Genomic DNA, 48,235 nt, shown 5'->3' with positions numbered 1-48,235 from the left:
TGTGGCTCAAGCCATGCGAGAGTAGGTCATCGCCAGGGGCTTTACCCCAAATCCCCGTCCCAAAAGGACGGGGATTTTTTATTGCGCGAGAAAAATCCCTCGCACGCGAGCGCCGCGCGGCCAACGGCTCTACAGGGCTCTCTCTGCAGCGAGCCAAACGCCGCTCAACACGGCAGAAGATCTTCTTCGCTGGCCGTGCCGCACTGTGTGCATGTGCATGTGGACGAGGCGCTGCGAGACGGCGTGGCTAGCGACTGCAGAGCACATGCACTCCAAATCTGATACCTCGCACCCGCGTCACGCCGGGCACCGCGCACGATGCTGCGAGCCGAAGGCGCGGCCTTGCAGCGGCCTCAGGCTCCCCGCGATCCAGCTGTTAAGCAGCTCCAGGCCATTACGTCAGGCGGCCTCTGGCATGCGGCCGCGCTAACCAATTACAGCGTGCGGATGGACCGCGTACAGCGATCGACTGGTGACCATGGGAAGAATCAGCGGTGCACCAAGGCAGTAAAACGCGCAATTTCCGGAGCGCTTGCGAATGGAACTGCGCTCGGGTGCGTTGCACTCACACCCTGCCTTCTGTCGCGCTTCTTGTTAATCGCTGCTGGCCATCCGCAGGGTCCGCTTTGCCGATGAAGTCCCGCCGTCTGCATGTCATCAGTGAAGTGCATCTACGTTCAGCTGCTTACGTGCGCCAGTCCACAACTAAGGGCGTCTAAAGCGGGTTTTGAACTCGCGCATCGCACCGTTCCATATGGCGATGCGTGCCTTTCATGCCATGGCGCTTAGACTTTTTACGATTCCGGCGAACGCGTGCGCGGCATCATTCTGCCCGCCTCGCGCATCGCCCTTCGGCCCCTTTCACCCACCACGAGGCCTTCCCCATGAGCCAAGCCAATGGATACGCCGCCAAGGCATCCGATCAGCCGCTGACCCCCTTCACCTTCGAACGCCGCGCACTCGGCGCGCACGATGTCAGCATCGAGATCCTCTACTGTGGCGTCTGCCACTCCGATCTGCACACCGCGCGTAACGAGTGGCACAACACCCAGTACCCGTCGGTGCCGGGCCATGAAATCGTCGGTCGCGTCACCGCGGTGGGCGACCAGGTCGGCGCCTTCAAGGTTGGCGATCTGGCCGGCGTCGGTTGCATGGTCGACAGCTGCCGGCATTGCGCCTCCTGCGCCGATGGCGAGGAGCAGTACTGCGAGAACGGTTTTGTCGGTACCTACAACGGTCCGATGTTCGGCGGCGAGAACACCTATGGCGGCTACTCCGATCACATCGTGGTCGACGAGAAGTACACGCTGCACATCCGCCACGATGCCAAGCAACTGGCTGCAGTGGCGCCGCTGCTGTGCGCCGGCATCACCACCTATTCGCCGCTGAACCATTGGAAGGTCGGCCCGGGCAAGAAGGTCGGCATCGTCGGCCTGGGCGGCCTTGGGCACATGGGCGTGAAGATCGCCCACGCCATGGGCGCGCACGTGGTGCTGTTCACCACGTCGGCCGGCAAGCGCGAGGATGCGTTGCGCCTGGGCGCCAACGAGGTGGTGGTGTCGAAGAATCCCGACGAGATGGCGGCGCACGCCAACAGCTTCGATTTCATCCTCAACACCGTCGCGGCGCCGCACGATCTGGATGCGTTCCTGACCCTGCTCAAGCGCGACGGCACCATGACCCTGGTCGGCGCGCCGGCCGAGCCGCATCCGTCGCCGGCGGTGTTCAATCTGATCCTGAAGCGGCGCCAGTTGGCCGGTTCGCTGATCGGCGGCATCCGCGAGACGCAGGAGATGCTGGACTTCTGCGCCAAGCACAACATCGTGTCCGACATCGAGACGATCGAGATGGCGCAGATCAACGAGGCCTACGAGCGCATGCTCAAGGGCGACGTGAAGTACCGCTTCGTCATCGACATGGCCAGCCTGGGGCAGGCCAAGCAAGCGGCCTGAGGCGGTTGTCCGCGGTAGCGGTCGGCTACCGCGGGCACATCACGCGTCATGGCGCGGCCATGGAAGCCCGGGCAAGAGCATGCCCGGGCTTTTTTATTGGGAGCGTGCCGCTGAGATCGTAGTGTGCCGCAAGGGCAATGGAACCGTCGCCGCCAGGCGACAGATATCGGCATCCTAGGGACGCAGTCACAGGGCGCCGCATGATTGAGGCAGCCGATACGCAGAGCGGTGCATGGACGCAGAGAGGGCCACGCGCTTTAGGGGGCGATGCTCCGTGTCGGCCGCGAATGCGGGTTGTCGCGATCGAAGAAAACCGCAAAGAACGCCAATCAGAATCGCTACGCTACCGACAGACACACCGACAGACCGACAGCCTACGATTTCGCGTTGCACATCGATGGGGCCGCGGACATCCAAGCGACCGGTGCGCTATCCGCCGTTGTAGGAGCGGCTTCAGCCGCGACAGGAGTGACCGGCTAAGCCCGTCGCGGCTGAAGCCGCTCCTACGGTTGTGTCTCGTATTGCTGCTCAAGGCGCCACGCAGTCGTTCCTGCAACGGCGCACACCGTAGCGCGCTGTCGGAGTGATTTTGATCGCAGCCGGACAGCGACAATCGAAATGCAATGTCGTCGTGTCCCATACGCGGCACGCCTGATGGCCTGCACATACAACAACGGCGCCGAAGCGCCGCTGCCATGGAAGCGAAAGATGCGCAGCCGACTACTTGCCGTTGGCAGGCGCCGTTGCCGGCAGCGACGTCGGCCTGCCCATCATCTTGTCGCGCGCGGCCTTGAACGGGTTGTCCGGGTACCAGTTCGGCCAGCTGTCGCCGGCCGCCAGTTCCTTGCCGACGCCATACACCGCCTGCAGGTCGTCCATCACGCCGTCGAGTTTCCAGGTTGCCGGGTCGTACTCGTCGGCCGGCGAGTGGTAGCGCTTGGCGTATTCCGCCGCGGCACGGCGTCCGGCCTCGATGCCACCGTCGATCAGGTCCTCGCCGCCGTCGATGTACAGCGCCGGCACGCCGGCCTTGGCGAAGTTGAAGTGATCGGAACGGAAGTAGAACCCGCTCTGCGGCGCGTCTTCGGCGTGCAGCACGCGGCCTTGTGCGGCAGCGATGGGCTTGAGCAGGTCTTCCAGCTGGGAACTGCCGAACCCGTTGACCACCAGGTCCTTGGCACGTCCGGCCACCGGCATCGCATCCAGGTTGATGACGCCGGCGATCTTGTTCAATGGGAAGGTCGGATGCGCCACGTAATACTTGGAACCGAGCAGCCCCGACTCCTCCAGCGTCACCGCCAGGAACACCACCGAGCGTTCGGGTTTGGGTTGCTGGTGCGCGAACGCCTCGGCAATTTCCAGGATGCCGGCCACACCGGTGGCGTTGTCGACCGCGCCGTTGTAGATGTTGTCGCCCGGTTCGCCATCGTGCTTGCCCAGGTGATCCCAGTGCGCCATGTACAGCACCGCTTCGTCGGCGCGGCTGCCGCCGGGCAGCACGCCGACCACGTTGCGCGACGTCTTCTCGGCAATCGTGCTCTTCAGGTCCACCGAGAGTTTGGCCTTCAGCGGAACCGGCTTGAAGCCGCGCTTGCTGGCGTCTTTGTACGCCTGCGCCAGATCCAGGCCGGCGTCGGCGAACAGCTTCCTGGCGGCGTCGGCGGTGATCCAGCCTTGCACCGGGATGCGCGGCTCCGGATCGTCCTTCGCCGGCAGGTCGTACTGCGCGCCGGACCAGGAATTCTTGACCACGTCCCAGCCGTAGCTGGCGCCGGGCGTGTCGTGCACGATCAACGCGGCAGCGGCGCCCTTGCGTGCGGCTTCCTCGAACTTGTAGGTCCAGCGCCCGTAGTAGGTCATGCGCTTGCCTTCGAACAGGCTGCCTTCGCCGGTGTGGAAGCCGGGGTCGTTGACGAACATCACCACGGTCTTGCCCTTCCAGTCCTGGCCGGCGTAGTCGTTCCACTTCTGCTCCGGCGCGTCCACGCCGTAGCCGACGAAGACCATGTCGCTGCCATCGAGCTTGACCTCGGGCTGGCCGGTGCGCGTGCCCACCACCATGTCGGTGCCGAAGGCGAGCTGCCGCGCTGCGCCGTCATGGGCGATGGTGAGTGTGGTGCTGGGTGCCGCCGTGGTCTCGGTCATCGCCACGTCCTGGAACCAACTGTCGCCGTTGCCCGGTTGCAGACCGATGCGTTGCATCTGGTCGCGGATGTAGGCGACCGTCTTGTCTTCGCCAGCTGTGCCGGGACCGCGGCCTTCGAAGGCGTCGGAGGACAGCGTCTTGACCAGTTCGGCGAAGTCCGCCGGCGCGATCCCGGTGGAAAACGCATGCGCGGGCGCCGGAGCGGGGGCGGGCGCAGCGGCCGGCGGCGCGGCGTCGGCGGCCGGGGCAGGCGCTTCGCGTTTGCACGCGGTCAGCGCCGCCGCTGCGGCCAGGCACAGCACGAGCTTGCGGGTCATGAGGGCTCCTGATGGCGAGGGAACCCTGGATTCTATAGGCAAGTCGCACGCGCCCGGACGGGCGCGGCGACGCGGCACGGCTCAGTTGTTCGGCGCGGTGTCGCCGTCGAAGGGCAGCGCGGTGGCGCCAGTGATCGGGCCGGTCTTGGCGCTGCGGTGCACGTACAGGGTGACTTCGCGCTCGAAGCGCAGCGGGCCGTCGATCACCGCTCGCGGGCCGACGATGACCCGCGGCTTGCGCGTGGGCTTGAACGACATGCTGAAGCTGGGCTTGTTGATCGAGATGCCGCCGCCGACATGCGAATCGTGGCCGACGGTGATGTCGCCGTTCACCGTTTCGATGCCGTGGTCCAGCTGCGTGGCGACCAGGCCGATGCTGCCGTTGACGCTCTCGATGCCGCCGCTGACGCGGCCGCCGCGGTCGACGAAGATGCCGCCGTTGACGGTTTCGATGGAACCGGCGACCTGCGCGCGCTCGGCGAGGGTGATGCCGCCGTTGACCGTGGACAGACCCTTGGTCTGCGCGCCGTCGGCGACCTTGACGCTGCCGTTGACCGTTTCCACGCTGCCCACCTGGGCGCCCGACTGCACGGTAATGCTGCCGTTCACGGTTTCCAGGTCGCCGTACTGCTTGCCGGCGTCGGCGGTGATGCTGCCGTTGACCTTGCTGATGCCTTCGTCCGCGAACGCCGGGCCGGCCGCCAGGGCCAGTGTCAGCACAACCGCCAGATGCATGCGTTTCATCCCTCACCTCCCGGGCGCCGGCGCTGCGGCAGCAATCAATCGTGGGGCGATCACAACACGCTTCGCTACAATCCACACCTGCCTGAAGTCACTGGACCCTCTCTTGCCCGCAGCCGCTCCTGTCCCGTTGCGTTCCGCCGCGCCCCGCGCGGTCGAGCGGCGTGCGCCCGGGCACTGGCGCGGGCTGTTGCGCAGCCTGCTGGCGATGGCCTGGTTGCTGACCGCCGGATTGGCCGTGGCGCAGAACCCGCGCGAGGCCGAGAAGCGCCTGGAAAAGGTGCGCGGCGAGCTGAAGAGCGTGGCCGAGGAACGGCGGCAACTGGAAGGCAAGCGCGGCGATGCCGCACGCCAGTTGCGCGATGCCGACGAAAAGGTCGCCGCCACCGGCCGCAGCCTGGCGCAGACGCAACAGGCGCTGCAGCGGCACCAGCAGACGCTGGCCGAACTTGAGCGCAAGCGCGATGGCCTGCGCAGCGGCTTGACCCGCCAGCGCGCCGAACTGGCGCAACTGCTGCGTGCGGCCTATGCCATCGGCGGCAATGCGCCGCTGAAGCTGCTGCTGGCGCAGGACCGCGTGGCCGACGCCAACCGCCTGCTGGCCTATCACCGCTATCTGCAGCGCGAGCGCGCGCAGCGCATCGCCACCCTGACCCACGAGCTGCAGGCGCTGGAGCAGGTGCAGCGCGAGGTCGTCGAACAGAAGCAGCAACTGAGCGAGGCCCAGCGCCGCCAGCAGGAACAGGCCCAGGCGCTGCAGCGCGACCGCAAGCAGCGCGCCAGCGTGGTCTCGGAACTGGACCAGCGCTACCAGGACCGCAGCGAACGCGAGAAGGCGCTGGGCCAGGATGCCAAGGCGCTGGAAACCCTGCTCGCCAACCTGCGCGCCGCCGCGGCCCGTGCCGAAGCCGAGCGTCGTGCCGCGGCCAAGCGCGAAGCGGCCGAACAGGCGGCGCAGGCCAAGGCCGCGGCGAAGTCCGGGCGTGGCGGCGGCAAGGTGCCGCCCAAGGTGGTCGCCTCGGCGCCGCCGCTGAAGGTCGGCGGCCTGGGCTGGCCGCTGTCGGGCGATCTGATCGCGCGCTACGGCGGCAGGTTGCCCGATGGGCGCACCAGCAGCGGCGTGTTGATCGCCGCGCCCGCCGGCAGCACCGTTACCGCCGTCGCCGATGGCACGGTGGTGTTCTCCGACTGGATGACCGGCTACGGCATGATCCTGATCGTGGACCACGGCAACGGCTACATGAGCCTGTACGCGCACAACGACACCTTGTTGCGCGACGCCGGCGCCAAGGTCAAGCGCGGCGATGCGGTGGCCAAGGTCGGCAATTCCGGCGGCCAGGGCCGCCCGGCGCTGTACTTCGAATTGCGCCGCAATGGCCAGCCGGTGGATCCGTCGTCGTGGCTGCAGCGCCGCTGAGCGGCGCCGGCTGCGCGCGTTCAACGCGAATTTAGCTCGGCTTCGCGCATAATCCGGGCAATCGCGCCGTGCACGGTGCGGGCCTTCCCCAATCGGAGTGCTTCATGCGCGTAGTCCTGTCCGCAGCCCTGTTGCTCGCTCTGGCGCCGCTGCCGTCGATGGCGCAACGCGCCGAGGCGCAGACGCCCACGGCCCCGGCGGCCAGCGCCGACGATCCCGATTCCACCGAATCGGCCAGTGCCAAGGTGCCGCTGGACGAGATCCGCCGCTACGTCGCGGTCTACAACGCGGTGAAGGAAGCCTACGTCGATCCGGTCGACGACAAGAAGCTGATGCAGTCCGCGATCCGTGGCCTGCTGCTGGACCTGGATCCGCACAGCACCTATTTCAGCAAGGAAGACGCCGAGGCGTTCGACGAGCAGACCAGCGGCGCCTACGACGGCATCGGCGTGGAGCTGCTGCAGCTGCCGGACAACACGCTCAAGGTGGTGTCGCCGATCGACGACACGCCCGCCGCGCGCGCCGGCCTGCGTTCGGGCGACATCATCATCGCCATCGACGGCAAGCCGATCAGCGCGGTCAAGGCGATGGAGCCGCTGCGCGGCGAGTCGGGCAGCAAGGTCGTGCTGACCATCGCCCGCGACAAGGTCGCCAAGCCGTTCGACGTGACCCTGACCCGGCAGACCATCCGCGTGGCCAGCGTGCGCAGCCGCATGCTCGAACCCGGCTACGGCTACATCCGCATCAGCACCTTCCAGGCCGACACCGGCGCCGATTTCCACAAGCAGCTGCAGCAGTTGCAGGCGCAGGCCGGCGGCAAGCTGCGCGGGCTGGTGCTGGACCTGCGCAGCAACCCCGGCGGCCTGCTGACCGCGGCGGTGCAGGTGGCCGACGACGTGCTCGACAAGGGCACCATCGTCAGTACCCGCGGGCGTATCTCGGTCAGCGATTCCAAATTCGATGCCACCCCCGGCGACCTGCTCAACGGTGCGCCGATGGTGGTGCTGGTGGATGCCGGTTCGGCCAGCGCCTCGGAAGTGCTGGCGGGTGCGCTGCGCGACAACAAGCGCGCGCGCATCATCGGCAGCCGCACCTTCGGCAAGGGCTCGGTGCAGACCGTGCTGCCGCTGGACAACGGCGACTCGGTCAAGCTGACCACGGCGCGGTACTACACCCCCAGCGGCAAGTCGATCCAGGCCAGCGGCATCGTGCCCGACGTGGTGCTGCGCCCGGAGGCCAGCGCGGAGGATGCCGACAAGCCGGCGGCGATCGCCGACTACAGCGAAGCGACCCTGCCGGGCCACCTGCATGGCGACGACGAGGGCGAGGAAGGCTACCGCGCTGGCGATGTGCTGCCGGGCGATGGTCCGATCGCGCAGGCGCTGGCCGAACTGAAGCAGCCCGGCGCCGTGGCGCGGGCGGCTGCGGCGGCACCGGCCGGCAAGGGCAAAGCCAAGCCGGCGCACAAGCCGGCGGGCGCGGCGCCGAAGGCAGCCCCGGCGAAGCCGCCGGCGGCGGAACCGGCCAAGCCCGAGCCCGCCAAGTCCGAACCTGCAAAGACCGAGTCCGACAAGACCGAGCCTGCGCCGGCCTCCAGCCGCTGAGCCGGCCGCGGCCCGCCCCACCGCCATCGCGCGCGGCTTGGCCGCTGCGCGGTGGTGGCCAGCGGCTAGTCGGCGGCGCTGAGGACGTCGGGATTGGCCAGGCGTTGCGGCGTGCCGGCGGCGAAGGCCAGCACGTTGTCGAAGGCCGCGCCGAAATACAGGTCGTAGCTGCTCTGTTCGACGTAACCCAGGTGCGGCGTCGCCAGCACCCGCGGATGCCGCAGCAGCGGATGCTGCGGATCCAGCACCGGCTCCTGCTCGAACACGTCCAGTGCCGCCTGCCCGGGACGGCCGGCCTCCAGCGCCGCCAGCAGCGCGCCGGGAGCGAGCAGTTCGGCGCGGCTGGTGTTGACCAGCAGCGCATCGGGTTTCATCCGTAGCAGGTCGTCCAGTCCGATCTCGTGGCGGGTGGCCGCGGCCAGGCGGCGATGCAGCGTCAGCACGTCGCTCTCGGCGAACAGCGCCTCGCGGCTGGCGGCGACCGCGAAGCCGTCGGCGCGCGCCTGCGCACAACTGTCCTCGCCGCCCCACACCTGCACGCGCATGCCGAAGGCACGGCCGTAGGCGGCGACGCGTCGACCGATCTTGCCGTAGCTCCAGATGCCCAGGGTCAGGCCGTCCAGGCTGCGGCCCAACTGCGCATCGCCGGTGGCCTGCCAGTGCCCGGCCAGCAGCGCATCGCGGTAGACGGGCAAGCGCCGGCTGGCCGCCATCAGCAGCGCCCAGGTCAGTTCCGCCGGCGCTACCGGCGAGCCGACGCCTTCGGCCACGGCCACGCCGTGGGCGGTGCAGGCGGCCAGGTCGATGTGTTCGCCGATCCGTCCGGTCTGGCTGATCAGGCGCAGCTTCGGCAACTGCGCCAACAGCGCGGCATCGATGCGGGTGCGCTCGCGGATCAGCACCAGCGCCTCGGCCTCGGCGGCGTGGCGGACCAGGGTCTGCCGGTCGGGCGCCAGCGCGGTCAGCACCTGCACGCTGTGCGCCTGCAGCCGCGCGAAGCAGGGCAGGTGGCGCACCGCATCCTGATAGTCGTCGGCGATCAGGATGCGCATCGACTCAGCGGGGCTTGCCGGGCATCGGGAACGGCGTGACCACCTTCTCGCCGGTGGCCGCGTCGCGGATCGTCGATTGGCCCTTCTTCTCCACTTCCTCGATGCGCACGATGCTCTGCATCGGCAGGTGCAGGGTCTTGGTGTCGCCGAACTCCTCGCGCAGGCGCTCCTCGGTGGGGTCGATCACCAGCCCGTCGTGCACGTCGAACACCAGCGTGCCGATCTCGGTGAAGCCCCACAGGTGACTGCTGCCGACGTGCTGGCAGTACAGCTCGTAGACCTTGCCGTGGTTGAGGAAGGTCACTTTGTACAGGTGCTTGAACATGCGCGCAGTATAAGGCGGCCGTCGCCGCACGCGGCTCAGAAGCCCTTGCGCTTGCGCAGCCGTCGCGCGATCGCCGCGCGCACGTACAGCCCGTAGACCATGCCGAAGGCGAAGCCGGCCAGGTGCGCCGACCACGCCACCATGCCGAACGCCGGGCCGATGTAGGCGAATACCACCTGCAGCGCCGCCCAGGTGCCGATCAGCAGTGAGGCCGGGGCGCGCACGAATTCCAGGAACAGCCCCAGCGGCAGCACCACGCCGAGCTTGGCCCGCGGGAACAGCGCTAGATACGTGCCGATCAGCGCCGAGACCGCGCCGCTGGCGCCGATGATGACCCGGTCCGGGGTACCAACCGCGAACACCGCGGCCAGGTTGGAGATCGCCCCGCCGCCCAGGAACAGCAGCAGGAACCGCCACGGCCCCAGCACGCGCTCGGCGGGCAGACCGAAAATCAGCAGGAACACCAGGTTGCCGAGCAGGTGCGACCAATCGGCGTGCAGGAACAGCGCGGTGAACAGGCGCAGCACGCTGCCGTCCTGCACCGTCGCCAGCCAGTCGCGCGGGCTGCCGACCCCGGCCGAGAGCGCCCCCCAGTCCAGCCACAGGGTCGCGCGCGCCTCGTCGGGGCGGCTGATCGACCACAGGAACGCCAGCCACATCGCCGCGAACAGCAGCGGGGTGGCCCAGCGCAGCGTGGTGCGTTCGCGGGAAGGGATGGAGACGAACATGCGAGAGAAAGAGGGGACCGGAAACCGCCAGGGACGCCACGATAACGGCTTCATCCGGCTGAACGCACGCCCACTCCACACGAAGCTGAACGCATCATGTCGTTATTGTTTAGTTAACGGCGCGGGGTATACTCGCATACGGCGTCGTATGTCGGGAGGGGACTCCGGCGCGCATTCCTGGGCCTGCTCGGCTCGGGCCTGCGCAGGCGCGAACACAGACAATTCGTCTTCCGGAGAAAAACTAGCCATGCAAAACGCAACCCAGTTCGTCCGTTTCACCGCTCTGGCCGTCGGCATCGTCGGCGCGCTGGCCATGGGCCAGGCGCACGGCGCCGCGTTCCAGCTCAAGGAGAACAGCGCCAAGGGTCTGGGCCGCGCCTTTGCCGGCTCCGGCAGCGCCCCGGGCGATGCCTCGATCATCGCCGTGAACCCGGCCGGCATGCGCCAGCTCGACGGCAAGGTGTTCCAGGCCGACGTCAGCGCCATCCAGTTCTCGGCCAAGTACCAGGGCGACGGCGGCACCTATGCCAACGGCGCGCCGATCTCCGGCGGCCGTGGCGGCGACGCCGGCATGATCGCGCCGGTTCCGGCCGTGTACTTCCACATGCCGTTCGGCGAAAACAACAACATGCACTTCGGCACCTCGCTGACCGTGCCCTTCGGCTTCAAGACCGAATACGACCGCGACTGGGTCGGCCGCTACAACGGCGTGAAGACCGAGCTGCAGGCGATCGACCTGAACTTCGCCTTCTCCTACGACGTCAACCCGTACGTGTCGTTCGGCGCGTCCGTGTTCGCCGAGCGCCTGGACATCGACCTGAGCAATGCCATCGACTTCGGCACCCTGCTGGCCGCGCGCCGCGTGCCGGGCTTCGCGCCGGGCAGCGCCGACGGTTTCTCGCGCATCAAGGGCGACAACACCGAGGTCGGCTTCACCCTGGGCGGCCTGTTCAGCGTCGACGAGCACACCCACATCGGCTTCAGCTACCGCTCGCAGGTCGAGCACAAGATCACCGATGGCGATGCCAACTTCACCGTGCCGGGCAATGCCGCCACCGTGCTGGCCTTCGCCGCGCCGGGTACCTTCGTCGACACCAAGGGCCGTGCCACGGTCAAGCTGCCGGCCAGCGCCACCGCCAGCTTCACCCACGACATCAACGAGCAGTGGACGGTGATGGCCGACGTCACCCGCACCGCCTGGAGCAAGTTCGACAAGGTCACCGTCGACTTCGCCTCCAACCAGCCCGATAGCGTGCTGGACTTCTCGTACCGCGACACCACCTTCGTCTCGCTGGGTGCCGACTACCGCATGAGCGATACGCTGACCCTGCGTGGCGGTGTGGCCTACGACCAGACCCCGACCACCGACCAGCACCGCGACGTGCGCGTGCCGGACGCGAGCCGCAAGTGGGTCTCGCTGGGTCTGACCTGGAAGCCGTCCCAGCAGGCCGAGTACAGCTTCGGCTACACCCACCTGTTCACCAGCGACCCGAGCATCGCCACCACCAGCGCCACCGGCAACACCCTGGTCGGCGACTACGACGTGAGCGGCAACGTGCTGGCGGCCTCGGTCAACTACAAGTTCTGATCGCAGACGCTTCGCAGTGCACGAAAAAGCCCCGCTTCGGCGGGGCTTTTTTTATGCCTGTCGGCGGCGTGCGATGCGCGCGGCGGCAGGCTGCACCCGGCGCAGGTTCCGGGCGGAACGCTGCGCCGAGGGCTGGGGCGACTCAGTCGCCCAGGGTCAGCAACGAGGCGTTGCCGCCGGCCGCGGTGGTGTTGACCGTCACCACCTTCTCGGTGGCGAAGCGCAGCAGGTAGTGCGGGCCGCCGGCCTTGGGGCCGGTGCCGGACAGGCCCTGGCCGCCGAACGGCTGCACGCCGACCACCGCGCCGATCTGGTTGCGGTTGACGTAGACGTTGCCCACCGCCACGCGCGAGGCGATGCGCTCGATGGTCTCGTCGATGCGCGAATGCACGCCCAGGGTCAGGCCGTAGCCGGTGGCGTTGATCTGGTCGATCACCGCATCGAGCTGGTCGGCCTTCCAGCGGATCACGTGCAGCACCGGCCCGAAGATCTCGCGCTGCAACTGCGCCAGCGACTGCAGTTCGTAGGCGCGCGGGGCGAAGAAGCTGCCGTGCGCGGTGGCCTCGTCGGTGGCGGCCACGGCGATCGGGCGCGCCTCGCGGTCCATGCACGCGGCGTGATCGGTGAGGATCTGCAGCGCATCGGCGTCGATCACCGGGCCGACGTCGGTGGACAGCAGGCCGGGGTCGCCGACCTTCAGTTCGGCCATGGCGCCGGCCAGCATGGTCATCACCTTGTCGGCGATGTCGTCCTGCACGAACAGCACGCGCGCGGCCGAGCAGCGCTGGCCGGCGGAGATGAAGGCGCTGGAGATTGCGTCCTTGACCACCGCTTCCGGCAGCGACGAGGAGTCGGCGATGAAGGCGTTCTGGCCGCCGGTCTCGGCGATCAGCACGCCGATGGCGGCATCGCGCGCGGCCAGCGCGCGGTTGATCGCGCGGGCGGTGTCGGTGGAGCCGGTGAAGGCGACGCCGGCCACGCGCGGATCACGGGTCAGCGCGGCACCGACGGTGGCGCCGTCGCCCGGCAGGAACTGCACCACCGCCTCGGGCACGCCGGCTTCGTGCAGCAGCTTCACTGCGGCATGGCCGACCAGGTTGGTCTGCTCGGCCGGCTTGGCGATGACGCTGTTGCCGGCGGCCAGCGCCGCGGCGACCTGGCCGAGGAAGATGGCGAGCGGGAAATTCCACGGGCTGATGCACACGAACACGCCGCGGCCGTGCAGCTGCAGTTCGTTGGACTCGCCGGTGGGCCCGGGCAGGCGCTCGGGCGCGCCGAACTGCGCGCGCGCCTGGCCGGCGTAGTAGCGCAGGAAGTCCACCGCTTCGCGCACTTCGGCGACGCCGTCGGGCAGGGTCTTGCCGGCTTCCTTGACGCACAGCGCCATGAACTCGGGCATGCGCGCTTCCAGCAGGTCGGCGGCGTGTTCGAGGATGGTGGCGCGGCTGGCGGCCGGCGTGCGGTTCCAGGCCGGGTAGGCGGCCGCGGCATTGCTCAGCGCCTTCTCCACGGTGGCGGCATCGGCCGGCTTCCAGTGGCCGACGACCTGGCGATGGTCGGCCGGGTTGGCGACCGGGAGGGCATCGCCGGCGATCACCGCGCCGGGCACCAACGGCGCGGCCTGCCAGGGCTTGAGCGCGGTGTTGAGCTGGTCGGCCAGCGCGCGCAGATCGTTGTCGTTGGCGAGGTTGGCGCCCATGGAGTTCTTCCTGTTGTGGTTCTGGCTGCGCAGCAGATCGACCGGCAGCGGAATCTTCGGATGCGGGATGGAGGCGAACGCGGACACGGCCTCGACCGGATCGCGGATCAGGTCTTCGATGGCCACGTCTTCGTCGGTGATGCGGTTGACGAAGCTGGAGTTGGCGCCGTTCTCCAGCAGGCGCCGCACCAGGTAGGGCAGCAGGTCCTCGTGCGAACCCACCGGCGCGTACACGCGGCAGGGCACGCCGAGGCGGTCGGCGGGGATCACCTCGGCGTAGAGGTCGTCGCCCATGCCGTGTAGCTTCTGGTGCTCATAGTCGCGGCCGCCGGCGATGGCGCGCACCGCGGCGATGGTCTGCGCGTTGTGGGTGGCGAACATCGGATACAGCGCATCGCTGTGCGCGAACAGGCGCTTGGCGCAGGCCAGGTAGGAGACGTCGGTGTTCTGCTTGCGGGTGAACACCGGATAGCCCGGGTGACCCTCGACCTGCGCGCGCTTGATCTCCGCGTCCCAGTAGGCGCCCTTGACCAGGCGCACCGGGATGCGACGGCCGACGCGGCGCGCCAGGTCGGCGAGGAAGTCGATCGTGTACGGGGTGCGCTTCTGGTACGCCTGCACCGCCAGGCCGTAGCCCTCCCAACCGTCCAGCGAGGGATCGGAGAAGGTGGCCTCGATGATGTCCAGCGACAGCTCCAGGCGGTCGGCTTCTTCGGCATCGACGGTGTAGCCGATGCCGTAGGACTTGGCCAGTTGCGCCAGTTCCAGCACGCCCGGCACCAGCTCGGCCATCACCCGCGCGCGCTTTGCGTGCTCGTAGCGCGGGTACAGCGCCGAGAGCTTGATCGAGATGCTGGGCGCGGCGAACACCGCGTCCTTGCCGCCGCCCTGCTGGCGCTGCGCGGCGAAATGCCTGCCGATGGCGTGGATCGCCTGGCGATAGGCATCGAGGTAGCGCTGCGCGTCCTTCATGGTCAGCGCGCCTTCGCCGAGCATGTCGAACGAATAGCGGTAGTGGGCGTTGTCGCCCTTCTTCGAGCGGGTCAGCGCCTCGCCGATGGTCCGGCCCATCACGAACTGGTGGCCCATGATCTTCATCGCCTGGCGCACCGCCAGACGGATCACCGGTTCGCCGACGCGGCCGATCAGGCGCTTGAACGCGCCGGACACGTCGGCGCGGGTGAGGTCGTTGATCTGCACCAACTTGCCGGTGAGCATCAGGCCCCAGGTCGACGCGTTGACCAGGATCGAGTCGCTCTCGCCCATGTGCTTCTTCCAGTCCGCATCGCCGAGCTTGTCGCGGATCAGCTTGTCGGCGGTGTCCTGGTCGGGGATGCGCAGCAGCGCTTCGGCCACGCACATCAGCAGCACGCCTTCCTCGCTGCCGAGGTCGTACTGGCGCATGAAGGCCTCGATCGCGCCCTGGTCCTGGGCGCGGGCGCGCACGCGGGTGACCAGGTCGGCGGCCAGCGCCTGCACCTTGGCCTGGTCGGCCGCGGGCAGGCGCGCCTGCTCGAGCAGTTCGCGCACGTGTTCGGCTTCGTCCTTGAGCCAGGCGGCGGTGATCGCCGCGCGCAGGGCCTGCGGTGCGGGCGGGAGTTCGGGGGACAGCAAGGGCGAAGGAGACGCGGACGGCATCGCCGGAACAGAGCCGGCGCCAGGCAGAGCGTTCATGCGGGAAAGGCCAGGGACAGAGCCCGCTATTTTATGTCAGCGCCTGCACGCGCAGGGCGTCGCCGGTATCGTCGCGACGCGGTCGATGCCGGCGACGCTGAACGCGAATCTGGTTGCGCTGCAGCATTTTTTGTGGTGAATGCGCGCTTGCCGCCGCGCAGGCCGGGGGCTACCATCCAGGCGTGCTCGCGGCTCGGGCGTGAGCGGTTCGGAAGCGCGGTTCGACATGATCGAAATGTTTCCGTTTTCTCCGGAGGGGTCGGGTACGCAGCTGCGGCTGCGACCGCCGCGGGCGTTGAACGCCCGGCAATTCGTTCTGTTGTTCCTCGCACTGGCCGGGGCGATGTGGGCCGTGGCTGGGCTGGGGTGGCTCGCCGGCAATGTGTTCGCGCCTGCGTTCGCTCTGTTGCACAGCATCGTGGTGGCGCTCGCGCTGCATTGGTCGTGGCGCGGCGGCGAGCGCGAAGAGGATATCCGGGTGGGTCCGGCCTGCGTGGAAGTGACCCGTCCGAATGCAGGAACGCCAGCGTTCCGCGCCCATCCGCATTGGGTGCGGTTGCGGATCGAAGGCGACGACAGGGTGGTGCTGGCATCCAGCGGCAAGCAGGTCCGGGTCGGCGAGTTCCTCGGCCCCGACGAACGCCGGCAACTGGCGCAGACCCTGGAAGGCTTGCTCGCGGCCGTGACCGGCCGCAACCGATGACGCTCCAAGGGGTCTAGGCAATGAAGCAACGCGGCGGGTGGGTGCAACAGGCGGTCAGGGGCGGGATGGCGTTGGCGGCGGCGATGGCCGCACCGCTGGCGTGGGCGCAATCGGCCGATCCCAAGCCGTGGCAGCTCAACATGGGCAGGGGCGTCACCCAGAGCGCGCGCAATGCCTACGACGCGCACATGGTCGCGTTGTGGGTCTGCGTGGTCATCGGCGTGCTGGTGTTCGGCGCGATGGCCTATGCGATCTTCAAGTTCCGCAAGTCCAAGGGCGCGGTGCCGGCGCAGTTCAGCCACAACACCAAGGCCGAGATCGTGTGGACGGTGATCCCGGTGCTGATCCTGATCGTGATGGCGTGGCCGGCCACGGCCAAGCTGATCGCGATGTACGACACCCGCGATGCCGAGATGACGGTGAAGGTCACCGGCTACCAGTGGATGTGGCGCTACGAATACCTGGGCGAGAACGTCTCGTTCACCAGCCGCCTGGCGCGCAGTTCCGACCGGCTGCGGCAGAGCGGTGCGGTGCCCACGGTCGAGCACGACCCCCACTATCTGCTGGACGTGGACAACCGGCTGGTGCTGCCGGTAAACACCAAGGTGCGCTTCGTCATCACCGCCGACGACGTCATCCACGCCTGGTGGGTGCCGGCGCTGGGCTGGAAGCAGGACGCCATCCCCGGAATCATCAACGAGGCCTGGACCAGCATCGACACCCCCGGGGTGTATCGCGGCCAGTGCGCCGAACTGTGCGGCAAGGACCACGGCTTCATGCCGATCGTGGTCGAGGCGGTGAGCAAGCAGGACTTCCAGAAGTGGCTGGCATCGCGCAAGCCGGCGCCTGCCGCCGCGCCCGCGCCGGCCACCCCGACGGCGGCCCCGGCTGCCGCGCCGGCCACCGCCGCACCCGCTGCCGCGCCCGCCGATGCCCAGGCGCCGGCGGCACCGCCGCAGGCGCGGCTGTCGCGTCCTCGTTCCGACTCGCACCTGACCGTGCAAGCCGCCTGATCTCCAGCATTCCTTTTCTGAGGTAGCCGCCATGGCCCATTCGGCAGTCGATCACCACGACGAGCACGGGCATCAGCAGAGCTTCGTCGAGCGTTGGTTGTTCTCCACCAACCACAAGGACATCGGCACGCTGTACCTGCTCTTCAGCTTCACCATGTTCGTCATCGGTGCGGCGATGAGCGTGGTGATCCGCGCCGAACTGGCGCAGCCGGGCCTGCAGTTCGTCAAGCCCGAGTTCTTCAACCAGATGACCACCGTGCACGCGCTGGTGATGATCTTCGGCGGGGTGATGCCGGCCTTCGTCGGCCTGGCCAACTGGATGATCCCGCTGCAGATCGGCGCGCCGGACATGGCGCTGCCGCGCATGAACAACTGGTCGTTCTGGCTGCTGCCGGTGGCCTTTACGCTGCTGCTGCTGACCCTGTTCCTGCCCGGCGGCGCACCGGCGGGCGGCTGGACCATGTATCCGCCGTTGATGCTGCAGGGCGGCTACAACGTCGCCTTCTCGGTGTTCGCCATCCACGTCGCCGGCATCAGCTCGATCATGGGCGCGATCAACATCATCGCCACCGTGCTCAATATGCGCGCGCCGGGCATCGACCTGCTGAAGATGCCGATCTTCTGCTGGGCCTGGCTGATCACCGCGTTCCTGCTGATCGCAGTGATGCCGGTGCTGGCCGGCGCGGTGACCATGCTGCTCACCGACAAGTTCTTCGGCACCTCGTTCTTCAACGCCGCCGGCGGCGGCGACCCGGTGATGTATCAGCACATCTTCTGGTTCTTCGGGCACCCCGAGGTCTACATCATGATCCTGCCGGCGTTCGGCGTGATCAGCGAAATCATCCCGACCTTCAGCCGCAAGCCGCTGTTCGGCTACCAGGCGATGGTCTATGCGATCGCCGCGATCGCGTTCCTGAGCTTCATCGTCTGGGCGCACCACATGTTCACCGTGGGCATGCCGCTGGGCGGCGAGATCTACTTCATGTTCGCCACGATGCTGATCTCCATCCCCACCGGGGTGAAGGTGTTCAACTGGGTCAGCACCATGTGGCAGGGCTCGATGACCTTCGAGTCGCCAATGCTGTGGTCCATCGCCTTCGTCATCCTGTTCACCATCGGCGGTTTCTCCGGGCTGATGCTGGCGATCGTGCCGGCCGACTTCCAGTACCACGACACCTATTTCGTTGTCGCGCACTTCCACTACGTGCTGGTCACCGGCGCGGTGTTCGCGCTGATCGCGGCGGTGTACTACTGGTGGCCGAAGTGGACCGGGCGCATGTACAACGAGGCCTGGGCCAAGTTCCACTTCTGGTGGACGATGGTGTTCGTCAACCTGCTGTTCTTCCCGCAGCACTTCCTCGGCCTGGCCGGCATGCCGCGGCGCATCCCCGACTACAACGTGGTGTTCGCCGACTGGAACCTGGTCAGCTCGATCGGTGCGTTCGGCATGTTCGTCACCCCGTTCCTGATGGCCGGCATCCTGCTGGCGTCGCTGCGCAGCGGCGCACGCGCCGAAGCGCGCTCCTGGGAAGGTGCGCGCGGCCTGGAGTGGACGGTGCCGTCGCCGGCGCCGGCGCACACCTTCACCCTGCCGCCGGTGCTCAAGCCCGGCGACCTGGCCCACGACGACATCAGCCACTGATGACCGCGCAACCGCCGCTCGACGACCTGGTCCTGCGCCGCAAGCGTGCGGCGCGCACCGCGCTGGTGGTCGGCGTGGTGGCGCTGGCGATCTACGTCGGCTTCATCCTCTCGGGGGTGCTGGGCCGATGAACGCGCCAGCGCCGCAGGTGCACAGCAGTGCCGGGCTGTTCAAGCTGGTCGGCGTTGCGCTGGCGGTGTTCGTGCTGACCTTCTCGCTGGTGCCGCTGTACCGCATCGCTTGCGAGAAAGTGTTCGGCGTGCGCCTGGAGCGCGGCCCCGGCGAGGGCCCGCAGGCCGGCAAGCCGCTGGCGGGCAAGCGTACGGTCACGGTGCAGTTCGATGGCGGCGTGAACTCCAAGCTGCCGTGGTCGTTCCATCCGGAGCAACTGACCATGCAGGTGGTGCCGGGCGAACTCAACGAGGCGCTGTACTACGCGCACAACGACGGCGCGCATGCCATCGTCGGCAGCGCGGTGCCGTCGGTGGCACCGGCACGCGCCTCGGGCTACTTCACCAAGACCGAGTGCTTCTGCTTCACCGCGCAGACCCTGCAGGCCGGCGAGAAGCGCGACATGCCGGTGCGCTTCATCGTCGACCCCAATCTGCCCAGCGACATCTCCACCATCACCCTGTCCTACACCTTCTACAAGAACGATGCGCTGAGCGCGGAACTGGGATCGCCGAAACTGGCCGGTTCCGCGCGCGCGGCTCCCTGACCCGACCGGAATGCCTGCCATGGCCCAGCCCAGCACCGACGCCACCGCCAACGCCTACTACGTGCCCAGCCAGAGCCGCTGGCCGTTCATCGGCTCGATCGCGATGTTCGTGACCATGATCGGCGTGGCCAGTTGGCTCAACGACGCGTCCTGGGGCAAGTGGACCTTCTTCACCGGCATCGCGATGCTGGTGGCGACGCTGTTCATGTGGTTCGGTGACGTGATCCGCGAATCGATCGCCGGACACTACAACCGCCAGGTCGACGTGTCGTTCCGCATGGGGATGGTGTGGTTCATCTTCTCCGAGGTGATGTTCTTCGGCGCCTTCTTCGGTGCGTTGTTCTATACCCGCACCTTCATCCTGCCGTGGCTGGGCGGCGAGGGCGACGGGGTGATGACCAACGCGCTGCTGTGGGACGGCTACTCGGCGGCCTGGCCGACCAATGGTCCGGGCGGCGTCGGCGGTCAGTTCCAGACCATCCCGGCGTGGGGCCTGCCGCTGATCAACACGCTGATCCTGCTCAGCTCCGGCGTGACCCTGACCATCGCGCACCACGCGCTCAAGGCCGGCCAGCGCACCCGGCTGATGGTGTTCCAGGCGCTGACTGTGGCGCTTGGCTGCACCTTCCTGTACTTCCAGGCCGAGGAGTACATGCATGCCTACAAGGAGCTCAACCTGACCCTGGGCTCGGGCATCTACGGTTCGACCTTCTTCATGCTCACCGGCTTCCACGGCGCGCACGTGCTGCTGGGTACGATCATGCTGCTGGTGATGCTGCTGCGGATCAGCCGCGGCCACTTCAGCCGCGACAACCATTTCGCCTTCGAAGCGGCGGCGTGGTACTGGCACTTCGTCGACGTGGTGTGGCTGGCGCTGTTTTTGTTCGTCTATGTGCTTTGAGGGCGGGGATTGGGGAGTCGGGATTGGGGATTGGTTGGTTTCCGCGCGTGCCGGCGTCGCTAGCGGGACTGCGTGTTGTAGGAGCGGCTTTAGCCGCGACGTGTTACCGGTAAGGCGTCGCGGCTAAAGCCGCTCCTACAAGGAATCAGCGTTTTACGGGTCGCGTGCGTGCACTGTTCCCATGCGGACGGCATGCTGCCATCCCGAATCCCGAATCCCGAATCCCGAATCCCGAATCCCGGCACTACGTTTAGCGTCCCAATCCATGCGGCTTGATCACTCCGGTATAGATGCCCAGGATCACCAGCAGGATCAGGCACACCGAGAGGCCGATGCGCCAGGTCAACGCGTTCACCGTGCGCTTGCTCTGGCCGCGGTCCACCAACAGGTAGTACAGGCCGGCGCCCAGGTTCCACAGGATGAGCAGCAGGAACGCGACGATCAGCAAAGTCTTCAGCGAGTCGTTCATGGGCGTCTCGGCACATGGTGTGTCCGCATTATGACCCTCGCCGCTGCCTCGCGCGTGGGCACGCGCCGACGCATGCCGTTGTGGCTGGGCTGGAGCGTCGCGCTGGCGGTGGCGGTGTGCTTTTGCATGCTCGGCCGCTGGCAGTTGCAGCGCATGCACGAGAAACAGGCGCTGCTGGCGCAGGCGGCGCACGTGCGCGACCACCCGCAGGCGCTGGCCGATGCGCTGCGCGCGACGCTGCCGGGACAGTTGCGCTGGGTGCATGGTGCCGGCCGTTTCCTGCCCGGGCAGATCCTGCTCGACAACCAACTGCGGCAGGGCCGCAGCGGAGTGAAGGTGTACCAGCCGTTCCTGGCCGACGGCGCCGCGGCGCCGCTGCTGGTGGAACTGGGCTGGTTGCCGCTGCCGGCCGACCGCGCGCTGCCCGAGCCGGCGCCACTGCAGGGCCGCTACACGCTGGTCGGCCTGCTCGGGCCGGCGCCGTCGCATGGACTGGCGCTGGGCCCGGCCCTGGTCGCGGCGCCGTCCCCGCAGCGCTGGCTGGCGATGCGCATCGAGCCGGCGGCGATCGGGACCGCGCTCGGCCGCCGCGACATTTTGTCGCAGGTGCTGCGCCTGGATCCGGCCCTGCCGCTGGGCTATCCGCGCGACCTGGACCTGCTGCCGAACACGCTGCCGCCCGAGCGCCACTTGGGTTACGCGGTGCAATGGTTCGGCCTGGCGCTGGCGGTGCTGGTCACCGCGGCGCTGCTCAGCTGGCGTGCGCGCAGGGGACGGGGCGGGCGCTGAGCGCGCGCGCATGAGAAAATCCCCGGCATGAATGCTCCCACCCCGGCCCCGCGCCAGGCGGCCGCCCGCGGCCGCTGGCCGCTGATCGTGTTGTTCGCCCTGTTCTTCGGCTCGATGCTGGTCGCCGGCGTGTTGCGCTTTTCCGGCTGGAAGCCGGCGGCCGCCCGCAATCATGGCGAACTGCTGCAGCCGCCGGCCGACCTGCGCGCGCTGCAGCCACGGCTGGCCGATGGCCGCGTCTATGCCTGGGAACCGCAGCGGCGGCTGTGGCGCATCGCGCTGGCGCCGCCGGCGGACTGCGGCAGCGCCTGCGATGCGCTGGCGCGCGACCTGGACAAGGTCTGGCAGCTGTTCGGCCACGATGCCGACCACGTGCAGATCCTGTGGATCGGCACGCCGCCGGCCGCCGCCCGGGCCCTGCCGCCGGTGCAGGCGCTGCGCGCGGACCCGGCGCTGCTGGCGGCGCTGCCGCGGGTGCGCGATGCGGCCGGGGTGCCGGTCTATGTCATCGATCCGAACGGTTTCGTGGTGCTGCGCTATGCCCCCGGGTTCGACCCGGCCGGGCTGCGTGCGGATCTGGCGAAACTGCTGAAACTCCTGTGAGCCGCTCCCTATGACCTTGTTCGCGCGCCCGGCGCTGTTCCGGCATTTCCACCGCATGGCCTGGCTGGCGGCGCTGTTCACCGCCAGCACCATCATGTTCGGTTCGTTCGTGCGCCTGTCCGATGCGGGCATGAGCTGCCCCGATTGGCCGACCTGCTACGGGCGCATCACCTGGCCGCAGACCAGCGCCGAAGCCGACACCCACGCCGCCAGCAAGATCCGGCCGCTGGAGACGCACAAGGCCTGGCGCGAGCAGATCCACCGTTTCCTGGCCGGCGCGCTGGGCGTGGAGGTGCTGGTGCTGTCGCTGCTGGCGGCACGGCGGCGCCGGCTCGGCATCGCCCAGATCGTCACGGCCGCGGCGCTGGTGGCGCTGTCGATCCCGCTGTACATGTCCGGCTGGCCGGGGCTGGCGATGCTGGCGGCGGTCGGCGGCGAGGCGATTCTGCTGCTGGCGGCGCTGCGCTGGTCCAACGACGATCTGGCCCGCGCGGCGGTGCTGACCCTGTCGGTGGTGATCTTCCAGGCCTTGCTGGGCATGTGGACGGTGACCCTGCTGCTCAAGCCGATCGTGGTGATGGGACACCTGCTGGGCGGCCTGCTGATGTTCTCGCTGCTGGTGTGGATGGCCTGGCGCGCCACCCACCTGCCGATCACCCTGGCCGATGCGCCGCGGCTGAAGTGGCTGCTGCGCCTGGGCGTGGCGGTGCTGGTGCTGCAGATCGCGCTGGGCGGCTGGGTCAGCGCCAACTACGCGGCGCTGGCCTGCGGCGGCGGCAGCTGGTCGGCCGACAACTTCCCGCGTTGCGTCAGCCAGTGGTGGCCGCCGCACGATTTCCGCGAGGGCTTCACCCTGTGGCGCGGCATCGGCGTGGACTACGAAGGCGGCGTGCTCGACGGCGCGGCGCGCATCGCCATCCAGATGGCGCACCGGATGATGGCGATGGTGGTGGCGGCCTATCTGCTGTGGCTGAGCTGGCGCCTGAGCCGCACGCCGGGCATGCGCGGCTGGGCCGCGGCGCTGGCGTTGCTGCTGGTCGCGCAGGTGTGCCTGGGTATCCTCAACGTCAAGCTGGCGCTGCCCCTGCCGGTAGCGGTGCTGCACAACGCCGGCGCGGTGGCGTTGCTGTTCGTGCTGGTGTCGCTGCTGGCGCGATTGCGGGCGCCGCAATGAGCGCGCACCGCGTCCACTGGCGCGACTACTGGGACCTGACCAAGCCCAAGGTGGTGGCGCTGATCGTGTTCACCGCCCTGGTCGGCATGTGCCTGGCGATCCCGGGGTTGCCGACCTGGGCGCAGGTGCGCACCGGTCTGCTCGGCTTCTTCGGCATCTGGCTGGCGGCTTCGGCGGCGGCGGCGATCAACCAGCTCCTGGACGCGCGCATCGACGCGCAGATGGCGCGCACCTCCTGGCGTCCGCTGGTGGTGGGCAAGGTGCTGCCGTGGCAGGTGCTGCTGTTCGCCACCCTGCTCACCGCGCTGTCGATGACCGTGCTGGTGGTGTGGGTCAACCTGATCACCGCGGTGCTGACCTTCGCCTCGCTGATCGGCTATGCGGTGATCTACACCGTGTTCCTCAAGCGCACCACGCCGCAGAACATCGTCATCGGCGGCCTGGCCGGCGCGGCGCCGCCGCTGCTGGGCTGGGCCGCGATCACCGGCATGCAGGGCCAGTGGGACTGGGCCTACGCTTCGCTGCTGGTGCTGATCATCTTCGTGTGGACGCCGCCGCACTTCTGGGCGCTGGCGATCTTCCGCCGCGCCGACTACGCCAAGGCGTCGATCCCGATGCTCCCGGTCACCCACGGCGTGGCCCATACCCGCCGGCAGATCCTGGTGTACACGGTGCTGTTGGTGGTGGTGACGCTGCTGCCGGTGGCGGTGGGCATGAGCGGGGTGTTCTACCTCGGCGGCACTCTGGTGCTGGACGCGGTGTTCCTCTGGTACGCCTGGCGCATGCTCGACCCGCCGGACGAGATGTTCTCGATGCGCATGTTCGGCTATTCCATCGTGTACCTGATGGCGCTGTTCGCGTTCCTGCTGGTCGATCACTGGATCGCCTGAACCGCGCGTTCAGTTCTCCGCTCAAGTGTTGCCGCTCGCGGTCGTTACCGAGCGATTGACCAGAATCGGCAAAGCCGCGGAGACGTGTATGTGGGGCAAGAGCAAGCAACAGGCGGCCAAGCTACAGGCATTGAGTGAGCGCTTGCGCGAGGCCGAGGCCGAGCGTGACCGCGCGCGGGCGCAGGCCGATCGCGCCGGCACCGATCTGGACGCTCTGCGTGGTCGTTTCGATCTGGTCACCTCCGCGACCACCGACGGCCTGTGGGAGATGAGCGTGATCGCCGGCGATCCGATCAACCCGGCCAACGAATTCTGGTGGTCGTCGCAGTTCCGCGCGATGCTGGGTTTCTCCTCCGAGCTCGACTTCCCCAACGTGCTCGACAGCTGGGCCTCGCGCCTGCACCCGGAGGACAAGCAGGCCACGCTGGACGCGTTCGCCGTGCATTTGGCCGACCGCAGCGGCAAGACCCCGTACGACGTGGAGTACCGGCTGCAGCTGAAGAACGGCCAGTACCGCTGGTTCCGCGCGCTCGGCACCACCCAGCGCGACGCCCAGGGCTCGCCGCTGCGGGTGGCCGGCGCGCTCACCGACATCACCGAGCGGCGCGAGCGCGAGGCGTTCCTGGACGTGGTCCTGACCCGCTTCGAACTGGGCGCGGACATGCTCAACGACGGCCTGTGGGACATGAGCGTGATCGCCGGCGATCCGATCAATCCGTCCAACGAGTTCTGGTGGTCGGCGCAGTTCCGTTCGCTGCTGGGCTTCGCTTCCGAGGCCGAGTTCCCCAACGTGCTCGACAGCTGGTCTTCGCGCCTGCACCCGGAGGACGCGCAGTTCGCGCTCAACGCCTTCGCCGCGCACCTCAACGACCGCACCGGCCGCACCGGCTTCGACATCGAGTACCGGCTGCGCATGAAGAACGGCGAATACCGCTGGTTCCGCGCGCGCGGCCTGACCAAGCGCGCCGCCGACGGCACCCCGCTGCGCGCGGTCGGCGCCTTGCTGGACATCCATGCCGCGCGCCAGCTCGGCGAGGCCGCGCATACCCTGCAGACGGCGGCAGCGGAAATGGTCGACGACAACAGCGACCTGGCCCGGCGCACCGAGCAGCAGGCCGCGGCGCTGGAAGAGGCCGCCAGTTCGATGGAAGAGATCACCGGCACCGTGCAGCGCAACGTCGAGCACGTCGGCCACGCCAACCGTCTGGTCGATGGCGCCACCGATGTCGCCCAGCGCGGTGGCGACGTGGTGCGCGACGTGGTCCAGACCATGGCCGGCATCGAGAGCGCGTCGCGCAAGATCGCCGACATCATCAGCGTCATCGACGGCATCGCCTTCCAGACCAACATCCTCGCCCTGAACGCGGCGGTGGAAGCGGCGCGCGCCGGCGAGCAGGGCCGCGGCTTCGCCGTGGTCGCCACCGAAGTGCGCAGCCTTGCCCAGCGCTGTGCCGATGCGGCCAAGGAAGTGCGTGGCCTGATCGCCGGTTCCAGCGAGCAGGTCGATCGCGGTTCGGCGCTGGTCGCGCGCGCCGGCGCCACGATGGAAGAACTGCTCGGCTCGGTGCGCGAGGTGCAGCGCATCATGACCGACATCGCCGGGGCCAGCCGCGAACAGAGCGCCGGTATCGGCCAGGTCAACCAGATCGTCGTGCAGATGGACACCGCCACGCAGCAGAACGCGGCACTGGTCGAAAAGATGGCCGAGGCCGCGCGCGCGCTGGAAGGGCAGGCGCAAGGCCTGAATGCGCATACCAGCAGTGGCCGCCGCGCCGGCAACCAGGGCGCCGGTCACGCGGTGGCGCCGGCACGCGTCGCGGCTTGATCGGGAGCCGCTGAGCGTACGGCGCGTGGTTGCGCGCCGCTGCGCGCGGCATGCAATTCGTCGTGCGGCGCGGGCAATCGCGCCGTGGCGACGCGGTGGACCGGAATGCATGAGGGGGCGGCAGTGCAGGCGCCGGCGTTGCCGATGGCGCGTTGCACTGCGCGTCGCGCGTGACGCGCCTTATGTCTTCATCCCAGCCAATGCTGGCAACTGTCGCGCGCCTGGCTGCCGCAGCTTTGCTGCATCCTGTGCTGCAGCCGCGCGAGCACCGCGCTGCCGTCGTGGCCCTTGCTCCAGGCCTGCAGGGTCTTGGCCAGGGTGTCGAAGCGCTGCCGGGTGCGCTGGTGATAGCCGTCGGGCTGGCCGGCGAGTTCCCCAACGACCTGTCCGGCGGCCGCCTCGATCGCGGCCGCATTGTCCGGCTGCAGCCGGATCAGCCCATCGACGTAGAGCACGCCCCATTGCACGCGGGTGGCAGGGCCTTCGGCGCTCTCGTAGGCCTTCTTCAGCCAGAACAGCGCCGTTTGCTTGTCGCCGCGCGCCTCGGCCAGGCTGGCCAGTTCCGGCATGTAGTAGTACGGGGTCTTGCTGCGCTGGAGTTCGGCCAACAGCAGTTGTTCGGCGCCGGCGCTGTCGCCGGCGGCGTCGAGCAACGCGGCGGCGCTGCTGATCGTGGACTGGCGTTCGTAGTCGGTCTTGGCGGCCTGCTCGGCCCATTGCACGCGCTGTTGCACCTTGGCGACCACCGCCGGCGGCAGCGGCGGATGCGGCGGATGCGGGCCATCGCCGGCCTCGGCCGGCTGGCCTTGCGCCAAGCGCGCCAGGGCGATGTCCGCGGCGGCGGTGTCCAGGCGGTCGCTGATCGGCAGGCTGCTGTCGGCGTAGACCTGGTCCAGTGCACGGGTCAGCGCACTCGACAGCGCGCTGCGTTCGGCGGCGTCGCCGGCCGCGGCCTGCACCAGGTCGCGCGCCGCATAGGTAAGCGTGCTGCGGTTGGCGCGCACCTCGGCCGGATCGGCCAGCACCGCCCGCAGCAGGTCGCGATCGGCGGCGCGGTGCTTGGCGTCCACGCTGGCGGCCTTGGCCGGATCCTGCGCGGCCAGCGCGAGCAATGCGAAACGGCGTTGCAGGGCCGGCTGTGGTGCCGCTGCGGCCAGACGCGTGAGCACGTCGGCCGCCTGCCCCGGCTTGACCAACTGCGCCGCATCCACTGCCCAGCCGTATTCGCCGAGCAGGGTCCAGTCGTCGGCGCTGAGCGTGGCCGGCGCCTTCAGCGCCTGCTGCAGCAACTGCGCCGAGGTGGCGGTGCGGGTCGCGGCCACGCGCAGGGCCTCGGCCAGGCGCACGGTGTCGCTGTCGCCGGCCAGGCGGGTGATCTCGCTGCGGTCCGGGCGCAACACGATGATGGTCGGATAGCCCTTGATGCCGAAGCGTTCGCCCCAGGCCTGCGCACCCTCCGAATCGCCGTCCAGGTGCACCGCGACGAAGGCGCGGGTGCGGGCGATGAACGCCGGGTCCTTGAACAGCGTGGCCTTGAGCCGATTGCAGGGTGGGCACCAGGCGGCGCCCCAGTACAGCAGCACCGGTTTGTTGTGTTCGCGCGCTTCGGCGAAGGCATCGTCGACGTCGCCCTCGCGCCAGGCGATGCCGGCGCTGTCGGCGGCAGGCGCCGGTGTGGTGGCCTTGGGCGCAGCAGGCGCGGGCGGTTTCTGGCAGGCGCCCAGCGCCAGCAGCGTGGCCAGGCTGGCGGAAATCGTCGCGCAACGGCGAAACATGCGGCTCATGGGGGCACCGGATGGGAAGGGAGCACGGCACCGGCCGTGCCGGCCGTCCACTGTACGCAGCCCCTGCCGCGTTTGCACATGCCGGCTGCGCATCTGCATATGCCGCCATGCGCGGTGTTGCCGCGGCGGAGAGGTGGCTCGCCCGCGGTCGGCGCGCTGCGCGGCCATGGCCTCCGCACCGCCCGGCTGCTGTCCGCAGTTGGCTAGTGCTGCGCTTCCGCTTCCGCCTTGGCCGCGCGCGCGTAGCGTTGCGCGATCACCGCGCAGACGATCAGCTGGATCTGGTGGTAGATCATCACCGGCAGCACGATCGCGCCGAGGCTGCCGCTGGCGAACAGCACCTTGGCCATCGGCACGCCGGTGGCCAAGCTCTTCTTGGAGCCGCAGAACACGATCGGGATCTCGTCCTCGCGCGAAAAGCCCAGGCGCCGCGCGCCGAAGGTGATCAACGTCATCGCCAGCGCCAGCAGCACCGCGCCGACCACGGCGACGCCGAGCAGTGCCGGCAGCGGCGTCTTGTGCCAGAGGCCTTCGACCACCGCCGCGCTGAACGCGGTGTACACCACCAGCAGGATGGTGCTCTGGTCGGTGTAGCGCAGCACCGCGCGGCGACGCTCGACCCAGCCGCCGATCCAGCGCTGCAGCAGGTGGCCGGCGACGAACGGCACCAGCAGTTGCAACATGATCTTGCCCATCGCCTCCAGCGGATTGGCAATGGCGCTCTGTGCGTCGCTCAGCACGCCCATCAGCAGCGGCGTCAGGAACACCCCGAGCAGGCTCGACAGCGAGGCGCTGCACACCGCCGCCGGCACGTTGCCGCCGGCCATCGAGGTGAAGGCGATCGACGACTGCACCGTGGACGGCAGCGTGCACAGGAACAGCACGCCGATGTACAGGTCCGGAGTCAGCAGCCAGTGCGACAGCGGCTTGAACAGCAGGCCCAGCAGCGGGAACAGGATGAAGGTGGCGGCGAAGATGGTCAGGTGCAGGCGCCAGTGCAGCGCGCCGGCGACGATGGCCTCACGCGACAGCCGTGCGCCATGCAGGAAGAACAGCGCGGCGATCGCCAGATCGGTGACCACGTCCATCACCGACGCCGCGCGTCCCTGCACCGGCAGCAGCGAGGCGAGCAGCACCGTGCACAGCAGCGCCAGGGTGAACGGTTCGATGCGCAGGCGCGCGAGCCAGGACTTGATCATGGGGGGAGTCGAGCGGCGGGAATGTGCATTTTAGGAAGCATGGCGCCCGCACGCGAATCCCGACGCACCGCGTAGACAACTCGCAGACATGTTGCGGTGCCGGCGGCTTTGGTCGAATGCGCGTATCGGCAGCTTGCTAGATTGCCTTCGCCCGACCGGTTGGGGGAGCGCATCGGGCACGCTGCGCGTTGCACATGCGCCAGCGCCTCCCGCTTCTCCAGGGATCAGGAGCACGCACATGCAATACGATCAGTATCAGACCGTTTTCGCGCTTTCGACGCTGGCCAATTGGGTCAGCACGCAGACCGGCACCGCGCAAGCACTGCAGGCCGAGTATCAGAAGGTCCTGGTTGCGACGCTGGCCTCGCCGCCTGCACAGGCGGCGATCGGTACCTGGGAATTGGTGTGGGGGCCGCAGGTCTGGCAGGGGGAGAAGTCCGATCGCTCGGACAATGCCATGTTCGTGGCCAAGGCGAGCAATGTGGGCGACTTGGCCGGGGACGTGTATGTCGTGGCGATCGCCGCGACCAATCCGCTTTCTTCCTACGACTGGATGATGGAGGACTTCGATGTCGCCAGCGTAGTCGACTTCGCGACTTACGATCCCACTGCGAGTACGCCGCCGGCGCAACTGCTGAATCCGACGGAAAAAAGCACGGTCATCTCGATGGGCACGGCGCTGGGCGTCTGGCATCTGCTCAACATGGTGAGTCCGCCTTCCGGCGTGTCGCCGGGCGCCACGCTGGACGCGTATCTGAAAAAGGTGGCGAGCAGTGGCGCAAGCGTGATTTTCGCCGGGCATAGCCTGGGCGGCGCACTGTCGCCGACCATGGCCACTTGGTTCAAGAGCACCCATCGGCTGGACGCCTGCAAGGCGGTGTACTGCTATCCCACTGCGGGCGCAACGCCGGGCAATGCCGCCTTTGCGGGGCTGTGCAAATCGACGCTGCCGCCAACCACCGGCAACACCTATCAAGTGTGGAATCGCGATCTGTGGAATTCGTACGACGTGGTGCCGCACGCCTGGAACACGACGATGTTGGAGCAGATCAAGACGATCTACGACAACAAGTCGTTCGTGACGATCGATCTTGCCGTGGACAACGCGAAAAGAAAGTCGCTCTCTTCCGGTATCGCTTACACCCAGATCGTCAACCAGCAGCTTATCGGCACGTTGGCAGGCATCCCGACCAGCGCCTTTCAATTCCTGGAGCAAGCGAAAAACCAGCATACGACCGCGTATTCCGCATTGATCGCGAATCGCCTCATCCCGGTGGTGCCGCCAGCGCATGAGCGGCAAACGGCAGACTTGGACGCAGATGCGGAGCTGTACGCCCTGCTGACGCGGCTCGACGCGGATGTGCGCGCGTCGACGGCGCAGTCCTAGGCACCGCACCGCACCGCGCAGGGCAAGCAACGCAAAGGCGTGCTGCATGCTTGGAGGATGATGGCGATCGCCAGGTGCGATCGCCATCGTCGACGGAGGCCCGGCAGCACCCGGACGGGGGTACACGGGTCCCCCGCCGGACTCAGCGCAACGACGCGAGCACTTTGAGCAGTTCGCGCTGTTCGTATTTGTCGGTCTCGTCCAGTCCCTGCGCGCGCTGCTTGGCGGTCAGTTCCTCCAGGCGCTGCTGCAATGTCTGCTTTTCCAACTGCACGACCACATCGTGCAGCTCCTGGCGCCAGCTGGCGGTCTCGCCGGCGATCTCCTGCACCGCCAGCTTCTGCAGCGCGGCCAGTTCCTCGCGTTCGTGGAAGTGTTCGAGCAGCGCGCCGGTGGTGATTTCCGGACGCGCATGCACGATCTGCAGCAGTTCGATCATCAGCTCGATGCCGGGCAGGCGCAGGCCGGCGAACGGGTAGGGCGGCGGCAGGTCCAGCGCCAGCGACGGCGCCTGCAGCAGGCGCACGATCGCCTCGCGGACCAGGCTGCGCTTGTGCGCCGGGCGCGGCGCGCGCGGCGGCGGCCTGCTTGCCGCGGCCGTGGCGGCCGCCGGTGCGGCGGCGCCGATGCCGGTGAGTTCGGCCAGGCGCTGGCGCATCAGATCGCCGAAGGCGCCGTCGGGAATCTGCGCCAGCATCGGCCGCGCGCGTTCGGCCAGGCGTGCCTTGCCGTCGAGCGTGCCGAGGTTGATCTCGCGGGAGAGCTCGTCGAAGAAGAACTGCGACAGCGGCGTGGCCTGGACCAGCCGCGCGTCGAAGGCCGCGGCGCCTTCCTTGCGCACGATGGTGTCCGGGTCCTCGCCGTCGGGCAGGAACAGGAAGAACGCCTGGCGCCCGTCCTTCATCCGCGGCAGCACCGATTCCAGCGCCTTCCAGCCGGCGCGGCGCCCGGCGGCGTCGCCGTCGAAGCAGAAGAACACGTCCGGCGCATTGCGGAACAACAGTTCGGCGTGGTCCGGCGTGGTTGCGGTGCCCAGCGTCGCCACCGCCTGGGTGACGCCGAACTGGAACAGCGAGACCACGTCCATGTAGCCCTCGACCACGATCAGCCGCTCGATCTTCTGGTTGGCCTGGCGTACCTGCCACAGGCCGTACAGTTCGCGGCCCTTGTGGAACAGCGCGGTCTCCGGCGAGTTCAGGTACTTGGGACCGTCGTCCTTGTCGAGCACGCGGCCGCCGAAGGCGATGACCCGGCCGCGACGATCGAAGATCGGGAATATCACCCGGTCGCGGAACTTGTCGTAGACGTGGCCGCGGTCGTTCTTGGAGAGCAGCCCGGCGCGGTCCAGCAGCTTGAGCCGGCGCTCGTCAGTGCCCAGCGCGTCCTTGAGCGCGCTGTAGCCGTCCGGGGCGTAGCCGATCTGGAAGCGCGCGCGGTTCTCGGCGTCCACGCCGCGGCCGTCCAGGTAGGCGCGCGCCTTCTCGCTGCCGTCGAGCTGGCGCTGGAAGAACTTGGCCGCCGCTTCCAGCGCCGAGTACAGGTCGCGGTGGTCGTCGCCGGCGGCCTGGGCGGCGCCGCGCTGCTGGGCGTCGCGCGGGATTTCCATGCCGGCGCGCTTGGCCAGTTCGTCGACCGCGTCGAGGAATTCGAGGCGGTCGTAATTCATCAGGAAGCTGATCGCGGTGCCGTGCGCGCCGCAGCCGAAGCAGTGGTAGAACTGCTTGGTCGGCGACACCGTGAACGAGGCCGAGCGCTCGTCGTGGAACGGGCAGCGCGCCGCGTATTCCTTGCCCTGGCGCTTCAGCGGCACGCGCGTGCCGACCACCTCGACGATGTCGGTGCGGGCGAGCAGGTCGTCGATGAATGCGTCGGGGATGCGGGCCATCCGCATAGGATGCCACGCGCGTGCGCCGTCACGCTGGGCGAGCGGCCTGCGCGGTTCAGCGCCGTGCGATCAGGGCGTCGGTGGCGCCTGCGCGGCGCTGCGCGGGTCGATCCCGGCGGCGGTGAGCTTGCTGTGCGAGCGCAGGCGCTCGTCGATCACCGCGGTGATCAGCGCGCCGACGAAGAACACCACGGTGGCGTAGTAGATCCACACCAGCAGGATCACCAGCGCGCCCATCGAACCGTAGGCGCTGCCCGGCGCGGCGGTGGCGATGTACAGGCCGATCGCGTAGCGCCCGGCCACGAACAGGCAGGCGGTGATGGCGCCGCCGATGACCGCCTGGCGCCATTGCACACGGCGGTCGGGCAGGTAGTGGTAGAGCACGGCGAAGGCCAACACGTAGATCGCCAGGGTCGAGATGTAGCCGACCGCCGGCAGCAGCGACGGCATCCGCGCGAACACCACCTGCAGCACGGTGGTCAGGATCATCGAGATCAGCAGCAGGAAGCCCAGGCCCAGCACCACGCCGAAGGAGAACACGCGCTTCTTCAGCCAGGCCAGGATGCCGTCCAGGCGCTGCTTGTCGGTGCGGAAGATCAGGTTCAGCGCATTCTGCAGCTGCGCGAACACCGCGGTGGCGCCGACGAACAGCAGCAGGGTGCTCCACAGGCCCGCCAGCGAGCCGACGTTGGGCTGGTTCTTGGCGTTGTCGATCACCGTCTGCGCGACTTCGCGCGCGCCGTGGCCGGCGAGTTGCCCGATCTGCGCGATCAGCGCTTCCTGCGCCTGCGGATACAGCGAGGCAGTGAGCCACAGCAGCAGCACCAGCAGCGGCGCCAGCGACAGTAGCGCGTAGAACGACAGCGACGCCGCCTGGGTCATCACGTCGATCTCGACGAAGCGCCGCACCAGCGCGGCCGGCAGGCTCTGCTGCAGGCGGTCGAGATGTTTGTGCAGGCGATCGGACGACAGGGGCAGGGACATGGGCGCGGGACCTTCGGCGCGCGGCGTCGCAACGCCAGTCCCGCACTGCGCGCTGAAAGAGTGCGCGGGCTTGCCGGGCGTTGTAGCAGCCCGGCGTCGAAAGGCGGGTGAAACCCGCCGTCCGCGAGTCCGGCAGTCCGGTCAGCCTGCCAGTTGCTGCTTGACCAGCACCGACACCTGGCCCATGTCGGCCTTGCCGGCCAACATCGGCTTGAGCACGCCCATCAGCTTGCCCATGTCGGCCGGGCTGGCGGCGCCGGTCTGCGCGATGGCCGCCTGGATCGCGGCGACGATCTCGGCTTCGCCCATCTTGCTCGGCAGGTAGCGCTCGATCACCACGATCTCCTCGCGCTCCACCTTGGCCAGGTCGTCGCGGCCGGCGGCCTCGTACTGGCTCACCGAGTCCTTGCGCTGCTTGACCATCTTGTCCATCACCGCGATCACCGCGGCGTCGTCCATCTCCACGCGCTCGTCCACTTCCTTCTGCTTGATCGCGGCGTTGATCAGCCGGATCACGCCCAGGCTGTGCTTGTCGCCGGACTTCATCGCGGCCTTCATGTCGTCGGTGAGCTGCTGCTTGAGGGTCATGAGGGGCTCCACAGGGATAGAGAAAAGGGGAAGGGCATTCTAGGCAGGCGCGCTGGCGCGGGCCGTGTGGCCGAGGCGGCATACGGGCGCCGAGGGAACAGGTGCGCGACCGGGATCCCGCGCAGGGCGGAGCGCCTGGTCAAAACCGCAGACGCACAAAAAGCCGGCGACGCTTGCGCGTGCCGGCTTCGTGGGCTTACCGTAGCGGATGCCGAAACCGGCACACCCGCTACCGCAGGCCGCGATCCTCAGTACAGACGCTGGCGCTTGGTGACGTCGCGCGAGGTGCGACGCAGCTGGCGCTTCACCGCGGCAGCGGCCTTGCGCTTGCGTTCCTGGGTCGGCTTTTCGTAGAACTCGCGCTTGCGGGTTTCGGCCAGCACGCCGGCCTTTTCGCAGGTGCGCTTGAAGCGACGGAGCGCAAACTCGAAGGGCTCGTTCTCGCGGACTTTAACGCTGGGCATGGAATCTCCGGGACACAATGGTGACCGGGTCACGCCCGGCGAGCCGCACATTATAGCGACAGTTTTCGCGGCTGCAAGCACCCCGTTTGGCCTGCCGCCGATTCGGCCGCACAATGCAGCGTATGAACGTTCTCGGCATCGAATCCAGTTGCGACGAAACCGGCGTCGCCGTCTACGACACCACCCGCTCCGGGGCGGCCGCGCTGCGCGCGCACGCACTGTATAGCCAGATCGCGCTGCACGCCGAGTACGGCGGGGTGGTGCCGGAGCTGGCCAGCCGCGACCACGTGCGCAAGCTGCTGCCGCTGATCCGCCAGACCCTGGCCGAGGCCGGCCTGCAGGTGCGCGACCTGGACGGGGTGGCCTACACCGCCGGCCCGGGCCTGGTCGGCGCGCTGCTGGTCGGTGCCGGCGTGGCGCGGGCCCTGGCCTGGGCGCTGGAGGTGCCGGCGATCGGCGTGCACCACATGGAAGGCCACCTGCTGGCGCCGCTGATGGAGGATCCGGACCCGGTGCACGGGGTGCCGGCGCCGCCGTTCGTGGCGCTGCTGGTGTCCGGCGGCCACACCCAGTTGATCGCGGTGGAGGCCATCGGCCGCTACCGCCTGCTCGGCGAGACCCTGGACGATGCGGCCGGCGAGGCCTTCGACAAGACCGCCAAGCTGATGGGCCTGCCGTATCCGGGCGGCCCGCAACTGGCGGCGCTGGCTACCCAGGGCACCCCGGGACGGTTCCGCTTCGCCCGGCCGATGACCGACCGGCCCGGCCTGGACTTCAGCTTCTCCGGGCTCAAGACCCAGGTGCTGCTGGCCTGGCGCGACAGCGACCAGTCCGAGGCGGTGCGCGCCGACATCGCCCGCGGTTTCGAGGATGCGGTGGTGGACACGCTGGCGATCAAGTGCGAGCGCGCGCTGGAGGCGGCCGGCAGCGACACCATCGTGGTGGCCGGCGGCGTCGGCGCCAATCTGCGCCTGCGCGCCAAGCTGCAGGCGATGGCGCAGGCGCGCGGCGGCCGCGCCTGCTTCCCGCGCCCGGCGCTGTGCACCGACAACGGCGCGATGATCGCCTTCGCCGGCGCCCTGCGCCTGCAGGCCGGGCTGCACGACGCCGCATCCGCGGTGCAGGTGACGCCGCGCTGGGACATGGCCACGCTGCCGCCGTTGGCGGCGGCGCGGGATTCGTGATTCGGGATTGGGGATTCGTAACGCGGCTCCGCTCCTGCCTCTGCTTTTGCTTTGCTTTCGCCTTTCGCTCTTACCATTCCCCAATCCCCATTCCCCAATCCCGGCTCCTCATGGATAAAGTCTTCATCGAAGGTCTGGAAATCGACGCGCTGATCGGCATCTACGATTGGGAGCGGCGGATCCGGCAGACGCTGCGCTTCGATCTGGAAATGGGCTTCGACAACCGCAAGCCCGCGGCCAGCGACGACATCGCCGATACGCTCAACTACAAGGCGGTGAGCAAGCGCCTGGTGCAACTGGTCGAGCAGTCCGGCTACGGCCTGGTCGAGACCCTGGCCGAGCGTTGCGCGGCGGCGGTGCTGGACGAGTTCGACGTGCAGTGGCTGCGGCTGAAGCTGAGCAAGCCGGGCGCGGTGCGCGGGGCGCAGGCGGTGGGGGTCATCATCGAGCGCAGCCGCGCATGAGGGTGCAGGCGTTGCCGCCGTTCGCCAGCGCCGCGCCGACGGCGGCGCCCGGCGCGAACTTCTTCGCCCACCTGCAGCACACGCTGGCGCCGTACCCCTGGGCCTACGACGCGATGGTGATCGCGGCGCTGCTGCTGGCGGCGTGGCTGGCCAACTGGGTGACCAAACGGATCCTGCTGCGCGGGCTGCGGCGGGCGTTGCGCGCCACCGTGCTCAGCGACAAGGAAGTGAAGCTGAGCGTGATCCCGCGCCTGGCCAACGTGATCCCGGCATTGGTGCTGTCGCTGGGCATCGGCGCGGTGCCGCACCTGCCGGCGGTGATGGTCAGCGTGGTGCGCAACGTCTGCGCCGCCTTCATCGTGCTGACCGTGGCGCTGGCGGTGTCGCGCATGCTGGATCTGCTCAACCACGTCTACGAGCGGCGCCCGGATGCGCACAACAAGCCGATCAAGGGCTACATGCAGTTGCTCAAGATCGTGCTCGGCGTGGTCGCGGCGGTACTGATGGTGTCGGTGCTGGTCGACAAGTCGCCGGTGATCCTGCTGTCGGGCGTGGGCGCGATGATGGCGGTGCTGATCCTGGTGTTCCAGGACACCCTGCTGTCGCTGGTGGCCAGCGTCACCATCAGTTCCAACGACATGGTCCGTGTCGGTGACTGGATCGAGATGCCGCAGCAGAACGCCGACGGCGACGTGATCGATATCGCGCTGCATACGGTCAAGGTCCAGAACTGGGACAAGACCATCACCACCATCCCGACCAAGAAGCTGATCAGCGACTCGTTCAAGAACTGGCGCGGGATGAGCGAGTCCGGTGGGCGCCGGATCAAGCGCGCGCTGTACCTGGACCAGCACAGCGTGCGCTTCCTCGACGCCGCCGAGATCGAGCAGATGCGGCAGTTGACCGTGCTGCGCGAGTACATCGACCGCAAGCGCGACGAGATCGGCGCCTGGAACGGGGCGCTGGCCGAGCGTGGGGTGGCGCCGATCAACGGCCGCCGGATCACCAACCTCGGCACCTTCCGCGCCTACGTCGAGCACTACCTGCGCGCCAGCCCGCACGTGCGCCAGGACATGACCCTGCTGGTGCGGCAACTGGAGCCCGGCGCCAACGGCCTGCCGCTGGAGCTGTACTGCTTCGCCAACGACACCCGCTGGGCGATGTACGAGCAGATCCAGGCGGACCTGTTCGATCACCTGCTGGCGATCCTGCCCAACTTCGACCTGCGCGTGTTCCAGGCCTCCAGCGACGCCATGTTCATGGACAGCGCACGCATCCGCCGCGCCCCGGACGCCGTGCCGCCGCCGTCCGCTTGACGGCCGTCACGTCTGCGGGCATGTTGCGGGACAACATGCCGGCGCTTCTCGCCGCCGGCCCGCAGCAACAAGGGGCGCGATGGACTGGAGCAAGTACCGCACGGCCACCTTCGACGAGCTGATCCAGTCCGGTGGGCGGCCACGTCCGGCTGCGCGCCGGGTCATCGAGTACCTGTCCAGCCTCAGTGGACGCGAATTGTCCGAGCGCCAGCTCGCCGCCGACGTCGCCGCGCGGGTCATGGGCATCACCTTCACCGTCTACTCCGACGGCCGCAACGTCGACCGCACGCTGCCGTTCGACCTGATCCCGCGGGTGATCCCGCTGCACGAATGGCAGCGCACCGAGGCCGGGCTGAAGCAGCGCATGCGCGCGCTCAACCTGTTCATCGGCGACATCTACGGCGCCCAGCGCATCGTCAAGGACAAGGTGTTCCCGGCGATGCTGCTGGAGCACTCGGTGAACTTCCGCCCGCAGTGCGTGGGCATCACGCCGGCGCTGGGGGTGTGGGCGCACGTGTGCGGCTCGGACCTGGTGCGCGACGCCGACGGCACCCTGTACGCGCTGGAGGACAACCTGCGCATCCCCAGCGGCGTGTCGTACATGCTCGAGAACCGCATGGTCGCCAAGCGGGTGTTCCCGGAACTGTTCGAGACCAGCGCGATCCTGCCGGTGGACGACTACCCGGCGCAGCTGTACGACACCCTGGCGGCGCTGTCGCCGCGTCCGGGCGACCAGCCGGTGATCGCGCTGCTGACTCCGGGCATCTTCAACAGCGCCTATTTCGAACACGCCTACCTGGCGCAGGCGATGGGCATCGAGCTGGTCGAGGGCGACGACCTGTTCGTGGCCGACGACGATTGCACCTACATGCGCACCGTGTACGGGCCGCGCCGGGTCGACGTGATCTACCGCCGGGTCGACGACCTGTTCCTGGATCCGGAGGCGTTCCGCGCCGACTCGGTGCTGGGCGTGGCCGGGCTGATCCGCAGCTGGCGCGCCGGCAAGGTGGCGCTGGCCAATGCGCCGGGCGCCGGCGTGGCCGACGACAAGGTGGTGTTCGCCTATGTGCCGAAGATGATCCGCTACTACCTGGACGAGGAGCCGATCCTGCCCAACGTGCCCAGCTACCTGTGCCATGACGACAAGGACCGCCAGTACGTGCTCGAGCATCTGGACGAGCTGGTGGTGAAGCCGGCCAACGAGTCCGGCGGCTACGGCATGCTGATCGGCCCGCGCTCGACCACGCGCCAGCGCGAGCAGTTCCGCAAGCTGATCCTGGCCGACCCGCGCAACTACATGGCGCAGCCGACCCTGGGCCTGTCCACCGCGCCGATCGTGACCGACGCCGGGCCGGCGCCGCGGCACCTGGACCTGCGCCCGTTCATCCTGTCCCGCGACGACGTCTACGTCACCACCGGCGGGCTGACCCGGGTGGCGATGGAGGAGGGCTCGCTGGTGGTCAATTCCTCGCAGGGCGGCGGCGCCAAGGACACCTGGGTGGTGGACCTGGACGAGGAACTGGACTGATGCTCTCGCGCGTTGCCGACAACCTCTACTGGTTCAGCCGCTACGTGCGCCGCGCCGAGACCACCGCGCGGCTGGTCGGCGTGGGCAGCCTGCTGCAGCTGGACCTGCCGCGCTCGGTGCGCTTCGCCTGGCGGCCGATGATCGACACGGTCGGCGCCGGCGAGATTTTCGCGCTGTGGTTCCCCAACGCCGGCGACGATGTCGGCGACGCCGACGTGGTGCGCTTCCTGCTGCTGGACGAACGCAATCCGTCCTCGCTGCGCACCTCGGTGCAGCACGCGCGCGAACTGCTGCGCGGCATCCGCGACACCCTGCCGCAGGAGATCTGGGAGGCGGTCAACGACCTGCATCTGTATATCGATGCCAACGGCGAGCGCAGCGTCGGCCGCCGTTACCGCATGGAGTTCCTGGGCCACGTCACCGACGCCTGCCTGAAGGTGTCCGGGCTGCTGACCGCCAACGTCAGCCGCGACATCGGCTTCCAGTTCCTGCGCCTGGGCACGGCGATCGAGCAGGCCGACATGACCACGCGCATCATCGATGCCGGCGCCTCGGGCCTGATCACCCCGCGCAAGGCGGACGATCGCGAGGCCTACCAGGCGATGCAGTGGATGAGCGTGCTGCGCGCGCAGGCCGCCTACCAGATGTACCGCCGGCACGTGCGGCAGCGCGTCACCGGCGAGCAGGCGCTGCGTTTCCTGCTGCAGAACAACGACTTCCCGCGCAGCGTGCAGTTCTGCCTGGTCCGCGCCCAGCACATCCTGCCGACCATGCCGCCGCGGCCGCCGGTGGAGCGCGCGCTGATGCGCATCAGCGGGCTGGTGCGCAACGCCGACCCCGCCTACCTGGCGCAGCACAATCCGGCCGGGTTCATGGACGAGATCCAGACCCACCTCGGCCACCTGCACAACGCCATCGCCGAGGCTTACTTCAGCTCCTGAGGCGCCCCGGGGGCGCCGCCGGGCCTGAGGCCGGCGGCCCGGCGTGGCCCTTGCCAGCCGGGGCCTTTCTATGCCTAGCCCACCATCGCCTTCCCCTAGGCGGTGCACGTGCGTAGGCGTATGGTACGCGGCGGCCGCGCCGGACCCGGCCGGTAGACAGTTTTATGAATAGGCGATTCCTGTGCCGGAACTTGCCCCATCGACTGGCCGCAGAGCTAGAATTGGCGGCTATGTAAACGTTTTCTCAAAGGACCCCATGGCTTCGGATCGTATCGAATCGCTCATCGCCCGCATGACCGTCGAGGAGAAGGTCGGCCAACTCGGCGTTTTCGCCGACATGGTGCGCCCGTTCGCCCCCGACGTGAATCCGGAAGCCAATGTCCGCAATGCCGACGAGGTGCTGCAGCAGGTGCGGTCCGGTCTGGTCGGCTCGCTGTTCAATGGCGGCGGCGCCGAGTCCGGCCGCATGATCCAGCGCGCAGCGCTGGAGAGCCGTATGGGCATTCCCGTGATCCTGGCCGCGGACGTGATCCACGGCATGCGCACGGTGTTCCCGATCCCGCTGGGCGAGTCCGCCAGCTTCGAGCCGGACCTGGCCGAGCGCACCGCGCGCGCCACCGCGATCGAGGCCACCGCCGCCGGCATCCACTGGACCTACGCGCCGGCGGTGGATATCGCCCGCGACCAGCGTTGGGGGCGCGGTGCCGAGGGCGCCGGCGAGGATGTGGTGCTGGGCTGCGCCTTTGCCGCCGCACGGGTGCGCGGCTTCCACGGGCCGGACCTGCGCGCCGACGATGCGCTGCTGGCCACGCCCAAGCACTTCGCGGCCTACGGCGCGGTCGCCGCCGGCATGGAATACGCCAGCGTCGACATCTCCCCGCAGACCCTGCGCGACGTGCACCTGCCGCCGTTCAAGGCCGCCTTCGAGGCTGGCGCGCTGAGCGTGATGACCTCCTTCAACGACATCAACGGCGTGCCGGCCAGCGCCAACCACGAACTGCTGACCGAGATCCTGCGCGGCGAATGGAAGTTCCGCGGGGTGGTGGTCTCGGACTACACCGCCGACATGGAGCTGATCGCGCACGGCTATGCCGCCGACGAGCGCGACGCGACCAAGAAGGCGTTCCTGGCCGGCATGGACATGAGCATGCAGAGCGGCTTCTACGCCGCGCACCTGCCGTCGCTGGTCGAGGACGGCGAGGTGCCGATGGCGCTGCTGGATGCGTCGGTGCGCCGCGTGCTGGAACTGAAGGAGGCGATCGGCCTGCTCGACGATCCGTACCGCTCGCTGGACCCGGCGCGCGAGGCCGACCAGTCGCATATCGCCGCGCACGATGCGCTGGCGCGCGACGCGGCGCGGCGTTCGATCGTGCTGCTGAAGAACGACGGCCCGGTGCTGCCGCTGCGCAAGCAGGGGCAGAAGATCGCGCTGATCGGCCCGTTCGTGCAGGACCGCGACAACATCGAGGGCTGCTGGACCCTGTTCGGCGACAAGAGCCGCTACGTGACCCTGGAAGCCGGCGTGCGCGCCGCGCTGGACGACGCGCAGGCGTTGACCGTGGTGCCCGGCTGCGCGCTGGAAGCGCCGCTGGACGGCGGCATCGAGGCGGCCGTTGCCGCCGCGCGCGCCGCCGACGTGGTGGTGCTGGCGCTGGGCGAGCCGCAGCGCTACAGCGGCGAGGCGCAGTCGCGCACGCAGATCGTGCTGCCGCCGGCGCAGCAGGCGCTGGCCGAGGCGGTGGCCGCCACCGGCACGCCGCTGGTGGTGCTGCTGCGCAACGGCCGCGCGCTGGCGCTGCAGGGCGCGGTGCGCGATGCAGCGGCGATCGCGGTGACCTGGTACCTGGGCACGCAGACCGGTCCGGCGGTGGCCGACGTGCTGTTCGGCGACTACAACCCGTCCGCGCGCCTGCCGGTGAGTTTCCCGCTCGACGGTGGGCAGCAGCCGTACTTCTACAACCACCCGCGCACCGGCCGGCCGGAACTGCCGACGATGAGCGAGTTCAAGTCGCGCTGGCGCGAGGTGCCGAACGCGCCGCTGTATCCGTTCGGCCATGGCATCGGCTATACGCAGTTCGCCTACGGCGCGCCGCAGCTCGACCGCACCCAGGTCGGCTGGGACGATACCCTGACCGTGACCACCCGCATCGACAACGTCGGTGAGCGCGAGGGCGAGGAAGTGGTGCAGCTGTACATCCACGACCGTGTCGCCAGCCGGGTGCGCCCGGTGCGCGAGCTGAAGGCGTTCCGCAAGGTGCGGCTGGCGGCCGGCGAGGGCATGGAGGTCAGCTTCACTCTCGACCGCCATGCGCTGGCCTTCACCGGCCGCGACGGGCAGTGCGCGGCCGAGCCGGGCCTGTTCGACCTGTGGGTGTGCGCGTCGGCGGCCAGCGGCGAGCCGGTCGCGTTCGAACTGCTGCCGCAGGCCTGAGCGCCGCGGCGCGGCAGTGCGGCAAGGCCTGCCGCCGCCGCGTCGATGGACGTGAATACGCGACGTGTCTACCGGACCCGTCGCCGTGACGTGACCGCGGCCACGCCCTGGCCGCGGCATGCTTGCCGTGCACGCGGCGTCTGCTAGGTTCGGGATTCGACACTCCCAACCGATAGGTGCACGTCATGCAACGTACTCCCCTGGGTTTGGCTTGCGCGCTGGCCACGGGCCTGGCGATCTCGGCGGCACACGCCGCACCCGCCGACAAAGCGGCCGAGCGGCGCGGCGACTGGCCGTTCTCGGCGACACCGGTCGCTACTTTCAACGAACCGTGGGCGATGAGCTTCCTGCCCGACGGCACCGCCTTGGTCAGCGAGAAGGGCGGCACGCTCAAGCGCATCGACCCGGCCAGCGGCCACACTGGCACGATCAGCGGCGTCCCGGCGGTGGCCTATGGCGGCCAGGGCGGCCTGGGCGATGTGCTGCCGCATCCGGGCTTCGCCAAGAACGGCTGGGTCTACCTGAGCTACGCCGAACCCGGCAGCGGCGACACCCGCGGCGCGGCGGTGATGCGCGCCAAGCTGACGTTGGACACCAGCGGCGGCGGCACCCTGTCGCAGCAGCAGGTGATCTGGCGGCAGCAGCCCAAGGTGTCCGGCAACGGCCACTTCGGCCACCGGCTGGCGTTCGGCCCCGACGGCAAGCTGTGGATCAGCTCCAGCGAGCGGCAGAAGTTCGATCCGGCGCAGGACATGAGCGGCAACCTGGGCAAGATCGTGCGCCTCAACGACGACGGCAGCGTGCCGGCCGACAACCCGTTCGCCAACCGCGGCGGCGTCGCCGCGCAGGTCTGGTCGCTCGGCCACCGCAATGTGCTCGGCCTGGCCTTCGACGCCAATGGCCGGTTGTGGGAGCACGAAATGGGTCCGGCTGGCGGCGACGAACTCAATCTGATCCAGCGCGGCGCCAACTACGGCTACCCGCTCGTGTCCAATGGCGACCATTACGACGGCCGCCCGATCCCCGATCACAGCACGCGCCCGGAATTCGCCGCGCCCAAGGTGAGTTGGACGCCGGTGATCTCGCCGGCCGGCTTCGTCATCTACAACGGCAGCCGCTTCCCGCAATGGCGCGGCAACGGCTTCATCGGCGGGCTGTCCTCGCAGTCGCTGGTCCGGATCGAGTTCAACGGCGAGACCGCACGCGAGGCGGCGCGCTACGACATGGGCCAGCGCATCCGCGAAGTGGAGCAGGGGCCGGATGGTGCGCTGTGGCTGCTCGAGGATGGCGCTGGTGGACGCTTGCTGAAGTTGCAGCCGCTGGAGAGTTGACGCACGCGCCAGGCAGCGGCGGTTGCGTCGCTGCCTGGCGAGGGCATTCGTGCGCGTTGACGATGGTGCGATCCCATGCGGTGTGGGTGGGCGTGCAACGTCACCCAGAAAGCAACACGGTTGTTCGATCTCTCGCAGGCAATGGTGCGGCCGACGGCCCTCTGTTCCGGCAGTCATTTACGAGAGACCGGATGCGCGAGTGCAACAAAAACGCGACGCCCAAAACGCGACGCCCATGCGTCGTAGGAGCGGCTTAGCCGCGACAGGTTTTCTCGGGAAGGCCTGTCGCGGCTAAAGCCGCTCCTGCAAGTTCTGATAATTGCGCGCCTGTGTTAGAGGACGCCCGCCTTTTTTTGCGGGCCACGTGCTCCTCGCCGCCGATGTGCTGACAAGCCGGAGCAACTCAAGCTAGGCCGCAATTCGTCGCCACATTCCCGGATGCTGGCATTGCATCCACGACAGCGTCGTAGGAGCGGCTTCAGTCGCGACGGTCTGATGGTCGATGCCACCTGCCGGTCGCAGCTGAAGCCGCTCCTACGCTGCTTTTCATGCGGTCATCGGATAACACGGAAAGCCGGCGTCATTCTCCGCTGCCAGCGCGCTCCCAGGCGCGCCGCACCGCGTGGCGGGCCTTGCTCCAGCTCAGCGTCTGCGAGCCCTTGTTCTGGTCCCAGTCGCGGTGCAGTTCCGCTTCCACCTGTTCGTAGGCGCGGTTGAAGTCGCGGATGCGCGCCTCGTGGCCGGCGTGGTAGGCGGGCTCGTAGTCTTCGAACCGCTCGCCTTCGCTGTAGTAGGGCTCGTCCGCGAAGCGATCGCGCCAATACTGCGAGACGGTACTGCGGTCCTCGTCGTTGGGCGCGCGCCCGGGAATCTGATACGGAACGCTCATCGTGGGTCTCCGTTGTGGTGAATGCGCTCCACGCTAGCCAGGCGGCCGTTAATCCGGTCCCTGCGCGGCGTGATCGCGATATGAAACATTCATACCTTCCGGCAGGCTGCGCCCGCGCGCCCGGTGGCTTACGATCCGCCGCCACCTCCCTCTCTTCCGGCACACCCCATGGCCGCCAACGGCATCGCCTTGTTGACCCCGTACCTGGCCACGGCCGGGGTCGGCTGGCTGTATTACCGGCGCATCCGCCGCTACTTCGGCCGCCAGCCCTGGCAGCCGCGGCGCACCGGTGTGCGGCTGGGGTTCCTGCTGCTGGTCGCGGCGCTGCTGACCTGGCTGGCCGCGCACTTGCCCGCCGTGCGCCTGGGCATGGCGCTGGGCGCGGTGGGCGGCGCCGCGCTGGGCGCCTTCGCCCTGCACCACACCCGCATCGAGCTGCAGGACGGCGCGCGCTGGTACACGCCCAATCCGTGGATCGGCGCCGCCCTGAGCGTGCTGTTGCTCGGGCGCCTGGCCTGGCGCTGGGCCAGCGGCGCGTTCTCCGGCGGCAGCGCGCAGACCCTGCAGAACGCCAGTCCGCTGACCATGAGCATCGCCGCGGCGCTGATCGCCTATGGGTTGGTCTACGCCGCCGGCCTGTTGGTGCGCATGCGGTCGCTACCGCCGGTCTGATGAGCGGCGCGCCCACCGATGACGACGCGATGGCAGTCTTCTCGCGGCGTTTAGGTCTCGCAGACCATCCAGCGCAACGACCTGTGCAGCATCGAGGTCTCGCGCAATGTACCCAGCCGCCGGCGTGGCCTCAGTGCGCGGCGGCCGCCGCCTCGTAGGGCAAGGCCGTGGTGCCGGCCGCCTGCAGCGGCGCGTCGGCGGCGTCCAACTGTTCCGGCTCGCCTTCGATCACCACCAGGATGCGGCCGGCCTCGATTTCCTCTTCGAAGTTGCGCCGCACCGGGTCCGGCACGGTGGACCCGACCAGGGCCGAGGACCAACTGCCGACCAGGGCGCCGGCGATCGCCATGACCCCGGCGCCGGCCAGGGTGATGCCCAGCGGCGGCACCGCGATCGCGGCCAACCCGGCCAGCAGCCCGGCTGCACCGCCGCCCAGCGCGCCGCGCGCGGCGGCCGGCACGGTGTCGGTCTTGCCTTCCTTGCGGTCGTCGGGGATGGCTTCCAGCTCGATGTCGCCGCGGGCGACCAGCGACAGGTCGTCGTTGTCGAGGCCGGCGCCGCGCGCGGCCTGCAGCGCACGGGTGGCGGTGGGCAGATCCGGAGCGCTGTAGACGCGGCGTCGTTTCATGGCGGTCGGCTCTTGCTGGTGGGCATCCAGCGTCCGGGCGCCGCGGTTATCCGCGTGTGACCTGCGCGCAAAGCGGCGTGAAGGCGTTCACGCCGCATCCTTGCGCGGGAATCGATAGAACAGCGCACCGACCAGCAGTGCCACGCCCGCGGCGGCCAGGTTCTGCCAGCTGGCGCTGAGCAGCAGCGCCAGCGCCAGCAACAGCGCCGCCAGCGGAATCAACCGCCCGCCCGGCAGGCGCAGCGCACCGGGCCGGTCACCATAGCGCCGCGCCAGCACCAGCACCGCCGCCGCTGTGCCGATGTAGGCGAACAGGCGGGTGACCATCGACAGCAGCGCCAATTGCACGAACGACCCGGACAGGGCCAGCGCCAGCGACAGCACGCCCTGCAGCAGGATCGCCGCGGCCGGCGTGCGGAAGCGCGGATGCACCCGCGCCAGGAACGCCGGGCCGTAGCCGTCCTTGGCCAGCGCGAACAGGAAGCGCGGCCCCAGCATCACCGTGTTGCTGGTGGTGCCGAGGATGGAGATGGTGGCGCCCACGGTGAGGATCAACGCCAACGCCTCGCCGCCGAAGCCGCTGGCGGCATCGGCCAGCGGCGTCGCCGACTGCGCCACGTTGGGCAGCGTGCCCTGCGCCACCACCTGCACCGCGGCATAGATCAGGGTGACGGTGACGATCATGGTGATCAGTGCGAACGGCACGTCGCGGCGCGGATTGCGGTACTCGCCGGCGGCGGCCGGGATGTTCTCGAACCCGGCGTAGGCGAACAGCAGCAACAAGGCTGCCTCGCCCAGGTTGCCGACATCGCGCGGGTCCGGAGTCTTGCCCGAGAACGCCCACGACCAGTCCACGTAGAACACGCCGATCGCCACGAACAGCAGCAGCGGCACCAGCTTGCCGATCACCAGCGCCACGCCGGTGCGCGCGGCCGATTTCACCCCGATCACGTTGATCGCGGTGAGCAGACCGAGCGAGCCGACCACGATGCCCAGGCGTGCGCCGCCACCGGCCGCGGCCGGCCAGAAGCGCACCACCGCATCGGCCAGGCCGTTGCTCAGCGCGGCCGCCGAACTGATCCGGGTCAGCCAGATCATCCAGCCGATCTCGAAGCCGGCGAAACGGCCGAAGGCCTCGCGCGCATACAGATAGCTGCCGCCGGGTTCGTCGAAGTAGCTGGCGGCCTGCGCGTAGCACAGCACCAGCAGCGCCACTGCCACGCCGGCCAGCAGCACCGCCCACAGGCTCAGCGGCCCGAGCAGGGCCGCGGTGGCCGCCGGCAGCAGATAGATGCCGCTGCCGATCACGTCGTTGATCGACAACCCCACGATCTGCCAACGGCTGACCGCACGCACCAGCCCGGGCGCGGGCGCCTGGCTCACGGTGCCGGCTCCACGGCCGGCAGTGCCCAGTCGGCCCGCAAGCGCTGGTAGGCACTGCGCGGCAGCAGCACGAACAGCGGGGCCGCGGACGGCTGCAGCCACGCCAGCAGCCGCTGCATGTCGGCCGGCTGCATCGCGGTGCAGCCGGCGGTGGGGGCGCCCGGGGCGCGCCACAGGTGGGCGAAGATGCAGCTGCCGGCGCCGGGCGTGGCTTGCGCGTTGTGCTGGATCACGAAGCCCTCGCGGTAGCGCTGATCGCCGTCGTGTTGCAGGTCCAGGCGCATGGGTTCGGTGGACCCGGCCACCGCGGCGTTACCGACCTTGTCGGCGTCGACGATGCGGTTGTACAGCGGCGAGTCCGGCACATCGATGCAGTAGTTGCTCTGCTGCATCGCCTGGTAGGGCATGGCGCTGTCGATACGCGGCGCGTAGCCGAAGGCCTCGCCGATGGTGAACACCCCGGCCGGGCTGCGGCCGTCGCCTTCGCGCTTCTGCGGACCGTCCGCTTGTGCCGGATGCAGGCCCAGGCCCCAGGCGCTGCCGTGGCGGCCGAGGCTCACGTCGAAGGCCTGCCCGTGCGCGTGCCACCCGTGCGCGTCGCGCTCGAATGCCTGCAGCCGCCCCTGCGGGCTGTCCCAGTCCGGCGCCAATACCAGGATCAGTTGCTGCGCGCGCTGCAAGGCGGGCACGGCGCCGTTGTCGGCGGCCACGCCCGGCGCGGCGATCAGGAGGCACAGCAGGGCCAGGCCGATGCGCCAGGCGCGGTGGCGGCCGGCGTGCAGTGGCGTGGCAGGGGACCGATGGCGCAGGGGCATGGGCATCTCCGGTGGCAGCATGGGCGGGTGGGCGCGCCATGGGTGAACGGTAGCGCAGTTACGAGGCGGATGGCGCGCGCTGGTGCCGCTCGCTTGCCGGCAATTCGGCCGATGTAGTGGATGGCGGGTGGTGTATGTGCTGGCGAAGTGTGGGCAGTGGTATCGGTGTTGTGTCGTGGGTGTCCATGCCGCACCAGGGCAAGCTGATCCATGCCGTTGCCGTTGCCGTTGCCGTTGCCGTTGCCGTTGCTGTTGCTGTTGCTGTGCTCATGCTTTTGCTGTGGCTTTGGCTTTTGACTTACCGGGTTCCCTTCCGAAGCGGCGGCCGGCCCGGGGAAAAACCCCGAAGGGGCGGCGCACAGGGACGTGCGCCGTTCGCGGCAGGGGCAGGA

42 protein-coding genes are annotated in these 48,235 nt (G+C 68.9%); 25 read left to right on the top strand and 17 right to left on the bottom strand.

Annotated features, from left to right (window positions below):
- Positions 1-884: 884 nt before the first annotated feature.
- Positions 885-1,952 carry an NAD(P)-dependent alcohol dehydrogenase gene (locus GGR64_RS20180; protein WP_184447412.1) on the top strand — a complete coding sequence of 356 codons (1,068 nt, stop codon included), beginning with the start codon at positions 885-887 and terminating at the stop codon, positions 1,950-1,952.
- Between the two features lie 720 nt (positions 1,953-2,672).
- Here the strand turns inward: GGR64_RS20180 and GGR64_RS20175 are convergent.
- On the bottom strand, positions 2,673-4,415 hold the full coding sequence (locus GGR64_RS20175; RefSeq protein ID WP_184648068.1) for a M28 family metallopeptidase: 1,743 nt from the start codon (positions 4,413-4,415) through the stop codon (positions 2,673-2,675).
- A gap of 81 nt (positions 4,416-4,496) precedes the next feature.
- The gene (locus tag GGR64_RS20170; RefSeq protein ID WP_160968832.1) at positions 4,497-5,159 is read right to left on the bottom strand and encodes a hypothetical protein; all 663 of its coding nucleotides are present in this window, start codon (positions 5,157-5,159) and stop codon (positions 4,497-4,499) included.
- A gap of 205 nt (positions 5,160-5,364) precedes the next feature.
- Here GGR64_RS20170 and GGR64_RS20165 point away from each other — a divergent pair, with 205 nt between their 5' ends.
- A complete protein-coding gene (locus GGR64_RS20165; protein ID WP_184447484.1) occupies positions 5,365-6,573 on the top strand; it encodes a peptidoglycan DD-metalloendopeptidase family protein in 1,209 nt (402 codons plus the stop codon).
- Positions 6,574-6,677: 104 nt separating this feature from the next.
- Entirely contained in the window at positions 6,678-8,177 is a 1,500-nt protein-coding gene (locus tag GGR64_RS20160; RefSeq protein ID WP_184648066.1) for a S41 family peptidase, read from the top strand.
- A gap of 65 nt (positions 8,178-8,242) precedes the next feature.
- Here GGR64_RS20160 and GGR64_RS20155 read toward each other — a convergent pair whose 3' ends face one another.
- Genes GGR64_RS20155 through GGR64_RS20145 form a run of 3 tightly spaced genes read right to left on the bottom strand, consistent with a single transcriptional unit; the run spans position 8,243 to position 10,282 of the window.
- A complete protein-coding gene (locus GGR64_RS20155; protein ID WP_184648064.1) occupies positions 8,243-9,229 on the bottom strand; it encodes a D-2-hydroxyacid dehydrogenase family protein in 987 nt (328 codons plus the stop codon).
- 4 nt (positions 9,230-9,233) lie between these two features.
- Positions 9,234-9,554, bottom strand: coding sequence for a DUF1820 family protein (locus GGR64_RS20150; protein WP_017908048.1), 321 nt, complete (start codon positions 9,552-9,554; stop codon positions 9,234-9,236).
- 35 nt (positions 9,555-9,589) lie between these two features.
- Positions 9,590-10,282 carry a rhomboid family intramembrane serine protease gene (locus tag GGR64_RS20145; protein WP_017908049.1) on the bottom strand — a complete coding sequence of 231 codons (693 nt, stop codon included), beginning with the start codon at positions 10,280-10,282 and terminating at the stop codon, positions 9,590-9,592.
- A gap of 247 nt (positions 10,283-10,529) precedes the next feature.
- Here GGR64_RS20145 and GGR64_RS20140 point away from each other — a divergent pair, with 247 nt between their 5' ends.
- On the top strand, positions 10,530-11,870 hold the full coding sequence (locus GGR64_RS20140) for an outer membrane protein transport protein (protein ID WP_184648062.1): 1,341 nt from the start codon (positions 10,530-10,532) through the stop codon (positions 11,868-11,870).
- A gap of 142 nt (positions 11,871-12,012) precedes the next feature.
- Here GGR64_RS20140 and putA read toward each other — a convergent pair whose 3' ends face one another.
- Positions 12,013-15,207: a bifunctional proline dehydrogenase/L-glutamate gamma-semialdehyde dehydrogenase PutA gene (gene putA / locus GGR64_RS20135; RefSeq protein WP_184648070.1), complete on the bottom strand. Its 3,195-nt coding sequence runs from the start codon at positions 15,205-15,207 to the stop codon at positions 12,013-12,015.
- A gap of 262 nt (positions 15,208-15,469) precedes the next feature.
- Here putA and GGR64_RS20130 point away from each other — a divergent pair, with 262 nt between their 5' ends.
- Genes GGR64_RS20130 through GGR64_RS20110 form a run of 6 tightly spaced genes read left to right on the top strand, consistent with a single transcriptional unit; the run spans position 15,470 to position 20,220 of the window.
- Entirely contained in the window at positions 15,470-15,946 is a 477-nt protein-coding gene (locus GGR64_RS20130) for a DUF2244 domain-containing protein (RefSeq protein WP_029561818.1), read from the top strand.
- Between the two features lie 20 nt (positions 15,947-15,966).
- Positions 15,967-16,959, top strand: coding sequence for a cytochrome c oxidase subunit II (gene coxB, locus GGR64_RS20125; RefSeq protein WP_160968824.1), 993 nt, complete (start codon positions 15,967-15,969; stop codon positions 16,957-16,959).
- 31 nt (positions 16,960-16,990) lie between these two features.
- The gene (gene ctaD, locus GGR64_RS20120; RefSeq protein WP_160968822.1) at positions 16,991-18,601 is read left to right on the top strand and encodes a cytochrome c oxidase subunit I; all 1,611 of its coding nucleotides are present in this window, start codon (positions 16,991-16,993) and stop codon (positions 18,599-18,601) included.
- On the top strand, positions 18,601-18,732 hold the full coding sequence (locus GGR64_RS20965; protein WP_255347926.1) for a hypothetical protein: 132 nt from the start codon (positions 18,601-18,603) through the stop codon (positions 18,730-18,732). The genes ctaD and GGR64_RS20965 overlap by 1 nt, the downstream gene beginning before the upstream one ends.
- A complete protein-coding gene (locus GGR64_RS20115; RefSeq protein ID WP_160968820.1) occupies positions 18,729-19,319 on the top strand; it encodes a cytochrome c oxidase assembly protein in 591 nt (196 codons plus the stop codon). Before GGR64_RS20965 ends, GGR64_RS20115 begins: the two co-directional genes overlap by 4 nt.
- Positions 19,320-19,338: 19 nt before the next feature.
- Complete coding sequence (locus GGR64_RS20110) at positions 19,339-20,220, top strand: cytochrome c oxidase subunit 3 (RefSeq protein ID WP_160968818.1); 882 nt, start codon at positions 19,339-19,341, stop codon at positions 20,218-20,220.
- A 250-nt stretch (positions 20,221-20,470) separates the two neighbouring features.
- Here GGR64_RS20110 and GGR64_RS20105 read toward each other — a convergent pair whose 3' ends face one another.
- Positions 20,471-20,689, bottom strand: coding sequence for a twin transmembrane helix small protein (locus tag GGR64_RS20105; RefSeq protein ID WP_010341612.1), 219 nt, complete (start codon positions 20,687-20,689; stop codon positions 20,471-20,473).
- Between the two features lie 30 nt (positions 20,690-20,719).
- Here GGR64_RS20105 and GGR64_RS20100 point away from each other — a divergent pair, with 30 nt between their 5' ends.
- From GGR64_RS20100 to GGR64_RS20080, 5 genes are all read left to right on the top strand, one after another.
- On the top strand, positions 20,720-21,478 hold the full coding sequence (locus GGR64_RS20100; protein WP_184648060.1) for an SURF1 family protein: 759 nt from the start codon (positions 20,720-20,722) through the stop codon (positions 21,476-21,478).
- A 27-nt stretch (positions 21,479-21,505) separates the two neighbouring features.
- The gene (locus GGR64_RS20095; RefSeq protein WP_184447405.1) at positions 21,506-22,081 is read left to right on the top strand and encodes a hypothetical protein; all 576 of its coding nucleotides are present in this window, start codon (positions 21,506-21,508) and stop codon (positions 22,079-22,081) included.
- Positions 22,082-22,091: 10 nt separating this feature from the next.
- Positions 22,092-23,255 (top strand): COX15/CtaA family protein, encoded by a 1,164-nt coding sequence (locus tag GGR64_RS20090; RefSeq protein WP_184447404.1) that lies wholly within the window; start codon positions 22,092-22,094, stop codon positions 23,253-23,255.
- On the top strand, positions 23,252-24,145 hold the full coding sequence (gene cyoE, locus GGR64_RS20085; protein ID WP_160968808.1) for a heme o synthase: 894 nt from the start codon (positions 23,252-23,254) through the stop codon (positions 24,143-24,145). Before GGR64_RS20090 ends, cyoE begins: the two co-directional genes overlap by 4 nt.
- Before the next feature lie 88 nt (positions 24,146-24,233).
- Complete coding sequence (locus tag GGR64_RS20080) at positions 24,234-25,970, top strand: PAS domain-containing methyl-accepting chemotaxis protein (RefSeq protein ID WP_184648058.1); 1,737 nt, start codon at positions 24,234-24,236, stop codon at positions 25,968-25,970.
- 188 nt (positions 25,971-26,158) lie between these two features.
- Here the strand turns inward: GGR64_RS20080 and GGR64_RS20075 are convergent, their stop codons facing one another.
- Positions 26,159-27,754: a thioredoxin family protein gene (locus tag GGR64_RS20075; protein WP_184648056.1), complete on the bottom strand. Its 1,596-nt coding sequence runs from the start codon at positions 27,752-27,754 to the stop codon at positions 26,159-26,161.
- Positions 27,755-27,957: 203 nt separating this feature from the next.
- Positions 27,958-28,953: a bile acid:sodium symporter family protein gene (locus GGR64_RS20070; protein WP_184447401.1), complete on the bottom strand. Its 996-nt coding sequence runs from the start codon at positions 28,951-28,953 to the stop codon at positions 27,958-27,960.
- Between the two features lie 238 nt (positions 28,954-29,191).
- Between GGR64_RS20070 and GGR64_RS20065 the strand changes: the two genes are divergently transcribed.
- Positions 29,192-30,340 carry a hypothetical protein gene (locus GGR64_RS20065; RefSeq protein ID WP_160968800.1) on the top strand — a complete coding sequence of 383 codons (1,149 nt, stop codon included), beginning with the start codon at positions 29,192-29,194 and terminating at the stop codon, positions 30,338-30,340.
- A 142-nt stretch (positions 30,341-30,482) separates the two neighbouring features.
- On the opposite strand, the gene dnaG is transcribed toward GGR64_RS20065, so the two are convergent.
- The 4 genes from dnaG to rpsU all read right to left on the bottom strand — a co-directional run bounded on the left by dnaG (position 30,483) and on the right by rpsU (position 34,261).
- On the bottom strand, positions 30,483-32,225 hold the full coding sequence (dnaG, locus tag GGR64_RS20060; RefSeq protein WP_184648054.1) for a DNA primase: 1,743 nt from the start codon (positions 32,223-32,225) through the stop codon (positions 30,483-30,485).
- A gap of 69 nt (positions 32,226-32,294) precedes the next feature.
- Positions 32,295-33,209, bottom strand: coding sequence for a YihY/virulence factor BrkB family protein (locus GGR64_RS20055; protein ID WP_160968796.1), 915 nt, complete (start codon positions 33,207-33,209; stop codon positions 32,295-32,297).
- A gap of 141 nt (positions 33,210-33,350) precedes the next feature.
- Complete coding sequence (locus GGR64_RS20050; protein WP_160968795.1) at positions 33,351-33,797, bottom strand: GatB/YqeY domain-containing protein; 447 nt, start codon at positions 33,795-33,797, stop codon at positions 33,351-33,353.
- Between the two features lie 248 nt (positions 33,798-34,045).
- Positions 34,046-34,261 carry a 30S ribosomal protein S21 gene (rpsU, locus tag GGR64_RS20045; RefSeq protein ID WP_003465342.1) on the bottom strand — a complete coding sequence of 72 codons (216 nt, stop codon included), beginning with the start codon at positions 34,259-34,261 and terminating at the stop codon, positions 34,046-34,048.
- Between the two features lie 122 nt (positions 34,262-34,383).
- Between rpsU and tsaD the strand changes: the two genes are divergently transcribed.
- From tsaD to GGR64_RS20010, 7 genes are all read left to right on the top strand, one after another.
- Positions 34,384-35,445, top strand: coding sequence for a tRNA (adenosine(37)-N6)-threonylcarbamoyltransferase complex transferase subunit TsaD (gene tsaD, locus GGR64_RS20040; protein WP_184648052.1), 1,062 nt, complete (start codon positions 34,384-34,386; stop codon positions 35,443-35,445).
- Positions 35,446-35,555: 110 nt separating this feature from the next.
- Entirely contained in the window at positions 35,556-35,909 is a 354-nt protein-coding gene (gene folB / locus GGR64_RS20035) for a dihydroneopterin aldolase (protein ID WP_160968792.1), read from the top strand.
- A gap of 113 nt (positions 35,910-36,022) precedes the next feature.
- Positions 36,023-37,225: a mechanosensitive ion channel domain-containing protein gene (locus GGR64_RS20030; RefSeq protein WP_255421596.1), complete on the top strand. Its 1,203-nt coding sequence runs from the start codon at positions 36,023-36,025 to the stop codon at positions 37,223-37,225.
- A 79-nt stretch (positions 37,226-37,304) separates the two neighbouring features.
- Positions 37,305-38,753, top strand: a complete 1,449-nt coding sequence (locus tag GGR64_RS20025; RefSeq protein WP_184447397.1) for a circularly permuted type 2 ATP-grasp protein — start codon at positions 37,305-37,307, stop codon at positions 38,751-38,753.
- The gene (locus GGR64_RS20020; protein ID WP_160968786.1) at positions 38,753-39,694 is read left to right on the top strand and encodes an alpha-E domain-containing protein; all 942 of its coding nucleotides are present in this window, start codon (positions 38,753-38,755) and stop codon (positions 39,692-39,694) included. Before GGR64_RS20025 ends, GGR64_RS20020 begins: the two co-directional genes overlap by 1 nt.
- Before the next feature lie 256 nt (positions 39,695-39,950).
- Positions 39,951-42,125, top strand: coding sequence for a glycoside hydrolase family 3 N-terminal domain-containing protein (locus GGR64_RS20015; protein ID WP_184648050.1), 2,175 nt, complete (start codon positions 39,951-39,953; stop codon positions 42,123-42,125).
- 185 nt (positions 42,126-42,310) lie between these two features.
- Complete coding sequence (locus GGR64_RS20010) at positions 42,311-43,456, top strand: PQQ-dependent sugar dehydrogenase (protein WP_184648048.1); 1,146 nt, start codon at positions 42,311-42,313, stop codon at positions 43,454-43,456.
- A gap of 580 nt (positions 43,457-44,036) precedes the next feature.
- Here the strand turns inward: GGR64_RS20010 and GGR64_RS20005 are convergent.
- Positions 44,037-44,345 carry a hypothetical protein gene (locus GGR64_RS20005; protein ID WP_184648046.1) on the bottom strand — a complete coding sequence of 103 codons (309 nt, stop codon included), beginning with the start codon at positions 44,343-44,345 and terminating at the stop codon, positions 44,037-44,039.
- A gap of 168 nt (positions 44,346-44,513) precedes the next feature.
- Here GGR64_RS20005 and GGR64_RS20000 point away from each other — a divergent pair, with 168 nt between their 5' ends.
- Complete coding sequence (locus tag GGR64_RS20000) at positions 44,514-45,017, top strand: hypothetical protein (protein WP_184648044.1); 504 nt, start codon at positions 44,514-44,516, stop codon at positions 45,015-45,017.
- A 130-nt stretch (positions 45,018-45,147) separates the two neighbouring features.
- Here the strand turns inward: GGR64_RS20000 and GGR64_RS19995 are convergent, their stop codons facing one another.
- From GGR64_RS19995 to GGR64_RS19985, 3 genes are all read right to left on the bottom strand, one after another.
- On the bottom strand, positions 45,148-45,645 hold the full coding sequence (locus GGR64_RS19995; protein WP_184447392.1) for a hypothetical protein: 498 nt from the start codon (positions 45,643-45,645) through the stop codon (positions 45,148-45,150).
- A gap of 87 nt (positions 45,646-45,732) precedes the next feature.
- Positions 45,733-47,028: an APC family permease gene (locus GGR64_RS19990; protein WP_184648042.1), complete on the bottom strand. Its 1,296-nt coding sequence runs from the start codon at positions 47,026-47,028 to the stop codon at positions 45,733-45,735.
- Complete coding sequence (locus GGR64_RS19985) at positions 47,025-47,843, bottom strand: L,D-transpeptidase family protein (protein WP_184648040.1); 819 nt, start codon at positions 47,841-47,843, stop codon at positions 47,025-47,027. The genes GGR64_RS19990 and GGR64_RS19985 overlap by 4 nt, the downstream gene beginning before the upstream one ends.
- A 185-nt stretch (positions 47,844-48,028) precedes the next feature.
- Here GGR64_RS19985 and GGR64_RS20745 point away from each other — a divergent pair.
- Positions 48,029-48,235: hypothetical protein (locus GGR64_RS20745; RefSeq protein WP_221236307.1), on the top strand; the 207-nt coding region annotated here is incomplete at its 3' end.

Source organism: Xanthomonas sp. 3307 (assembly GCF_014199735.1).
Classification (GTDB): domain Bacteria; phylum Pseudomonadota; class Gammaproteobacteria; order Xanthomonadales; family Xanthomonadaceae; genus Xanthomonas_A; species Xanthomonas_A rydalmerensis.
The sequence above is the reverse complement of the archived record's forward strand: the minus strand, read 5'-3'. Positions and strand labels throughout refer to the sequence as shown.

Coding starts and splice junctions, on each gene's coding strand:
- rpsU (WP_003465342.1), bottom strand. CDS start 34,261: ATGCCCAGCGTTAAAGTCCGCGAGAACGAGCCCTTCGAGTTTGCGCTC.
- GGR64_RS20070 (WP_184447401.1), bottom strand. CDS start 28,953: ATGATCAAGTCCTGGCTCGCGCGCCTGCGCATCGAACCGTTCACCCTG.
- GGR64_RS20030 (WP_255421596.1), top strand. CDS start 36,023: ATGGTGATCGCGGCGCTGCTGCTGGCGGCGTGGCTGGCCAACTGGGTG.
- GGR64_RS20000 (WP_184648044.1), top strand. CDS start 44,514: ATGGCCGCCAACGGCATCGCCTTGTTGACCCCGTACCTGGCCACGGCC.
- GGR64_RS20095 (WP_184447405.1), top strand. CDS start 21,506: ATGAATGCTCCCACCCCGGCCCCGCGCCAGGCGGCCGCCCGCGGCCGC.
- folB (WP_160968792.1), top strand. CDS start 35,556: ATGGATAAAGTCTTCATCGAAGGTCTGGAAATCGACGCGCTGATCGGC.
- GGR64_RS20115 (WP_160968820.1), top strand. CDS start 18,729: ATGAACGCGCCAGCGCCGCAGGTGCACAGCAGTGCCGGGCTGTTCAAG.
- GGR64_RS20170 (WP_160968832.1), bottom strand. CDS start 5,159: ATGAAACGCATGCATCTGGCGGTTGTGCTGACACTGGCCCTGGCGGCC.
- GGR64_RS20080 (WP_184648058.1), top strand. CDS start 24,234: ATGTGGGGCAAGAGCAAGCAACAGGCGGCCAAGCTACAGGCATTGAGT.
- GGR64_RS20005 (WP_184648046.1), bottom strand. CDS start 44,345: ATGAGCGTTCCGTATCAGATTCCCGGGCGCGCGCCCAACGACGAGGAC.
- GGR64_RS20010 (WP_184648048.1), top strand. CDS start 42,311: ATGCAACGTACTCCCCTGGGTTTGGCTTGCGCGCTGGCCACGGGCCTG.
- GGR64_RS20020 (WP_160968786.1), top strand. CDS start 38,753: ATGCTCTCGCGCGTTGCCGACAACCTCTACTGGTTCAGCCGCTACGTG.
- GGR64_RS20130 (WP_029561818.1), top strand. CDS start 15,470: ATGATCGAAATGTTTCCGTTTTCTCCGGAGGGGTCGGGTACGCAGCTG.
- GGR64_RS20050 (WP_160968795.1), bottom strand. CDS start 33,797: ATGACCCTCAAGCAGCAGCTCACCGACGACATGAAGGCCGCGATGAAG.
- GGR64_RS19995 (WP_184447392.1), bottom strand. CDS start 45,645: ATGAAACGACGCCGCGTCTACAGCGCTCCGGATCTGCCCACCGCCACC.
- GGR64_RS20055 (WP_160968796.1), bottom strand. CDS start 33,209: ATGTCCCTGCCCCTGTCGTCCGATCGCCTGCACAAACATCTCGACCGC.
- coxB (WP_160968824.1), top strand. CDS start 15,967: ATGAAGCAACGCGGCGGGTGGGTGCAACAGGCGGTCAGGGGCGGGATG.
- GGR64_RS20165 (WP_184447484.1), top strand. CDS start 5,365: ATGGCCTGGTTGCTGACCGCCGGATTGGCCGTGGCGCAGAACCCGCGC.
- GGR64_RS20150 (WP_017908048.1), bottom strand. CDS start 9,554: ATGTTCAAGCACCTGTACAAAGTGACCTTCCTCAACCACGGCAAGGTC.
- GGR64_RS20180 (WP_184447412.1), top strand. CDS start 885: ATGAGCCAAGCCAATGGATACGCCGCCAAGGCATCCGATCAGCCGCTG.
- GGR64_RS20110 (WP_160968818.1), top strand. CDS start 19,339: ATGGCCCAGCCCAGCACCGACGCCACCGCCAACGCCTACTACGTGCCC.
- GGR64_RS20140 (WP_184648062.1), top strand. CDS start 10,530: ATGCAAAACGCAACCCAGTTCGTCCGTTTCACCGCTCTGGCCGTCGGC.
- cyoE (WP_160968808.1), top strand. CDS start 23,252: ATGAGCGCGCACCGCGTCCACTGGCGCGACTACTGGGACCTGACCAAG.
- ctaD (WP_160968822.1), top strand. CDS start 16,991: ATGGCCCATTCGGCAGTCGATCACCACGACGAGCACGGGCATCAGCAG.
- GGR64_RS20025 (WP_184447397.1), top strand. CDS start 37,305: ATGGACTGGAGCAAGTACCGCACGGCCACCTTCGACGAGCTGATCCAG.
- tsaD (WP_184648052.1), top strand. CDS start 34,384: ATGAACGTTCTCGGCATCGAATCCAGTTGCGACGAAACCGGCGTCGCC.
- GGR64_RS20075 (WP_184648056.1), bottom strand. CDS start 27,754: ATGAGCCGCATGTTTCGCCGTTGCGCGACGATTTCCGCCAGCCTGGCC.
- dnaG (WP_184648054.1), bottom strand. CDS start 32,225: ATGGCCCGCATCCCCGACGCATTCATCGACGACCTGCTCGCCCGCACC.
- GGR64_RS20160 (WP_184648066.1), top strand. CDS start 6,678: ATGCGCGTAGTCCTGTCCGCAGCCCTGTTGCTCGCTCTGGCGCCGCTG.
- GGR64_RS20100 (WP_184648060.1), top strand. CDS start 20,720: ATGACCCTCGCCGCTGCCTCGCGCGTGGGCACGCGCCGACGCATGCCG.
- GGR64_RS20105 (WP_010341612.1), bottom strand. CDS start 20,689: ATGAACGACTCGCTGAAGACTTTGCTGATCGTCGCGTTCCTGCTGCTC.
- putA (WP_184648070.1), bottom strand. CDS start 15,207: ATGCCGTCCGCGTCTCCTTCGCCCTTGCTGTCCCCCGAACTCCCGCCC.
- GGR64_RS20145 (WP_017908049.1), bottom strand. CDS start 10,282: ATGTTCGTCTCCATCCCTTCCCGCGAACGCACCACGCTGCGCTGGGCC.
- GGR64_RS20175 (WP_184648068.1), bottom strand. CDS start 4,415: ATGACCCGCAAGCTCGTGCTGTGCCTGGCCGCAGCGGCGGCGCTGACC.
- GGR64_RS19985 (WP_184648040.1), bottom strand. CDS start 47,843: ATGCCCCTGCGCCATCGGTCCCCTGCCACGCCACTGCACGCCGGCCGC.
- GGR64_RS20155 (WP_184648064.1), bottom strand. CDS start 9,229: ATGCGCATCCTGATCGCCGACGACTATCAGGATGCGGTGCGCCACCTG.
- GGR64_RS20015 (WP_184648050.1), top strand. CDS start 39,951: ATGGCTTCGGATCGTATCGAATCGCTCATCGCCCGCATGACCGTCGAG.
- GGR64_RS20965 (WP_255347926.1), top strand. CDS start 18,601: ATGACCGCGCAACCGCCGCTCGACGACCTGGTCCTGCGCCGCAAGCGT.
- GGR64_RS20065 (WP_160968800.1), top strand. CDS start 29,192: ATGCAATACGATCAGTATCAGACCGTTTTCGCGCTTTCGACGCTGGCC.
- GGR64_RS20090 (WP_184447404.1), top strand. CDS start 22,092: ATGACCTTGTTCGCGCGCCCGGCGCTGTTCCGGCATTTCCACCGCATG.